Below are 55784 nucleotides of genomic sequence, written 5' to 3'. Positions count from 1 at the left end.
CTTGCGCCGGAGCGATTTTGGTTTCCGGCAAGGAGAAAACCGCAATCGGACCCATGTGGTCCGGTGAGGATTGTCGACGCGGTCCGGAGGCCAAAAGCGCCCGGCCCTTCGGGTGGGCCGTCTGTCGGCCACCGGCAGAGTCGCAATCCTCGACCAGTGCCAAGGCATCGCTCTGCGGTATGCTCCTCGCCGGACGACCGCAGACGGACCACGCAAGAGGTCAATACCAGCGCAGGTTGGTATTAAGCCTGTCGGCCGAAAGTGTGCCGCGGTTTCGGGATCACCACACGCATGAAGCACGGAGCAAAAGCACAAGGCATGAAACCGACCTTGGACAACGTCGTCTAATACCAACCTGCGCTGATATTGACCTCTTGCGCCGGAGCGATTTTGGTTTCCGGCAAGGAGACAACCGCAACCGGACCATTTGGTCCGGTGAGGATTATCGACGCCGTCCGGAGGCCAAAAGCGCCCGGCCCTTCGGGTGGTCCGTCTGTCGGCCACCGGCAGCGTCGCAATCCTCGACCGATGCTACTGCATAATTCCTTAAACCGGATCCGATTTAAGGATAAAATTATGCAGCAAGTTTAAAGCGTTACAGCGTCCTTTGCGCGTCATATTTGACGCGCGGCGCTGTAAGGCATCGCTCTGCGGTATGCTCCTCGCCGGATGACCGCATACGGTCCCACGCAAGAGGTCAATATCAGCGCAGGTTGGTATAACCCATGCGGCGGCGAGCAGATGACAGGACGATCTGGTGGGCCTTGGCGCTCGCGCTGGCACTGCACGCCCTCGCCTTCACGGCATTCTCGCGCCTGCCGCCCAAGCTGATGCCCCTGCCCGGCGCCGAAGACAGCATCGATGTCGAGATCCTGGCGCCAATGCCGGAAAGGCCGAAGCAAGCCCCACCCACCGCCGAAGCAAGCCTGCCGGCGACCGAACCGCAGCACGAGGGCACGACGCGCTCAGAGACGCCCGGCGGGCACGGCGTCGCCAACACGCCCGTGCCGCAGCCACCGGGCATTGTGCACGCCGAAAAACTCTATTCCGCCAGCATCCTCGCTTCGCCCCGCAGCCGGCAGGCGCGAAAGGGTCTGGCACAGCTCGCACCCGAAGAGCGCGTCGTGCAACTGTGCAATCTGGAGGCGATGGAGCAGGTCCACCGCTGGAAGGCCTACTTCGATCCGGATTTCCTCGTCGCCTACGCCCTATCGGGTGTGAAGCTGTCGGGCGAGACGCTGAAGGCCAATGGGGCTGCATTTCGCAGCAAGCGGCAATGGTGGCGCATCGCCTATTCCTGCTCGGTCGCGCCGGATCGCAAAGCGGTCGTCGGCTTCGATTTCAGGGTTGGCGACGCGATCCCGCGCGAGCAATGGCAGGACCTCGGGCTTCCCATCGCCGACGCCGCCGCGGACTGACGGTCGCGAACCTGCAACGCTCCAGCACGTGTGGCGCCCGGCGCCAAACCGTTATGGCGCCGTGCGCCAAACTGGAGCACACGAAGATGCTGCAATGCATCAAATATGCCGTGTAATTCCTTGAATCGATTCAAGCATTTACACCACTGGTACCGAACCCGGGAACCGGATCAGCCGTCGCGTCGCTCGTCAGGTCCCGCCGCTTCCGTGGTGCAAATGCCAGCTTCACAGCCGCATCGCGATCACTTTTAGCGCCCGCCTGATCACTTGGGTACGCAGCAAGCAAACGCGCTTCATTGACACATACCGACCGTATGGTATGTTAAACCATGCCCAGACCAACCAAACAATCGCCCGAACGCGGCAGCGCACGGACCCGGCTGCTCGATGCGGCGCGCGACATCATCCGCGCCAAGGGCTTCGCCGCCACCAGCGTCGACGACCTCTGCCGCGCTGCCGACGTCACCAAGGGCGCGTTCTTCCACCATTTCGGCAGCAAGGATGCGCTTGGCGTAGCGGCGGCCTATTACTGGGCAGAAACGACGACCGCCTTTTTTGCAGCCGCGCCCTATCACGCGCCGGCCGACCCGCTCGATCGCATCCTCGCCTATGTCGCCTTCCGCAAGGCGATCATCATGGGCGAAATCGCCGAGTTCACCTGTCTGGTCGGCACCCTGGCGCAGGAGGTCTATGCCAGCGCGCCCGACATTCGCGATGCCTGCGGCCGCAGCATTTTTGGCCATACCGCCACGCTGGAGGCCGATATCGAGGCCGCGCGCCGCGACCGCGGCATCATCAGTGACTGGACGGCCGAGAGCCTTGCCCGGCACACGCAGGCCGTCATCCAGGGCGGCTTCGTGCTCGCCAAGGCCGGCAACGATCCCGAGCTTGCCCGCGAAAGCCTCGACCATCTCGACCGCTATATCCGACACCTGTTCCACGTCACTGAGGAGGATGCGAAATGAGCGATACGACCCATATCGGATGCGCCTGCGGACAGACACGGCTCAAGGTGCAGGGAGCGCCGATCCTCGTGTCCGAGTGCCTGTGCGACAGCTGCCGGGCGGCTGCCGCCCGTCTCGCGGCCCTCCCCGGCGCCCGCAACATCCTGACGTCCTACGAAGCGACCCCCAGCGCGGAGTACCGCAAGGACCGGATCACGATCGTCTCGGGCGAGGAAAACCTCAGCGAATTCCGGCTGTCGGCCGACGCCGGCTCCCGCCGGGTCATCGCCACCTGCTGCAACACGCCGGTGTTCCTGGAGATGAAGGGTGCGCACTGGCTCAGCCTCTACCTGCACCTCTGGCCCAAAGAGACGCGGCCGAAGGCCGAGCTGCGCACCATGGTCGGCGACCTGCCCGATGCGTCCCGGCTGCCAAAAGACATTCCGAACCTGAAGACCCACACCATGTCCTTCTACGCCAAGCTTCTCTGGGCCTGGATCGCCATGGGCTTCCGCAATCCGAAGATCGCGATCGCACGCAAGATCGAGGCGTAACGGCGGATGGCGGGATGGCAGGGGGCCGTGCCACCCGCCCCACCCTGCCGGCATGCCTGCCGGACCTGAAATGGCGCGCCGGCGGCAGTGAACAGCTGCTTCAGCTCGCAAAAATCAATCGCGCCATGCGAGTACCGTCATGAAGACAGGCGTGCCGATCAGCACACCGCCGATGGAAAACAACGGTCCGTAAATCAGCACGCTCAGCGGGATCATGGAGAAACACGTCCCCAAACCGTCCTTCAGGCAGTTATGTGTCCCGCCCTCGAAAACACCGTAAACGGGAAGAAACAGTCCCAAGACGATCAGGCTGGAGATAAACGCCAGGATGGCGGACAGGATGAGGCGTCCGAGTGTCTTCATGCTTTACCGGTATGAGGTTTCTGGTGATCCGAGCCAACACCCACCCATTCGGCGCCATCGCGGTCGCATGCGCAGTGAAATGGCTACGCGGGAGAGTTGCATTTACCTTGCCGAAACCGCTCTCGCGATAATCTGGACTGCAATCCTGTCACAACGCCCGTCAACATCGACAAATGCCCAGAACAACAAAGCGGCTACTAGACAAGCTCAGAGAGATGGAAGCGCTGCGCGGCGTCCAACGCCTACCGTCTCGGGGGCTGTTGTCAACGTTCGCCAGGGGATTGGCCGAGTTCCTGCGGGACTATCGCCGCTTCAACTCGTTTTATCTCGGGTCGTTTTCAATCGTCGTCTATTGTGGAATCGCCAGCTACGTGGGTGCCATCGTCGGAGCGCTGTGCCAGTGGACCCCGATCTATCCCGCCGCAGCCGCCTGCCTGGGCACGACCATTCTTCGGTATTGGGTCCGAAGCGCCGAAAAGAAGCGCAACAGCCATTATCGACCGTGACGCCGCATGCTGCGCGATGTCAGGTCTTCGATCCCGACAACAGGCTGGTGATGCGGATGAGAACACCACGAAGGCAGCTTCCCGGGCCTTGATCCCGTGACGGCGGATGCTCAGGCGCGCCCGCGCGGGGACCATTGCACCGATCGCTTCGCCATGCCATGTGCGAGCGATGGACAAGACCACGACTTTCCCGAGCGCACTCGCTGGCTTTGAAATCGAAGGGCTGACCGAGGCGGATGCACCGCGGCTGATGCCGCTTTATCAGAGCTGCCAGGACTATGTGGTGCTGGAGCGCGGCCACCTGCCTGACGCCACCGTGGTGCTCGAAGAAATTCAGAGCTTTCCCCCGGGCCGAACCGAGGCCGACAAGTTCGTCTTCGGCCTGAAGTCGGCCACAGGAGACATCGTCGGCATGCTCGCCTGCGACCGCGATTACCCGAAGGAGAAATCCTGGTGGATCGCGCTTCTGCTGATCGACCCGGCCGTTCGCGGGCAAGGCGTGGCGAAAACCCTGTGCGGCGATTTTTTCGGCTGGCTGAAGACGCAAGGAGCCGACTGCGTGGAACTCGCTGTCTTCGCCGAGAACGAGGCCGGACTTCGTTTCTGGGAAGGGCAAGGCTTCACCTCGGTTCGAACCGCAGGGCCGGTCCGCATCGGGACGAAGCAGCACAGCATGCAGGTTCTGGGTCGCTCAATCTGAGCGATCCGCCGCACAATTTCTGAGATCGGAATCGATACCCCTAAAGCCCTGTAGCGTCGTTCAGCACAGCCTCAGCGCTCCCGCCGCTGGCGTACGCCTCGTCGACCTTCCACGCCGGATGCCGCCGATCCCCAGCCTCCCCCGACGCTTGACCAACTGGTTGCCGCCTTGCCACCTTTCAATCGCGGACGAGGCTGTCGATCGCGCTGGAGAGCCTCACAAGGTCTGCGGCATAAAATCCGGCAGAGTTGAGACAGTTCGTCTCCAGGAGCTTCAGTCCCTCTGCGGTGCGGCAAACATCGATTACATAGGCTGGCGAATAGCCAGGATTGATATCCACCATGCGCTGCGCAAACTCCAGCGCATCCCCGTCGATCGTCGGGCGGTAGAAGACGCGCGATCCCTCTTTGTAGAGCGAATAGGTGACAATCCGCCCGCCGACGACCCAGACACGCCATTCGTACGTGATGCGAACCGGCCGGGTCAGCATCAGCAGCGTGTCATGGCGAAGCGATCCCTGCGGGATCTCCTCTTCATCAAGCGCAAGCACCCTTCCCGCCATACGGATGATCTCACCGGTAGATTTGACGTTGCCCGGCTCCTCCTTGCTGTCGTCGACCGGGCGCAGGAACCATTCCCTTCCATCGTCAGTCAGACGCTCAGGGATGTCCCGGAGGGTCAGGAACAGCGCATCGGCTCCGTTGAGGAGGTGAGGATGCCACACCGGCTCGTGAACGAAGGGGCGCAGCTTGAACATGCCCGGCCGGTAGCGGTTTGCCTCGGCGTTCTTCCACAGTGAGTAGGAGCCGAACATGACCACCGAATCTGGATCTGCCACGATCGGTTTGGGGATAAGTTCGCCGACGAACGGCACGACCTTGTGCCATGTACAGGAGATTTTGAGCTGGTCGAGCGCCTCGGCCAGCTTCTTGGTATCTTCGAACTCCTGGAGGAGCCACTGCATTCTATTCCCCGCCTTTTACATGCGTTCATCCCTCGATGGTCCGCAGGATCACCGCTTTCCGTCAAACAGCCAGGTGAGGATCGGCAGGATGAAGGGCGGATAATTGTGCGCCCCGGGGTCCGGCCCCCAGATGGCGATCGCCTCGTCGATCTCCGGCTCGGGATCGCCGGCGATATGGGCCGCAACGCTTGCAACCAGCGCTTCGGCCGTTTCCGCCACGCGGTAGAGCCGGAACACCGTCACCGCCCGCCCCATGTGCAGCACGTGGTAGCCGGGTTCCGCGACGCCCGCGTCGAGGTCGATGCCGGTCTCCTCCAGCGCCTCGCGGCGGATATTGCCCGCGATGTCGCAGCGCCCGTCGATCACGTCGTCCGGCTCGAGCGAGCCGGAGGGGCTGTAGACCCGGGCCGGATTGGCCGTGTGCGAGCCCATGCGCACCAGGATCAGAGCCCCGTCGGAAGACACGATCACCGGCATGGCGAAGAGGTGGAAGGCGGCATTCGTGCGGGTCTTGCGCCACCACAGAAAGGTCGAATAGGGCACCACATGCCCCTCACCCACCACGCGGCCGTCTTCGATCCGGAGCGCCCGCTGCAACACCATCTGCCCGTCGAAGAGATGCGGATTGGCGGCAATCTCCGCCTGCCAGTTCGCCTGCGCCTGATCCACCTGATCCAGATGGAAGGGATGCGGGCCGTCCTTGACCCGGATATCGACGCCGGAGATCGGCAGGATTGCGCCTTCCTCGGGCCAATGGGCAAGGTTGCTTTCGAGAGCGTCCATGGTCACACGTCCAGCGTCATGGCCACGGGGCAATGGTCCGATGCCTTCGGCCGGTCCCAGCCGGTGCGCGGATAGCGCTCCACCTCCTGCCCCGGCGGAAAGATCGTGCGGAAGGGCTGGCCGCCGCGGATGATTTCCGGAATCCGGCCCTCATTGCGCCGGGCGAGCGCCGGCGACAGCCAGATATAGTCGAGCTGGCAGAGGTGTCGCTCCTGCGGCCCGCGGCTGTGAAACAGCGTCCAGCGGTCGAGCACCGGCCGGCGCAGCATCGGGTTTTCGACAAAACCGTCTGATATCAGCACGTCGAGCGCGCTTTCCTCCTCCTCGCGCGGCACGAACTCGTAGCCGTTGCGCCGGTCGCCGAGGATGTCGACCTTCTCCTGATAGTCGTTCATGTCACCGCAGATCGCGAACATCTTGTCGGCGGTGTGCCCGTGGCCGAACCGGCTTTCGATGATATGGCGCACGGCCTTGGCCTCCGCCGTGCGCACCGGCATCGTCGCCTGGCGCCCGTCGAGCCCCTCGCGCGCCGGCCCCATGGATTTGAAATGCACGACATAGAGCGCCAGCGGCCGCCCGCCGATCCGCAAATCCAGCTCCAGGCAGTCGCGCTTGAAGATCCGGTCGTTCGGCCGGTTGGTGGCAGCCAGCGCATCGTTGAAGATATCGAGATCCGCATAGGTCAGCCCCGCATGGCTCTTCACCTCGAGGCACTCGATCGGCTGGCCATCGCGCGTTTCCTCGCGCATCAGCACCGCCACGTCGATCCCGCGCGAATCATTGCCCTCGATCAGGTATTTCTGGCGATAGCCATTGCCGACCATGCGGAAGAGATAGTTGTATTCGAAGGCCTGCAGCGACGCCATGTTGTCGGCCTCCTGCAGGCAGAGGATATCCGCATCGCAATCGGCAATCGCCAACGCCGACATCTGCCGCGTATCGTCCGTATGCGCGATCGTGCGCGCCTCCTCCAGCCGCTGATACTCGGCCTCCGTCTTCACATCGAAGAGCCTCAGCACCCGGTCCTGCTTGAGCTGATTGCGAAAGCCGGAAAAGTCGAAGCGGCTCATGAGATTTTCGATATTGAAGGTGGCAAGTCGAAGGGACATCAAGCAATTCCATGACTGAATTGCCGCGGAGATTAGGCATTGAAGCGCAAATGTCGAGGGTGATTTGGCGGGGGGTGCGCGAGGACATCACTTTGCAAGAAGCCAGGGTCAATGACTTGCGTGCAGCTAGTAGTCGGGTATGTGGGACTCACGTGGCCGCGCTTCCTCATCAGCACCCACCGGAATGCGGCCTTCCTACCAATGCACTCCGGCCACTTGCCTGACGCTGCTACTAACGACAGCTTTGCGCCAGAAGCAGACGTCGGCTCCCGCTAGATGGGTGACCGATTTGGGGCCGACAGTGGAACGGCCGCTTCCTAGATGGTAGCGCTGAAAGCCGACCTTTGTATTCAGCGTAGTGGGCCGACTGCAGGGACGACGAACGGAGCGACGACCCTTACTTCACCGTGATGGCAATACCGCTGAGATCGGCGTTAACTTGCAGGCCTACCTGCTTGCCTGAGAGCTCGAGTTGGGCGCCCTTGTCATTGGTCATGACGATCACCTGGGCCCCTTTGCCGAGCGCGCCGCCACCGCCTGCCGCACCGTAGACCCCCGTCACATCTCGGGCGCGGCGAATGTGGCGAACGGTACCATGGAAATAGGTCTTAGAAGCCCCGAACGCGAGGCCGCCCGAGATGCCGCCGACAGAGATGGGATAGCGGCGACCATGGAAGGTCAGCGTGCCCTCGCCTCCAGAACCACCCACAAAGAAGGCAGCCTTGTAGACTGAGAAGCTGATCGTACCGCTGTCGGCATGCGCGGAGCCGGCAAAGCTGATTCCTGCTGCAGCGATAACCGCAGCCGCGACTGAACGAAATCTGGACGAAATCTTCATGATGCGAGTCTCCTCAAAATCGAGGCTTACCCAGCCAGGAGGGCACGTCAGCGTCATGCCAAAGTCTCAGCTGAAACAGTCTCGCCCGTCATTAGTTCCAAGCACGCGGCCAGAATCCGGCTGCGAGAAGGCCGCCACGAAACGAGGCGGATGGCAAACATAGTCTCGGTGGCAGGGCCGGTGGCAGCCAACGCTCGGCTGACTCAGGATTGCCTGCACGAAATCTAGAGCCACGAAAGCGAGGGGATGCGCAAAGCTGTAAACATTTAACAACCCACAACCTTTGACCGCGTTGCTGAGATGTGCTCGGAGGCTCGTCGCGACGCCACGTACAGCGCGGTCACAGGAGATGTCTGCTTCCGGGCAACGTCAAAATCGACTTCTACGGCCGACATGGGGGCGCAAACCACTCTTTCATTGATCCGACCGTTAATGTCCGCTTCGGGCCCGAAAGCCGACCGCCGGAATTGGATCGCCATTATACTTTCCCGGCAACCACGCCAGCGCCTAGCCTGTTGGTAAAAACTTGCAAGCGACACGAAGGATGATGGCAACGGATGGTCAGGCAAAACGCCCCACCCTACAAAATCCCCGTAATCTCCAGCTCCTGCCCACCCACAGATGCCACATCCCCGACGCCCTTGCCCATGAGGACCCCTGCCACCGGCGAAACGGAGGAGATCGACTGCCTTCGGGTCCGCCTCGTCCTCTCCGGCGATGCGGTAGGTCTGCACCCGGCCGTCGTCGCGGCTGAAGGTGACCGTGCGGCCGAAGGCGACGATGTCGGTCGAGGTCGGGGCGGCGACGAGCTGGGCCGTGTGCGCCCGTTCGGCAAGATAGCGCAGATCGCGCAAGGGCCCTGCCGCCTGCCGGAGCGGATGTCGACACCTTGGTTTGGATCTGCCGGTTGCAGAGCAAGTGCTGGCTGCCAAGCCGGCAAGAGAAATACTTGCCGTTCGTCAGCCAAAGTCTCGATATCGCTCACCAAACATCGGTTCCCTCTTCCATCCCCTCATGTATGTTTGTCGCGATCAGAATCGCTCGGGGGAACGTCTGGATGCAATACTGGCGGGGGACGAAATCGAGTTGCGGATACGCTGCTCGTTTGGGGTACGCTGCGGTGCTTCTGGCTGCCGTCGCCACGTCACCGGCACACGCCGACGAAGGCGGGCTGAGTTTCTGGCTTCCTGGCCTGCAAGGCAGCTTCGCGGCCGTGCCGACGCAACCGGGCTGGTCCTTTGCCTCCCTTTATCTTCATCTTTCGGCAGATGGCGGAGCAAACGCACGGTTTCCGCGCGGCGGCCAGATTGATGTCGGTGTCGACGGCCGCGGCAACCTCTTCGCGTTCGGCCCGACATATACCTTCGAAGAGCCGCTGTTGGGTGGACAGGCCGCCTTCAGCCTGCTTGCGATCGCAGGCCGCAGCTCCGCCTCAGTGGACGCGACGTTGACCGGTCCCGGCGGAGGAACTGTTTCGGGAAGCCGTAGCGAGGCCATCACCGGATTTGGCGATCTTTTCCCGCAGTTCTCACTCAAGTGGAACGACGGCGTCAACAACTACATGACCTATGTCACGGGCGATATCCCCGTCGGGTCCTACGACCCCGACCGGCTTGCGAACCTGGGTCTCGGTCATGCGGCCGTTGATGGCGGCGTCGGCTACACCTATCTCGATCCCGGCACTGGCCGCGAGTTTTCGATCGTCGGCGGCCTGACCTACAATTTCGAGAATCCGGATACCGACTACAAGAACGGCATCGACGGACACATCGACTGGGCCGCCTCGCAGTTTCTCAACGAACATGTGCATGTGGGTGTGGTTGGCTATGCCTTCCAACAGCTCACAGGAGACAGTGGCGCAGGCGCGACACTGGGCGACTTCAAGACGCGCGTCTTTGGCATCGGTCCGCAAGTCGGCTACAAGTTCCAGGCCAGCGACGCGGCCGACGGATACGTCAATCTCAAAGGCTATTACGAGTTCGGCGCCAAGAACCGCGCCGAAGGTTGGAACGTGTGGTTGACGCTGGCGTTCTCGCCTGCGGCCAAACGCACGGAGTGATGAGCGTTCCTGCGCACTGAACGCCCTCGATCGATCGGAGGCGACAGGAAGCGGTCTGCTCGTCCGGCAGCGATGACGACGTTGCCAGGACCGTAACTCCCGAGTCAGGCTTTCACGCGAGACGACGCTGTCGCGCCGATGGGCCGGCGCGTCGGCGTGTTACGAAATCCCCGTAATCTCCAGCTCCTGCCCGCCCACTTCGGCCACATCGCCGACGGCCTTGCCCATCAGGATCCGTGCCACCGGCGAAACGTAGGAAATCGAGCCAGCCTTCGGGTCCGCCTCGTCCTCTCCGACGATGCGATAGGTCTGCACCCGGCCGTCGTCACGGCTGAAGGTGACGGTGCTGCCGAAGGCGACGATGTCGGTCGAGGCCGGGGCGGCGACGAGCTGGGCCGTGTGCAGGCGTTCGGCGAAGTAACGCAGATCGCGCAAGGGGCCCGCCGCCTGGCGTCGGCGCTCGTTCACGTCTTCGATCGTGCTGGTCGCATCATAGGCCTCTCGCGCCTCTCGCAGTTGCAATTCCAGCGCCTTCAGGCCCGCTTCGGTGACAAGGTTGGGATGGGGCGAAACCGGGCGGTCGGGCAGCAGGGTTTCCGCCGCGGTTTCGGCACTTTCTTCCTTGGTGAAGGCAACGCTCACGATCGAACTCCGTTTAGACGCGGTCGGCTCTTACACTGCATCCGGGCGAAAGCCCACCGTCTGGCAGGCGCGCTCGGAATGACAACAGCAAACGTCGATATTGCCCCATCGCCGCGCGACGGTCACCCGGCATTCTACGACATCACCCGTTCGCCGGGGACAAGAACGGCGTCAGAAGCGTCGCGTGCCGGCGATTGATCTCATCCCGGTCTCCGCCTTGACCATGGCGATCCAGCTCCGCTGAACTCTGCTGGTGTCCGAAGAAGGCCACGACGCGCTCACCCCGCAACCGGCGGCAACATCAGCGACGCTGTCCAATTCGCGCAAACCCGGCAGCACGCGAGAGATGCTGCCGGCGCGGATAGAGTAGCGCCGCCAGCCTGGCTCCTCTCGCGCCAGACAACTCCCGTATGATCGTCCGTGGATAGTTCGAGCTCCTGACATTCTCCTGACAGAACGCTGTCAGGAGCCCCGTTGTAGTGTCATCGCCGACGTGAGGGGCGACCGCGCCCCAAGCGACACACGACCAACCAACCCGGAAAGAGTAGAGATGACAGACAATACCGAGCTAACCGCCCTGTTCGATCGCTGGGAGAAGGTGTGGCACGAGGGACAATACGATCTGGTGGCGGACTGCGTGTGCGAACACTATATCCGGCACGACGAAGGAGGCTCCCGCACGGTGGCGCGCGATGCCTATGCGGCCGAGATCGCCAAGGTCCGGCTTGAGAGGCCCGATATCCACGTCGCCGTCTATGATCACGCATTTCAGGGCAAGAGCGCCTGGTTTCGTTTTGCCTTCAAATGGACCGATGTCGCAACAGGCGAGCCCCGCAGTCGTGCAGGCATTCAATCCTACAGGGTCGAAGGCGGCAAACTCGCCGAAACGTGGCTTTCGATGCAGCCGCTCGGCTCGACATGGCCCGATGCAGTCGCGCAAGCGCGCTGGACGAGCCGCGTGATGGTCGCGTAAACCCCTTGCATGCGCCGCGCTGACCGTCTTTTCGAGATCATCCAGATACTACGCCGGAAAAAGGCGACGAGAGCGGCTGACCTTGCAGCCCTTCTGGAGGTGTCCGAACGGACGGTCTACCGCGATATCGCCGACATGGTTTCGCGTGGCGTCCCGATCGAGGGAGAAGCCGGCGTCGGGTACATCCTGCGACCCGGCTTCGATCTGCCGCCGCTGATGTTCAATGAAAACGAGATCGAGGCGCTGCTTCTGGGAACACGCATCGTTCAATCCTGGGCCGATCCGGAATTGGCGGAAGCCGCAGCCAGCGCCCTGCACAAGATCGGAGAAGTGGTACCCGACGCCCTCGGCCGGCAACTCGACCTGGTCAATCTCTGGACGCCTGTCGAACCTGCGCGCCAACCGATCAGCATCGATCAGGCTGCGTTGCGGCGCGCCATTCGGGAAAAGCGCAAGGTGCACTTCGCCTATCACGATCTCGAAGGCAGGATGAGCGAACGGCGGGTTCGCCCGCTCATCATGGCGTTTTATGGTCAGGTCTGGCTGCTTGCGGCATGGTGCGAGACGCGCGACGGCTTTCGCGTCTTCCGGATTGATCGGATGTCGGACTTCCGCGCACTGGACGAGCCCTTCACCGCAGAGCCGGGGCGAACCGCCGAAGATTTCTTGAAGCAGGATGGGAAGCCAAGTCGCAGATTATGAGAGCCTCTTCGGCGCATCAGCCGCGCCCGACGAAACTGCCGCTCGTCGACCTCGCGGCCCCCTCCTGAAACAGCCCCAAGTTTACCCTCCCCGCGCCCGATCAGGCGGCAAGCAACGGCCGCATCAGTCCCTCCAGCCAGTCGGCGAAGACCTGGAAGCGGCGGGAGAGGTGCTGGCGGTGCGGGGAAAGCAGCGCCAGCGGCATCGGCGCTGCGCAGTGGGAGGGCATGACCTCGACGAGGTCTCCCGCCTCCAGATGCGCCTTCACGTCATAGGCCGGGATCTGGATGAGGCCGAGCCCCGCCAGGCAGCAGGCGATGCTGCCCTCGGCGCTGTTGACCGTGACGCGGCCGGCCATCGCGACTGTCCGTGTCTCGCCACCCTCGATCCACTCCCACTCCTCCACCCGGCCGGTTGACGGCGATGCATAGTTGACGGCGAGATGCCGGGTGAGACCTTCAGGTCTTTGCGGCGTGCCGTATCGGGCGAGATAGCCGGGGCTTGCGACATTGACGAGCTTGAGGTTGCCGAGCGGCCGCGCGATCAGGGCAGAATCGCTGCGCGGCCCGACCCGCAGCGCGCAATCGACGCTCTCCTCGATCAGGTCCACCGCCCGGTCGGTCATGCCCAGATCGACGTCGATGCCGGGATAGCGCTCAAGGAAGGTGGCGAGTTCAGGGGCGACGATCAGCCGCCCGATCCGGCTCGGCAGGTCGACGCGCAGCCGGCCGGTCGGCCCATCCTCTCCCTGGCGAAACAGGTTTTCCGTCTCCTCGACATCGGCGATCAGCCGCATGCAGCGCACATAGAAGGCAGCACCATCCTGGGTCGGCGAGACCTTGCGGGTGGTGCGGTGCAAAAGCCGCGTCCCGACCCGGGTCTCCAGCGCCTGCACCGCCGCCGAGACCGACGAGCGCGGCATATCCAGCGTGTCGGCGGCGCGGGTGAAGCTGGCGCAATCGACGACGCGGGTGAAAATGCGAAAGAGCTCGATCCGGTCCATGATCAGCCACTCATTGTTCGGAATTCCTGACAGGTTATGTCACGGACGGCGGCTTTATAACAGGGAGACCGACGATATGCTTCGGGTGGAAAGACGGCCGCAGCGGGCGGCCCTTCAAGCACCGAAAGGGTTCTGGCCATGACCGATCACAGCATCAGGGGTAAATCCGTTCTCATCGCCGGCGGCGCGAAAAACCTCGGCGGTTTGCTGGCGCGCGATTTCGCCTCACAGGGCGCGCGCGCCGTCGCCATCCATTACAACAGCGCCGCAACCAGAACAGCCGCGGAAGAGACCGTGGCCGCGATCAAGTCGGCCGGCGCCAGCGCCTTCGCCTTTCAGGCCGACCTGACCGGCGCCGGCGCGATGGAGAAGCTCTTTGCCGATACCAAGGCCGCGCTCGGCGGCATCGATATCGCCGTCAACACCGTCGGCAAGGTGCTGAAGAAGCCGCTCGTCGACATCACCGAGGCCGAGTATGACGAGATGACCGCGGTCAATTCCAAGTCCGCCTTCTTCTTCCTGAAGGAAGCCGGCAAAAATGTGAGCGACAACGGCAAGGTCTGCACGCTGGTCACATCGCTGCTCGGCGCCTTCACGCCGTTTTACGCCGCCTATGCCGGCACCAAGGCGCCGGTCGAGCACTTCACCCGCGCCGCCGCAAAAGAATTCGGCGATCGCGGCATCTCGGTGACGGCGATCGGCCCGGGACCGATGGACACGCCCTTCTTCTATCCCGCCGAAGGCGCCGATGCGGTCGCCTATCACAAGACCGCCTCGGCACTGTCGAAATTCTCCACCACCGGCCTTACCGACATCGAGGACATCGTGCCCTTCATCCGCTTCCTCGTGTCCGACGGCTGGTGGATGACCGGCCAGACCATCCTCGTCAACGGCGGCTACACCACGAAATGACCGGCAGGGGGCGGTGCCGCTGCCGCCCGTCGACAGGACAGGAATTTCGCAATAGCCTCATAGAAGAGCCGCCCTGCTCCGCCGCCGCTGCCGGCGGCGCAGGCCGGCCGGTCGGCCTGCTGCGGTATCCATCGCCTCAGCGCTTCACGGATGGATTTCATGGCGTTTTTCCTGCCCTCGTCGCCTCGCCTGCCTGCTGCACTCCTTGCCCTTCTCCTCATGCTCCTTCAGCCGCTCTACGCCCATGCGCAGACGCCGCCTGCGCCCATCACCGTCATTCTCACCCATGGCCAGACAAGCGACGAGATCGAAAGCACATTGCGGGCCGCTGCCGCTTCCGGTCGGCCGGTCATCGTCGAATGGCGCGATGCGCCAGACGCCACACCAAAGGCGCCGACAGACGCCACCACCGCCGAGGCCGCTACCGCAACGCAGCCCCCGCTGCCCGCAGCCGACGATGCGCTCGACGGACTGACGGATCGCTTCGTCAATGGCCTGCAGATGGGCCTGAACGGCACCTCGGCGATCGCTGCGGTCATGGGCGATGTCGCGGCCAGCGTACGCGCCGAGGGGTGGTCGGTCCTGTCCGCCACCGCCGTGGCGCTGACGGCCATTCTCGCCGGGCTCGCCGCCGCCGGCCTGCTCAGCTTTGTCTTCCGCCGTCTCGTCGGCGGCCATTTCGCCATCGTCGACGTGCTGCACCGCGTCCGCGCTTCGCTGGTGCGGCTGGGTCTCGACATCATCCATCTCGTCATCTTCGCAGGCGTCGCGCATGCGACGCTTAGGCTCCTCCTCACCCCCGGCACCGCCTCGCACGAGCTGGCCCGTGCGCTGGTAACCGTCGCCGTCACCACGGCCGCCTATGCGGTCTGCGGCCGCTTTCTCTTCGCCCCGTCGCGGCCGCAGACGCGGTTGCTGCCCATCGCCCGGCCACGTTTCCATTTCGCCATGCTGGTTGCCTATGGCGCCATCGGCGCCGTCGTCGGCGCCAGCGTACGCTTCGCCAGCGAACGCGCCCTGGAGCCCGCAGCCATCGAGGGCTGGTTCCTGATCGGCGTCACCGCGCTGACACTCGTGAAGCTCTACTGGTTCATTGCCGGCCGCACCGATATCCGCAATCTCTTCGCCGGCGATGCGCCGGGTCCGGTCCGCCGCGCCATCGCCTTCGTCGTCCCGGAATTCTATGCGTTGAGCGCGCTGGTGCTCTGGCTGATGGGCTGCATCGTCGCCGGCACTCCCAACAGCCCTCAGGGGGCTTTGCCGGGGGCCCGACGCGGGCCACCCTCCCCGGCCTCCCCACCCCCGCCTCCGGCACCCCCTCGCGGGCGGGCCCCGCCGCCGACCGCCGGCGCCCGCCCGCCTCCTCGCCGCTGCACCTGGCCATCACCGGCAGCGTACAGACCGCCCTTGCCGGCGCCGTGTGGTTGATCGGGCTGCACATCATCGTCGTGCTCTGGCGGCCGATCATGACCCAGGGCGATACCACGGCTGCCGTCGGCTGGATCGTCATTCTCGAGCGCATCAGCCTCGCCGTCGTCGCCAGCTGGGTGATCTGCAGCTTCCTCTGGCGCAGTTTTGAGGCCTTCGCGCCCACCGCCCGCGTCTCCATGCCCGGCGAGACCGAGGACGAGGCGCAGATCCATCAGGCAAGCCGGCTCTCGACCATTCTGCCGCTCATTCGCAATCTCGTCTTCGGCGGCATCTTCGCCGTCACCAGCCTCATCGTGCTCTCGGCGCTCGGCATCAATATCGCGCCACTGCTTGCCGGCTTCGGCGTGCTTGGCCTGGCGCTGTCATTCGGCTCGCAGACGCTGGTAAAGGATGTGGTATCCGGCATCTTCTTCATCGCCGACGACGCATTTCGCGTCGGCGAATATGTCGACACCGGCAAGCTCAAGGGCACCGTCGAGCGCATTTCGCTCCGCTCGCTGCGCCTGCGCCACCAGAACGGCCAGATCCACACCATTCCCTATGGCCAGCTGCAGGCCGTCACCAACTACAGCCGCGACTGGAGCACAGTGAAATTCGAGCTGAAATTCGAGCGCGACGACGATCCGGAAAAGATCCGCAAGACCATCAAGAAGGTCGGCCTTGCCATGCTGGAAGACGAGGAACTCGGGCCGGAATTCCTGGTACCCTTGAAGATGCAGGGCATCCAGGATGTCACCGAAAACTCGCTGGTGGTGCGGCTGAAATTCACCGCCCGCCCGGGCAATCCGAGCATCCTGCAGCGCGAAGCAATGAAACGGCTGCTGCCGGCGCTGCGCGAGGCCGGCCTCAGCCTCGCCTCCAACGCCGTCACCGTGCGCTCCGGCCCCGGTGGACTGAGCGACGCCGAAGCGGCAGCGGCCAATGCGAGGCTCGCGACGAAGCCGATCGAACCGGAAGCGGCCGCCGAGACATAGGCACCCGGCGGCCAGACGACGCCCGCCGGCACCCACCCAGAAAAAGAGCGCTAGATCATTTCACTGTTTCGATGAAACAGTGAAATGATCTAGCTCGTTGAAGTAACGCAATTCCGGACGGAAAACCGTTTCACACTTTTCCTGGCATTGCTCTAGCCTGAAAGCCCACCCTGCCGCCGCGCCGCCTGCGGCGCATCGCGGCGATCACCATCAAACAGCGGTCCGCCCTGGCGCTCAAGTTCGCCCCGCGCGAGCGCCACCAGCGCATCTGGCTGCCCCTCGCCGGCCAACCGGAAGGCGTCGTCGAAACGCTGCGCCAGCGCGGGGTCAATGCGCTGCAGAAGCCGCGGCAGCCATTTGCCCTTGCCGGACCAATGGCCGCGCCCGAGAAGCGCCAGGTCGCAAAGCGGCTGGTGAAGTGCGGCAGCAATCGCCCGCATCTCCGCATTCGGACGCACGTCCCTCAGGTCGTCGAGCAGATCGGTGATCTGGTAGCGCAGCACGTCGCGCCGCCCGGCGCCGAGATCGCCCGGCCCGCGCGTAAGCATTGCTTTTGCCTCGACCTGCAGCGCCACGCCACGATCGACATCCCGGCCGACAACCGTCCCGCCCGCCACCATGTCGAGAAGCACAGGATAGCCGCTGGCAATATCCTGATCGACAAACCAGTTCAGCGTCTCGAAATCATGGACGAAGGCCTCCACCGGAAATCCACCGGCCGCAAAGCTCTCGCGCCAGGCATTGCTCAAGCTTTCGTGCAGCACCACCAGATCGATATCGGAAGATGGCGTGCCCTCGCCGCGCAGGATGGAGCCGGCGGCAATGGCAAACAGCGCGTCGGGGTAGCGCTCGCTCACGATCGTTTCCGCCGTGCCAACCGCCCGCACGCGCTGCTCGGCCTTTGCCTCGTCTTCGGCGAAACCCACGTGCCCGCCTCTTTCCGCGTCCGTTATGCCCGTCTCATCCATAAAGCAAAAAATCCCCCCGCGGCTGTCATCGCACGGGAGGATTTTGAACGAAAGGCAGAACGCGCCGGCGCGACCTTGACCTGGCAGCGCGCGATGCGGAACCGTTACTGCAGCGTGCGCGTCGGCGCCTGGCCGGGCTGGCCGGCGGTCGCCGCAGAGCCCGCCGGGTCGGCGGCGTTGCGCTGGCCGTCGAGGCCGGTTGCCACCACCGAGACGCGGAAGGTGCCGTCGAGCGTGCGGTCGAAGATCGAGCCGACGACGATGTCAGCCTCGTCGTAGACTTCTTCGCGAATGCGGGTGGCTGCTTCGTCGACTTCGAACAGCGTCATGTCCATGCCGCCCGAAATCGAGATCAGCACGCCCTTGGCGCCGCGCATCGACACTTCGTCGAGCAGCGGGTTGGCGATTGCCGCTTCCGCAGCCATCAGCGCGCGGCCTTCGCCGGTCGCCTCGCCGGTGCCCATCATCGCCCGGCCCATGCCCTTCATCACCGACTTCACGTCGGCAAAGTCGAGGTTGATCAGGCCCTCCTTGACGATCAGGTCGGTGATGCAGCCGACGCCGGAATAGAGCACGCGGTCGGCGATCACGAAAGCATCGGCAAAGGTGGTCTTGGCATCGGCGATGCGGAAGAGGTTCTGGTTGGGGATGACGATGACGGTATCGGCGGCCTCGCGCAGGCGCTCGACGCCCTCTTCGGCCGTCTGCATGCGGCGCTTGCCTTCAAAGCTGAACGGCTTGGTGACGACGCCGACCGTCAGGATGCCGGCCTTGCGGGCAGCTGCCGCAATCACCGGGGCCGCACCGGTGCCGGTGCCGCCGCCCATGCCGGCGGTGACGAAACACATATGCGTGCCGCCGAGGTGGTCCATGATCTCGTCGATCGATTCTTCCGCGGCCGCCCGCCCGACTTCCGGCAGCGAGCCGGCGCCGAGACCCTCGGTCACATGGGCGCCGAGTTGGATCAGCCGCGATGCCTTCGACATCGCCAGCGCCTGCGCGTCCGTGTTGGCAACGATGAAATCGACACCCTGAAGCCCTTCGGTGATCATGTTGTTGATGGCGTTACCGCCACCGCCGCCGACACCGATGACGGTGATCTTCGGGCGCATTTCGGTGATCGTGGGCTTCTTCAAATCGTTCATGGCTTTGTCTCCTAGGGCGAACGCCGCCAAAAACAACGGATCGGCGCGAATCGGGCAGCTGTTATTTTAGGAATTGAAAAAAGCCACGGAGAAGGCAAGAGAAAAGGCTAAGGCCACTTTCCACACATCATTTGTCGCTTGCCGTTCAGACGGGAATTCAGTGTGTCAATCGCGTGAACCCAAGGAAAGAAATAGGAAGCCGGATCAATGGCTTGCATAAGCCGCCCCGAACTCCGGCCATGAGCCCCAGATCAGGCCGGCAGCCGCCGTCTTCTTGCTTGGTTGGGCAGTGGCGATGCCACGTAGCGCTCGTCGCTCGCCTTTAACGGGCGCACTGAGGCGTTCGGAAACATCACGTCCAATACATTGGCGGTCCCGCAAACGGCCAGGCTTGCCCCTCACCCCGACCCTCTCCCCGCCGGCGGGGAGAGGGAGAACCGAGGGTGCGGCCCCCTCCAGTTCCCTGCACGTCCTGGCCCATTCCTACTGCCGAATGTGTCTCGGAGCGTGCCGCAAAGTCCCTTCTCCCCGCAAGCGGGGAGAAGGTCGCGGCAGCGGGATGAGGGGCGGATTGCATGGGTTGCCGCAAGCGATCGCGGTGCCTACGGTGGCGGCTCCGCCTCCTAACGCCAATCTCCTACCTAAGCCTCAAAACTCGACCGCGCCCGCACCCGCTCCAGCCAGCGCTGGACATGGGCGAGATCATCAGGCACTTCCATGCCGAAGACGTCGCCGAGCCAGGCGCAGACGCCGGCGGTGATATCGGCGATCGAGAATTCCTCGCCGGCAAGGAACGGCCGTCCGTCAGCAAGCTCCCGGTCGAGCCAGGCCCATTTCTTCGGCACCGCCTGCCGCTCGGTCTCTGCAAAGGCCGGAAATTGCGTCAGCCTCTCCCTAAAGAAGGCATCGGAATGCAGCGCGACATTGCCGATCGTGCCGAAGATCACCAGTTCGGCGCGCCGGTTCCACATCTCCACCTTGGCGCGGCTGACGGCGTCGCTGCCGAAAAGCTGCGGCTCGCGCTGCGTCTCCTCGAGATAGCGGCAGATAGCGACGCTCTCGGTGATGATGGTGCCATCATCCAGCTCCAGCACCGGGATCTGGCCAAGCGAGTTGAGCGCCAGGAACGCCGGCGCCCTGTGCTCCGCCTTGGCGAAATCGACGTCGACCATCGGTATTTCGATGCCCTTCTCCGCCATGAATATGCGCACCCGGTACGAATTCGGTCCCATGCCCTGATAGAGTTTCATCGCTTCCTCCTGTCGCTGAGGCCAGCCGCCTCGTCTCCCCAACCGCATCTAAGCGGAACACCAGTTGTTTATAGCAACTGGTTTTATTTAACTCAATGGTTCATTTCGCCGTGCTCGAATTTTCGCGAACCACCCCTCAATGCGCGTTTCGCAGAGACGTGGTTGAAAGCCGTCACCAGCCGCGCTTGGCTGCTTCAAACAGGAGCCCGCCATGTCCGCACGCTCGATCCTCTGCAGCCTCGCCCTCCTCCTTGCCGCCGGCCAGGCAACAGCGGCCCTTGCGCCGAACTATCAGCGTTGGAGTAATCTGTGGTCGCTTTCCCGGTATCACCACGGGCGCAAATTCAGTCTTGAAATCTACGCCCGCGACCATGGTTTGCTTGAGATGTTGCCGAACTGGTGCAGAGATCGCGACCTTAGGCTGGTAGCGTTTCGCTAGTAGCCGCGTCCTCCGATGCAGGCTTCTTTGCCTCGCGCAGCTTCAAAACAATGTCGCAAAGAGGGATGAACACGCGGCCAACAGCCGTGGGATACACCCAAGCAAAAACGAAACTCAGCAGCGCAGGGTTGCTACCATGAAGCGCTCCGGAAAGATCATTGCCAATATTTTCCACATCGAAAGGATTCTTGATGCTCGCGGCGGCATGGAACAAAAACGCGGCGCCGATCAAAGTCCAGATGTTCCACGAGGTGTCGAATACGGACTTGATGATTGTTCGCTGATCTTTCGATTTGATGCCGTAAAGCCAGGCAAAAATTAACCCCGGAACCAACGTCAGAACGTAAGGGGTGGTGGTGCCAAAAATGCCGTAGAACCATTCCGCCAACAGCCACGCGAATAGCGACACGATGACTAGGCACACGGCCGTAATCACCCATGTAGGCTGGAGGTTTTCGATATTAGAATTCAGGATTTTTTTTACATCTGCCATTTGCCCACTCCATTCAGGTACAACGCTGAATAGGGGGTAGATAGTCGACATTTCCTCAATGCGATCGGTGGCCTTTTAACGGAAAATCCAATTTTGGTTCAGCGAAGACCCGGGCGGAATTTTGTACCCCCGATATTATTCTTGTACCCCCCGAAAATCTGAGACCTTTTCGCAGGATGGAGTTCGCTTCGGTCTGCCATCCATCGCCCTTCGCTTTCAACGCATCCAGGACATCGCGATAGAGCCGTATCTTCACCGCCGTCTTCCCAGTTGAAGTGCGGCCGCGGCGCTTTTGTTTCGGATCATGGGGGATGGCAGACGAAGGAGTTACTGCGGGCTCAACGTGAGCTTATGGAACGCTTCCTGGGAAGTTGGTGGTTTGCCTTCGATGCGATCAATTGGCTTCATTTGGCGAGTTCGGCGAGTGTCCAATCAAAGCGGGCGAAAACGTCTTCGGCCGCCTTCACCGAGATGTCATAGGTTTCATCGCCACTGACTGCCGCAGGCCGTTGCCCCTGCTTCACGACAACCGTTTGCGGCCGCAGATCAGCAACTGGTGGCGACAAGCTCTCGGGGTTCTCCGAAGCGGCACCCCTTCCCTGGCTCAGCACGGTGCCGGACAAGCCAGCCTTCTTCGTAACAACAAAGCGCCCCGTCGCGGCATCTCTGCCGATACTGACTTTGCCCGTTGTATTCCTGACACTCTTAGCCATGCATTGGATATAGCACCGCGCAACGGCGTTTCCAAGGCGAGCGCCCTTAAAGCCGCCAGCCCCGGTTGATGACGAAGTGCGCCGTTTCGCCCGGCGTCACCGCCCTCTCAACATAGGCTTTCAGCGTCTGACCATCGGGCAGCGAAAGCGTGAGCGCGAAGCGTTCGCCCTCGAAAGTGCAGGAGGCCACGCGAAGCGCAATTCCCTCACCGTCGAGACTCACATGCTCCGGCCGTACCAGCACTTCGTGCACCGGCGCTTCGCCTGCGCCCGCCTTGACCGCTCCATCAAGCGCGGCCCGAAGCATCGGCCACTCCAGCGCCCTCGGCGCCCCCTCCGGCAGCGCCAGGCGCAGGATCGAGCCGCGGCCGATCAGCCCGCCGACAACCGTGCCTTCCGGCCGGGCGTAGATTTCGGCCGGCGGCGCCAGCTGCACCAGCCGGCCCTCCGACATGACAGCGACATCGGTCGCCAGCGCCATCGCTTCCGACTGGTCGTGCGTCACATAGACCATCGTTGCGCCCGAGCGCTCATGGAAGATGCGGAACGTCTCCTCCATCGACTTGCGCAGATGCTGGTCGAGATTGGCGAGCGGCTCGTCGAGCAGCACCACGTCGGGCGACGTCACCAGGCAGCGCGCCAGCGCCACCCGCTGCCGCTGCCCGCCGGAAAGGGCTGCCGGCCGGCGCTCGGCGTAATCGGTGAGCTTGACCAGCGCCAACGCCTCGCCCACCCGCCTGCGCCAAGTCTCGCCGGAAATGCCGCGCACCTTGAGGGGATAGCCGACATTTTCCGCCACCGTCATATGCGGCCAGAGCGCGTAGGACTGGAACACCATCGCCATGTTGCGCTTTTCCGGCGGCAGCGCCCGCGAGGCATCCGATAGCCGGCGCTCGCCATAGTTGATCGAGCCGTCAGTCGGCTGCTCGAAGCCGGCGATCATGCGCAGCACCGTGGTCTTGCCGCAGCCGGATGGGCCGAGCAGCGCCAGAAAGCCGCCTTCACGCACCGTCAGCGACACGTCGGAGACGGCCGGACGGCCGCCACCGAAATCCTTGGTCAGGTGATTGAGGATCAATTGCGCCACGGCAGCACGCCTTCCGGAAGATAGTTTACAAGGGTTTCCAGCGCCCCCATCAGCGCCATCACCAGGATGACGACCAGCACCGACAGCGCCGAGGCCAGATCGGAAGAGCCGCTGTCGTCGAGATTGAAGATCGCCACCCCCAGCGTCTGCGTGCCCGCCGACCACAAGAGCGCCGAGACCGTCAGCTCGTTGGCGGCAATCAGAAAGACGAGGATGATCGAGGCGCCCGCCGCCGGCGCCACCAGCGGCAGGATGACGTCGCGCATGCGCCTGAAGAAGCCGGCGCCCGAGAGCCTTGCTGCCTCCTCCAGCGACGGGTCCATCTGCAGGAAGGCGCTCATCACCGGCTTCAGGCTGACGGCAAGGAACGAGGAGAAATAGGCGATCAGGATGATCCAGATGGTGCCGTAGAGCGAGACGTTGAGGATCGGCAGCGGTGCTGCGAAGGTGAGGATAAAGGCGACCGCCAGCACGATGCCGGGCAGCGCATAGGGGATCTCGATCAGGATGCCGAGCGTGCTTGAAAGCACACCCTTGCGCCGGTTCATGAGATAGGCGGCCGGCACGGCAACGACGAGCAGCCCGAGTGCCGCCGAACTGGCGAGGAACAGCGAATTGGTAAAGGCGCTCAGCGTCATCGTCTGGCGAAAGAGGATTTCTTCATAAGCGCGAAGCGACACCGTCTGCCAGTTAAGCGGCACGCCATAGGCCGGCACCAGCGAACTGGCGATCAGTGCGGCGAGCGGCGCCACCAGCACCAGGAAGAGGATTGCCGCCAAGCCCAACTCGACAAACACACGAAACCGCCCGAGCGAAAAGGCGGCATTGGCCCCGGAAAGGCCGATGATGCGGTAGTCCCTGCCCGCCAGCGCCCGCTGCTGCAGGATCAACCCGGCCGCAGCGATCGCAGCAATCAGGCTGGAGATGAGCGCGATCTCGCCGAAGGTGCCCGAGCCGAAGCTTGCGAGCCGCGTATAGATCAGCGTCGGCAGCACCGAAATCCCCGCGGGAATGCCGAGGATCGCCGGAATGCCGAAATTGCCGACGCCGGAGACGAAGGCGATCGCCGCCCCGGCAATCAGCCCGGGTGCGGCCAGTGGTGCTACGATATCGAGGAAGACGCGAAACGGCGAAGCGCCGGAAAGCCGTGCTGCCTCCACCCCGTCGCGCGGCGAGGCTGCCAGCCCCGCCTTCAGCGCCAGGAAGACCAGCGGCGCGTGCTGCACGCCGAGAAGCAGTGAAATGCCAAAGAGCGAATAGAGCGGCTGCGGGCTGCCGAGCGGCGGCGCAATGCCCAGCGTCTTCAGAAGGGGGCTTGCCGGCCCGGTCATTTCCACCCAGGCAAGTGCGGTCACCTGCGGCGGGATCATCATCGGCAGCATGAAGGCGAAGCTTAAGGTCAGCTTGCCCCTGATATCGGTGAGCGCCACGGCAAAGGCAAAGAGCGCGCCGATCACCAGCGAAATCAGCATGCCGCCGGTCGCCGTCACCAGCGTATTACGGATCGCGGCATAGGTCGCGGGCTCGGTCAGCACGCCGATGGAATTGCCACTGACCAGGCCCGCAAAGCCGGCTTTGGCGAGGCTGATAAGTGGCAGCGCGCAGAGCAGGAAAAGGCAGGCGAGCACGAAGGGCACGAGCCAGCGCGGCTCGCCGGCGGGCGAAGCGCCCGGCCGCATTCGGCCCGACCTTCGATGGTTTGCCCCCAATCGGCTTTGACGCCCTGCCCCCGCAATGGCAAAGCGCAGCCAGCGGTGCCGGCTGCGCATGGTTTCACCCTGTTCGGACATTCAGGCGATCAGTTCGTGCCGAAGATGCCGGAGAAGGTCTTGAGGTCGGCGTCGGAATTCTTCACGGCCGCCACTGCGTCGATCGGCAGAACCTTGATCGTCTCGCGCGCCGGGTAACCTTCAGGCAGCGCCACGCCGTTGCGTGCCGGGATGTAGCCCATCTTCACAGCGGTCTTCTGTCCCTCTTCGGAGATCAGGAAGTCGACGAACTTCTTGGCGGCCTCGGCATTCTTGGCGGTCTTCAGGATGCCGACCGGCTCGGTGACGGCGGACACGCCTTCCGCCGGGAAGACGAACTCGACCGGTGCGCCCTTGGCCTTTTCGCGGATCGCCATGAAGTCGACGATCATGCCATAGGCCTTCTCGCCGGTGGCAACAGCCTTCAGCACGCCGCCATTGCCGCCGGCAGCCGTCGCGCCGTTTTCGGCGAGCGCCTTGTAATAATCCCAGCCGAGGCCGTCGATGCCGGTAAGCGTCTGTGCGTGGATCAGGGCCGCACCCGAGGTCAGCGGGCTCGGCATCGTCACCAGGCCCTTGGCGTCAGCTTTGGTCAAATCCTGCCAGCCAGCCGGCTTGGTCGAAGCCGAGGTGTTGTAGATGATGCCGGTGGTGATCATCTTGGTGGAATAATAGGCGCCGTCCGCATCATAGAGGGAGGCGTCGTAGTGCGCCGCTTCCGGCGACTTGTAGGCAAGCAGTTGGCCTGCTTCCTTCAGGCGCTGCATCGTCACCGTGTCGGCGATCAGAAGCACGTCGGCAACCGGGTTGCCGGCCTCGATCTCGGCCATCAGCTTGGCCATGATCTTGGTCGTGCCCTCGCGCACCCATTCGACTTCCACGCCGGGATTGGCCGCCTTGAAGGCATCGACCGTCGCCTGCGCATCCTCGTTCGGCTGGCTCGTATAGAGCACCAGGCTCTCGGCAAAGGCGGCGGTGGAAAGCAGCGAGGCGACAAGCGCACCGGCAACGACGGAAACAAACGATTTCATCGGCATATCCTCGGTTCAAGATGGCGCCGAGCCTTAGAGCCGATGTTTTACAGGGGTGTGACAGGCCAGAACGGCAAGCCCCCTGTCGCGCTCCCTCACCGGGAGACCGCACGCTCCCTTGACAAGACGCGCAGACCGAGAAAGCTTGCACGGCATGCGAGTGGAGGAACTGCCATGGACACTTTTCTGAAAATTGCCGGCGCGGTGGTCATCGTCGTATCGCTGGCGATCGCGCTGCGCGTCACCGTGCCGTCTTTCGGCTCGGTCGGCATTATCCTTGCCCTGCAGTCTGCATCGCCCGCCATCGGCGTAGGCGTCGCGCTTGCGGCCTTCGGCTCGATGCTCGGGCAGCTCAAGAAAATTCGCCTCGCCGCCGAGCGCCAGGCCGATCTGTTTCAATCCATATTGGAACGCCGCAGCCAACCTGCCGCCGAATAGGCTCCGCCGACCGCGTGGATCGCGGGTAGCCAGGGCGTGGTCAGATGGGGACCTCCCACGATTCCTTGATCTTCTGCATCGGGATTTCCGATTTGATGTTGCGAACGCCTTTGATGCGGCCCAGATGCTCCATCTGGAATTGCCGGTAGCCTTCAAGGTCCGGCGCCATCACTTTCAGCAGGAAATCGCAATCGCCCGCCATAAGGTGACAGCCAACCACCTGCGGCAGTTTCCTGACGGCCTCGACGAAGGGGCCGACCGTCTCCTCGTCCTGGCCGGTCAGCCATACCCGGGCATAGACCGTGAAGCCCATGTCGAGTTTCGCCGCGTCGACGATGGCGACGTATTTATGAATGAAGCCGGCATCCTCCAGCATCTTGACGCGTCGCAGGCACGGCGACGGCGACAATCCGACACGCGCCGCCAGATCCGTATTCTGGATCTTTCCCTCCTGCTGCAGGATGCGCAGAATCGCGCGATCGATCATATCGAGCTTCATTGGCATAACGCACCGCCATGCTTCTATTTGTTGGCATTGGATGCCAGATTATCGGCAATCGGTACCGAATACGCAACCAAAACCTTCCTCGCCTGGATTATCTTGCCGGCCTTGAGATCGACGCCCGCCGAAACGCGTAGGCGCCGGAAATTTCCGTTCGATGGACGAGGTTCTAGAGGTGACTGATTTTAGTTCGGCCGACACAAGGCCATGGCTGGCCCGAGGCTCCGAGGGCTGGCGGGGGCTGAGAGATTCGGTTCCCGTCATGCTCGGTTTCGTGCCTTTCGCGCTGGTGTTGGGCGCCCAGGCGGCAGAGAAGGGCTTCAGCGTCATTGAGGTGCCTCTGATGACCGGGCTCAATTTCGGCGGTGGATCGGAATTCGCGGCGGTGGAATTATGGACGTCGCCGCCACACATTCTCCTGATCGTGGCGATCACCTTTCTCGTCAACAGCCGGCACCTGCTGATGGGCGCGACATTGGCTCCGCTCCTCCGGCACCTGCCGCGCCGGAAGGCGCTGATGGCGCTGTTCTTCATGTGCGACGAAAGCTGGGCGATGGCGCTCGCCGACGCCAAAAAGGCCGGAGGGAAGCTGAGCCTCGGTTACTTCTTCGGTGTGGCGTTCGGCCTTTACGTCAGTTGGGTCGTCTTCACCACCATCGGCGCGTTCGCCGGCCCGCTGCTCGGCGACATCACCCGTTATGGCTTCGATATGGCCTTCCCCGCGGTTTTCCTCGTCATGCTCGCCGGCATGTGGAAAGGACCCAATGCTGCTCTGCCCTGGCTTGTCAGCCTCGTGGCGGCCGGCGCCGTGCATATCGTCATTCCCGGCGCCTGGTATGTTCCGGCCGGTGCGCTCTCAGGCGTGCTTTCCGCCTTCTTGCTGGCACGAAACCAATGATCGATCCGCTCTATCTTACCGCCATCATCCTCATGGCAACCGTCACCTATCTGACGCGTATCGGCGGCTATCTGTTCCTGCGCAACCGCACGCTCAGCCCACGGCTGCGCACGGTGATGGAAAGTGCCCCGGGCTGCGTTCTCATCACGGTGATCGCGCCGGATTTCGTCAGCGGGCGGCCTGCGGATCTGCTGGCGCTGTTCATCACGCTCATGGCGGCGACCAGGCTCCCCATCCTGCCCACGGTCCTCGTCGCGATCGCCTCCGCCGGCGTACTGAGACATGTGTTGGGCGGCTGACAGGTTTTGGACGCCCCGCTTCTAGGGTCAGAAGCTGGACTGGCCTGATGTGCGACAGGCCGCCCACCCGATACCGACCTGCGCGAGCCAGCGCCCGGCTCGCCCCGTAAAAAAAATTTGGCCCCGATGTCACAGGGGAGATTTCTGTCTCGTCATGATGTCGGAACCAACGAAAGGAAACGGAACCATGACTGCCAAGATCGACCTTTTCGCCGCTGCCCCGCAACTGATGAAGAGCTGGACCAGCGTCTCGATGACCATCGCCGCCAGCCTGGAGCCTGATCTCATCGAACTCGTCAAGATCCGTGCCTCGCAGATCAACGCCTGCGCCAACTGCATCAACATGCACACGCAGGAAGCGCGCGCCAAGGGCGAGACCGAGCAGCGCATCTACCTGCTGTCGGCCTGGCAGGAAGCCCCCTGCTATTCCGAACGCGAGCGCGCCGCGCTAGGCTGGACCGAGGCGCTGACTCGCCTGTCGGAGGGCCATACCCACGAAAGCGCCCGTCAGGCTCTGCAGGACCATTTCACCGAGGAGGAACAGGTGAAGCTGACGCTCATGATCAACGTCATCAATGGCTGGAACCGCTTGGCCGTCGGCTTCGGCCTCTGGGTCGAGCCGGCAGCGGCAAAGGCTGTCGCCTGATGGCGGGCAGCGCAAAGGAGGACGCAGCGGCGGGTTTCGACCCGCTGCGTCCAAAACTCATGCGCGTTGCCTATCGCATGCTCGGCTCCGTCGCCGACGCCGAGGACATGGTGCAGGAGGCCTTCATCCGCTGGATGGGGGCCGACCGCTCGGAGGTGCGCGAGCCTGAAGCCTTCCTGCGCCGCACCGTCACCCGGCTCTGCCTCGATCAATTGAAATCGGCGCGCCGCCAGCGCGAGACCTATGTCGGCCCCTGGCTTCCCGACCCGGTCGTCGAGGAGGAGCCGGAGGACGACGTCACCCTGCCCCTGATGCTCGCTCTGGAGCGCCTGTCGCCGCTCGAGCGCGCTGCCTTTTTGCTGCACGACGTCTTCGGCCTTAGCTTCGAGGAAGTCGCCGCGACGATCGAGCGCGACCCGGCCGCCTGCCGGCAACTGGCCGCCCGCGCCCGCACCCATGTCCGCGAGGCGCGGCCGCGCTTCCACGTCGAACAGGCGCGCGGCGTCGAACTGGCCGAAGCCTTCTTCACGGCCTCGCGCAGCGGCGACCTGAAGGCGCTCGGCGCCATGCTGGCCTCCGATGTCAGCATCCACGCCGACGGCGGCGGCAAGCGCTCCGCCGCGATGCGACCGATCCTCGGCTTCGATGCCGTCATCAAGGTGCACGAACAGTTGGCCGCTCTCTTCAAGAAACACGGCTCGACGCTGGTGCGCGCCGGCTTCATCAACGGCCTGCCCGGCTTCGTCACCCGCGAGGCCGACGGCGAGCTGCAATCGACCGCGCTCGAGATCGAGGACGGCAAGGTCGTGGCGATCTATATCGTGCGCAACCCCGACAAGCTGGGGCATCTGCATTAGATCCGTCCGCAATTGCGTCGTTTCAAAGAGTTGGATCATTTCAAAGTTTCAATGAAACAATGAAAGGATCCAAGCTCGGGAACCGCTGTCAGATGGGATGCGGCTCGACCGGGTCTCGCCCGAGGTAGACGTCGCAGCATCCCTGTGTTCGTTGCTGCGGGGGTGCCGCGCGCCAAGGTTCAGCGACCGGCCGGGTTAGTCTGCCTCCCCGCGGGCAGCTGCCCTTTGCGGCGTACTTTCGCCGAGGTCCCAGTAGACGCCGGCCATCACCGCGAGGCCCTCTCGAACAATAGACAGGGGAAGATGCTCGTTCGGCGCATGTTGGGAGCATCCGGGATAGGAGTGTGGAATCCAGATTGTGGGAAGTCCCAGTATTTCCGAGAAGATGTCGTTCGGCAGTGAACCGCCGAGGTTCGGCAATATTGCTGGCTTCTTTCCAGTGGTGCGGGCGATCGAGTCGACGGTCCAGGTCACCCAGGGATGGTCGGGGTCGAGGCGGGTGGCGTAGAAGGTCTCCTCGCTCGACTTGGCCATCTGGACCGCCGCGAAGCCGCAGCGATCGAGATGCCGGCGCAGCGCCGGAAGGACATCGTCCACGTCGACCCCGACGACGAAGCGCAGTTGGCACCGAGCCCACGCGCGCGGCGGAATGGCGTTGACGGGCGTTTTCGGGTTTCCAGCTTCGTAGGCAAGCACCGTGAATGACGGCCACGCGAACACCTTTTCCGCAGGCGACAAACCCGGCTCGCCCCATTCAGGGTCGATCCTGGCGTCTTCGTCATCTTCCATCTCGCAATCGGCGAGCGCCCGCTTCACATTGTCTGGGAGCGCCTCGGGCAGCCATTCCTGCACCAGGATTTTTCCGTTCGACGAGACGAGGCTCGATATGGCGTGGGCAAGCTGGATTGCCGGATCGGAAAGCAGGCCGCCCCAGTTGCCCGAGTGATGCCCTCCCTTGCGCGCGTCGATCCAGATATCGAAGCTGATCGTGCCGCGCGAGCCAAGGAAGACCGTCGGCTGCGCGGCCGAGAGCCTGGGACCGTCGGACGCAATCAGGACGTCCGAGCGGAACAGCTCCTTGTGCGCCTCGGCCAGCTCGCGCAGGCCGGGAGAGACCTTCTCCTCGCCCATCTCGATGAGATATTTGGCGTTGAAACCGAGTTTGCCACGTGTCTCCAGGACCGCCCGAAGCGCCCCGAGATTGATCGAATGCTGGCCCTTGTTGTCGGCCGTGCCACGGCCGAACCATTTTCCCTCGCGCTCGACGAGCTGCCAGGGCGAGAGCCCCTCGTCCCAGTCCTTGTCGAGACCGCGCACCACGTCGCCATGTCCATATCCCAAGACGGTCGGCAGCCCAGCATCCTCGATGCGTTCGACATAGAGGAATGGCCATCCATTCTGAGAAAACTTGCGGCAGGAAAATCCGAGCGCCTCGAAGGCGGGGCTGATTTCCCCATCGATGTACTCGGCTAGCACCGACGCCCGATCAGGGTTTTGGCTCTCCGTCGGCAGGCCGACCCGGCGTGCGAGATCGCTGCGGAAGGCACCTGAATCGAAGTAGGCCTCTGCCCTGGCTATGGCTTGGTCGCGAGTCATGGTTTCAAGCCCCCTCAAAATTCTCGGAACTCTATGCGGCAGAGCGCTTGCCCGCCTTCACGACCGACCAGCCCGCATTCATGCCGACGCAGCATTTCAAAGTGCTACCGCGACCTTTGCGTCTGATAAGACGCGCGTCGCCGTAGTCAGGTCTGGCATTGCTGCTCGTCGGTGACGAGCGGGCCTGTCGCGAGCACACGGGTCGCGAGCAGCATACACGAAGCACGCGTTCCGTGGGATCACTCTTCAGGGCTACCGCGAGCTTCAATCGACCGCCCTCGAAACGAGGGCGGCAAGGTTGTCGCGATCCATGCGGTGCGCAACCACGACAAGCTGCAGATTGCCACCAAAGCCCCGACAGCGTTTAGGCTGCCCGCTCGCGCTCGGCACGAGCACCCTCGGGAATCCGCGCAATCACCTTGATCTCGAAGTCGAAGCCGGCGAGCCAGTTGACGCCGATGGCCGTCCAGTTCGGATAAGGTGCTTCGCTGAAGATCCGGTTCTTGACCGCCATGATGGTCCCGAACTGGTTCTCGGGATCGGTGTGGAACGTCGTGACATCCACGATGTCGTCGAAGGTGCAGCCGGCCGCCTTCAGCGTTGCCCGGAGGTTGTCGAAGGCGCGCTCGACCTGGCGGGCAAATTCCGGTTCGGGCGACCCGTCCTCGCGGCTGCCGACCTGGCCGGAGACGAACAGCAGATCTTGAGAGCGGATCGCGGCGGAATAGCCGTGCGCCTCGTAAAGCGCATGCCTGTTGGCGGGAAAGATTGCGTCGCGTGAAGTCATTTGTCTGGCCTCTCTGAATTGTAAGGCGTCGAAGCGGATGAGCGCTGTTTGGCAGAGCTTCACAAAATCCGCTTCATTTGATATACGCCACGTATACGAAATATCGAAAGACGCGGCGTATGTCAATTTCATATACGCCACGTATACGAAAATGAGGACAGAATGGCCAAACGTCGCCAGGAGACGATGGAGGAAAACCGCGTCAAGCTGATATCGGCCGCGCGAAAGGCCTTCGCCGAAAAGGGTTATGCCGCGGCCTCGATGGACGAGTTGACCGCCGATGTCGGCCTGACCCGGGGCGCGCTCTACCACAATTTCGGTGACAAGCGCGGGCTGCTGGCCGCGGTCGTCACCCAGATCGACGGCGAAATGGCGGCGCGCGCCAAGGAGATCGGCGCCAAGGCCGAAAGTGCATGGCAGGGAATGCTCGCGGAGGGAGCGGCCTACATCGAGATGGCGCTCGATCCCGAGGTCCAGCGGATCGTGCTGCTCGATGGACCGGCGGTGCTCGGCGATCCCTCGAAATGGCCCAGCCAGAATAGCTGCCTGCTGGCCACAAAGCGATCCGTGGAGCAGCTACTGGAGAAAGGCGTATTGAAACCGGTCGATGCGGAAGCGGCGGCGAGGCTCCTGAGTGGCGCAGCGCTCAATGCCGCGCTTTGGGTCGCCGCCAGCGACAATCCAAAGGATGTCCTGCCGAAGGCGATCGACGCCTTCCGCTCCATGGCCACCGGCCTGCTGGCGGACCACTGAGCCAAGCGGCCGCCTCGGCACCGGTCGCGCGTGCAAGGCGGCCTTGGATCGGAAAACGGCAGCAGTGCGGGTGCGGGCCTGCGGCCATGGGCTAGCCGCGTCTCTCCCCCATCAGTTCCCACAGATCGACCTTTTCGGAGCGCCCCTTCACCGGCACAAGCCCGATCGCGCGGAAGTCGAAGACATCGCTTACGGCGTCGTGCACGGCTCCGCCCGCCAGGATCGATGTGTTGAATTCCTTGTTCAATCCTTCAAGCCTGGAGGCGACGTTGATCGTGTCGCCCATGGCCGTGTATTGCTGGCGGGAAACCGCCCCGAAGCTGCCGACGACGGCCGGGCCGGTGTGCAATCCGAAGCGGGTGAACAATTTGGGTCGCCCGGTCTGGTGGTTGGCCTCGTTCAGGCGATCGACGGCCGCCTTCATCGCCAGCGCGCAATGACAGCCGTTTTCGGCGTGGCGGGGATCTGGAACGGGCGCGTTCCACATGACGAACAGGGAATCGCCGAGATATTGCACGACCGTGCCGGCGTGCTCTTCGGCAATCGTGTTCAACAGTTCGAAGTAGGCGGAGAGGATGTCGACCACGTCCTCCGGCGAATGCTGTTCCGATATGGTCGTAAAGTCGCGGATATCGGTGAAGAGCACGGTCACCTCCTGCCGCGTGGCGTTGACGACCGCCTCCCCCTTCGGATTGACGATCCGCCGGACCACCTCGCGCGGAACGTAGAGGGCAAACTGGCTGATCGCATGCCGGCTTGCGGCAAGTGCGCCTGCGAGCGTGTTGATCTCGCTGATCCAGGAATGGGGCGCGCCCTTGCCGATGAAGTTCAGGTCGCCGATCCGGCGCGCCTCGTCCGCCAGCCGGTAGAGCGTGCGGCTGATCACGCGGGACAGCATGACCGATCCGGCCGCACCTGCCACCAGCAAGCCGGCGGCAATCATCAGGTTGCGGGCGAGCAGCCGATTGGCTTGCGCCACCAGGTCCTGCAGCGGCACGACGATTGCGACCGAACTGCCCTTGAACAGACCGGCGACGCTCACCGGGGCGATCTGAACCAGATAGCGCTCGCCCGCGAAATCGGTTTCAGCGAGACCGCCGCCCGCATAGGCGGGATCCTTCCGCAGCCGCGCCACGACGTCCAGGCTGGCGTCCAGACCGTGCATGTCGGCAGTGCGACTGCCCGACCATGTTCCCAGTATCCTGCTCATGACGGCCGGATCGGAATGGGCCACGAGAGCGTTGTCGCTACCGATGATATAGGATCGGGCCCTCGGCGAGATCTCCCGCGCATCGAGCAGGCGGCTGACGGTCTGAAGATGAATGTTGACGCCAACCACGATCTGCGGATTGGCCTTCATGGCGGAAGCGAGCGTCAGCGTCGGGACCCTCAGCGTTCCGGCGACATAGGGACCGACGGAAACCGGCTCCTGGCTTCGAACGGCGGCCTGATACCAGGGCCGTTGCCGCGGATCGAAGGCCGTCTGCTCGAACGCGCGCTCCCCGATCGGCCGTGCTTCGCCGTCGAGGAACCGAAGTGTCGATACGATGCTCGCGTCTCGTCCATGCGCGAGCATCCTGACGGCGAAGACCGTACCCGCCGGTGCCGCCAGGCTCTGGCGAACATAGTCCCTTTCAGCGTTGATCACCTGCAGGTACGAGCCATCCGGGTAGCCGGCATAGACGCTCGTCGCGTTGGGGACGCTTCGCAGGGCTTCCAGAAAGAACTGCTGTTTCGCCTCCAGATCCCGTGGCGGCGCGGCACCGAGCTGCGGTACGGCGGAGGCGAGTGCGACCGCTTCTCTGCCGCCTTCGAGCGCATTCCGGTACCCCTCGATCAGGCGCAGGCTCATCTCGTGCATGTGCTTTTCGCCTGCGAGAATGGCCGCTTGCCTCCCCTGGCTGAACGCCATCCAGATGATCGGCGTCGCCGTGCAGAGGAGCAAGGCGACGACCAGGACACTGAGATGCACTCTGAGGGGCTTGGACCAGCGCACGAAACTTCTCCGAAACGCGACTGTAGTCGGCGAACGTACCACCTGCTCCTGTTCGCAGGAATGCGCATTCTTTCAAAGAAATAGACCATTTCATTGAATCGATGAGACAATGAAATGGTCCGGTGTTTGGCAGGTCGCTCGCGGCCTGGAGCGCCGCGCGTTCAGATCTAGAGCATCCCGCTTTCAAGTGGAGTCACTGAAAGCGGACGAGATGCTCTAGAATCAAAGTACTAGAGCGTCCTTAGTGCGTTCGTCTGAACGCACGGCGCTCTAGTTCAGTGGAATGGCGTTGTCGTCCTTGCTCGCCTGGTAGACGTCGGAAAGCTCGTCATATTTCGCCCGGATGGCCCCGGCGCGGGACTTCAGCTCTTCGCGCTGCGGCTCTGGAAGACGGTCGATCAGCGCGTGGATCGACTGGCCCTTCCAGAAAGCGTTCGTCCGGTTGTAGCCGCCGGGCTCGAGCGTGAAGACCTCCTTCAGGATCTTGAGGTCGTGGGGGATGGAGAAGCTGTCGCGGGAATCCTCGTGGCTGAAGAAATAATAGAAATTGTCGAAGCCCGCCCAGGTGATCGCCGAAAGACACATCGAGCAGGGTTCGTGCGTCGACAGGAAGATGAGATCGCGCGAATCCGGGCGGTCGGTACCCTCGATTTCATAGAAGCGCTTCAGCGTGTGCACTTCGCCGTGCCACAGCGGGTTTTCCGTCTCGTTGTTGGTTTCGACGAGAACGGTCGAAAGATCGGACTTCCGCATGAGGGCGGCCCCGAAGATCTTGTTTCCCGCCGCCACCCCTGCTTCCGTTGCCGGAATGATGCCGCGCTCCATGGTTCTAAGCAGCGCATCGAGAAGTTCGTAGTTGTTCGTCTGCTGTGTCATTGCCGTTATCCTTTTGTTGAATTTCAGAGCAACGCCAGGAAAAGCAGGAAACGGTTTCCTGCCCGGAATGGCGGGTTTCAAAGCAATCCCAGGAAAAGTGCGAAGCGGTTTTCCGTCCGGGATTGCGGGTTTCAGAGCAATCCCAGGAAAAGTGCGAAGCGGTTTTCCGTCCGGGATTGCGGGTTCCAGAGCAATCCCAGGAAAGGTGCGAAGCGACTTCCGCCCGGAATTGCGTGGTTTCAAAGCAATTCCAGGAAAAGTGTGAAGCGGTTTTCCGTCCGGAATTGCGTAACGTCAATGAGTTAGCCGATTCAATGCGCCTCCGCCGCGATCAGCGGCACCTCGGTGCCCTTGACGTCATAGAGCTTGCCGTTGAGGAAGTAGTCGCCGTCATGCAGCCGCGCGATGTCCTGGTAGCGGATCGTCCGCTCCGTTGCGGCGACGAACACCGATTGCTGGTCCGAATTTCCTGCGGTGAAGTGGTTGAAGAGCAGGTTGAGCAAGATCGCCATCAGGGCGGCCGAGCTGATGCCCGAATGGAAGATCGTCGCGAACCAGGCCGGGAAATGCTCGTAGAAACCGGGGGCTGCGATCGGGATCATGCCGAAGCCGATCGAGGTCGCGACGATCACGAGGTTCATGTTGTTGTTGTATTCGACCTTCGACAGCGTGCGGATGCCGCTGGCCGCAACCGTGCCGAAGAGCACTAGGCCGGCGCCGCCGAGAACCGAGGTCGGAACCGAGGCAACGATGCGCCCCATGACCGGCAGCAGGCCGAGCGCCACGAGGAACACACCCCCCGTTGCCACCACATGGCGGCTCTTGACGCCGGTGACCGCCACGAGGCCGACATTCTGGGCAAAGGCGCTCTGGGTGAACGAGCCGACGACGGGCGCCAAAATGCTCGACAGCATGTCGGCGCGCAGACCGTCGCCGAGCCGGCGCGAATCCACCTTGGTCTCGACGATTTCGCCGACGGCGAGAATGTCGGCCGAGGTTTCGACCAGCGTCACCATGATGACGATCAGCATCGAGATGATCGCCGCAAGCTCGAAGGTGGGATAGCCGAAGTGGAAAATCTTCGGCAGGGCGAAGACAGGCCCGTTCGCCACCTGCGAGAAATCGGTCATGCCGGCGACATAGGCGATGCCCGTGCCGATCACGATCGAAAGCAGGATCGAAAGCCGCGATATCGATGCACTGCCAAGCTTGCTCAGAAGCAGCACGATGATGAGCGTAACCGCCGCGAGCTGGATATTGGCGGTGCTTCCGAAGTCTGGCGACGCCTTGTTCCCGCCCATGGCCCAGAAGGCAGCCACCGGCATGAGCGTGAGCCCGATGGTGGTGATCACGATGCCGGTAACGAGCGGCGGGAAAAACCGGGTGATGCGCGAAAACACCGGCGTGATCAAAAGGCCGATCAATGAGGCCGCGATGACCGCGCCCAGGATCGCCGGAATGCCGCCATTGCCGGAAATCGCGATCATCGTCGCGACACCCGAGAACGAAACGCCCTGCACCAGCGGCAGGCGGCTGCCGAAGAAAGGCACGCCGATCGTCTGCAGGATGGTTGCGAGGCCACCGGCAAAGAGCGAAGCGGTGACGAGCAGGCCGACATCGCCGGAGCTCAAGCCCGCCGCCTGGCCCAGGATCAACGGAACGGCAACGATGCCGCCATACATGGTCAGCACGTGCTGGAGGCCATAGGCGAGATTGGCGCCAAGGCTCAGCCGTTCGTCTTCGGGATTCTGGGGTAGTGCATTTTCCTCTGAATGGGTTGCCAAGGTAAACTCCTCCATACCTTTGCCACTGCCCCGTCTCCCGCGGGGTGGAGCAAACGCTACTGAAGGAGGGCAGATCTTGCCTTCCTAAAAAAAGCGAAACACCTTTCGGAAATTGACCGGGAATACTTGGCGCAGATCACCCACGGGACTACAGCGCCGCGCGTCTTATCAGACGCGCAAAGGTCGCTGTAGAGGAATGACGCGTGTTCGTTATCTCGGAGCAAGGCCATCAAGCAGGAAGTCGAGGCCTTTCCTGAAAACGCCGTCCCAATCACTATCCAACAGCAGACGAGAGCGTTCGATTGTCGGGTAGCGTTCGCTGAGACGTGTAAGGCGCTGCTGCCCGGCGGCCCTGTCCTCGTCCGAGAGGTCGAAGCTCGCCCGGGTGGTGGTAGCGCCGATCACATAGTTCCAGAGCGACCATATCGCGACGTTCAGATCTGCGTCCGCTACACCGGCTCTCGACAAGGTCTTGCTCATGAGTTCCAGGCGACTGAGGATGTTCGGGCCGAGCGCCCGGCGCGGCAACAGCGATGCCGACCAGGGATGGCGCAGCATGACGGCGCGCCAGTCTTCGAGCATGTGAACGACCTGCCCGCGCCAGTCTTGAGACGCCACTATTTCAGGCAGCCCGCGATATTCGAGCACCGAGTCGAGCGCCAGATCAAACACCTCCTCTTTATTGCCGACGTGCCAATACAGGCTCATCGCGCCCGATCCGAGGCGATCGGCCAGCCGACGCATCTTCAATCCGTCGATCCCCTCGGCGTCCAGCAGTTCTATAGCGGTCGCCACGATCCGTTCCAGAGAGAGAAGCGGTTCGCTGCGCGGCTCCTGCCCAGATTGGAGTGATGCACTCTTCCGTTGAGGCCGTTTGCTCTGAGTGCCGCTACGCTTGCCTGCCATCCGTCTTCCCTGCTGATCAGAACGTCGATTTAAGCCGACAACACTGGGGATGTCGATGCTCAACAGTTGACATCGTACACTGTACGATGCAATTGAATAGTACGCCGTACGAGTCAATCATATGAGCGATGAGTTAAAGGTCAATCCTGCGGGCCGCGAGGGTACGTTGCTCGCAGTCCCCGGAGCCAAGAGAAAATTATGTCACGCGCAATCAAGCATCTGCTTATCGGAGGGCTAATCATCATGACCATGGCAATTCCCACGGCGACGACAGCGAATGAGAATGATCTCAAGCTGACCATCGTCAATCCGCAAAACCTCTACGACCCGACGCCGAATGGCTACAGCACCGCGGTGATTGTGCCCCGCGAAGCCCGGCTGGCCTATATCTCAGGACAGGGTGGCCAGGACAGCACTGGAGCCTTGTCGCCGGACTTCGCTGTCCAGGTTAAGCAGGCCTATGCAAATCTGCGCACCGCCCTCGATGCGCTCGGCGCAAAACCGGATCAGGTCGCCAAGCTCACGGTCTTCGTGGTCGATCACGATATGTCCAAGCTTGAGGTTTTGACCAGGAACGTCAAGGACATGTTCGGCGAGGCATTGCCGGCACAGACGCTGATCCCTGTCCACAAGCTTGCAATTGACCCCATGCTCTTCGAGGTCGAAGCCGTCGTCATTCTGAAATAGTGGCGGCGACGGGTACATATGGGGAATGTCGTCGGGCCAACATGGGCGGCCCCTTGTCAGCCGGAGGATGCGGCAGTGAAAACCGCCAACTGAGCGTCGAAAGCACGCTTGTAGGCGGGCCGCGCTTCGCCGCGGGCGATGTAGGCGGAAAGGTTCGGATATTCGTTCAGAATGCCCGAACCTTCCAATCTGCGCAGCACCGTCACCATAAGGAGGTCACCGGCGCTGAACTCGCCGTCGAGCCAGTCGGCATCGCCAAGTCGACCGGAAAGTTGGTCCAGCCGCTTACGGATGCGTTCATCGACGCCAGTCAGGCGCTCCTTATACCAGGGCTTGTCGCCTTCCAGATACCTGGCGACTTCGCGATCAACGATCGGCGGCTCCACGGTGTTGAGCGCGGCAAACATCCAAGTGATCGCGCGCGCCCGGGCATTCGCATCGTCCGGCAGCAGGCCCGGATAGTGCTCCGCGATATGGAACACGATGGCCCCTGACTCGAACAGGGCCAGATCGCCGTCTTCATAGGTCGGAATCTGCCCGAAAGGCTGAAGCGCGAGATGCGCGGGCTGCTTCATCGCTTTGAACGAAACAAGACGAACGTCGTAAGGCTGGCCCACTTCTTCGATCGCCCAGCGGACGCGCATGTCACGCCCCAGACCCTTGCCGCGATCGGGAGATCGTTCAAAGGCGGTAATGGTAATCGTCATCGCTGTTCTCCATAGCTTGCCTGTCTTGAAGACGATTGGCTAAACGAGATTCCGACACTCCATTCTCAAGATAATCCTCGCGGTCCGTTTGAACACAGATCGAAGGATGCGTTCCGTACGTTCAGCAAAGTTGTTACTTTGCAGGAGGCGCAACTTGTGGCTCTATTAAAACCTGCCGTGGGTTTGGATACAGGGGAAGTGGATGATCAAGAATTGTCTGTTGGCCATTGGTCTTGTCGCGGCTGGCTTGGCAGCCCGGCCAGATGTTGCTTGCGCACAGGACAGCGCCCTCTCCGATCAGGAAGCTTACGCTATCGCCAAGGATGCGTATGTTTATGCCTATCCGATGATGCTGACCTACGCGACCCTGCAAAAGCTGAGCAACTTTGCAGAACCCAAGGATGGTGACGCATTCGGCCCCCCAAATCAGTTCCATCATGCCAGAGCTTTCCCTGAGCCAGCCGACAAGATCGTTATCCGGGAAAACGTCGACACTCTGTATTCGGCAGCGACGCTCGATCTGATGGCAGAACCCATGGTCCTGTCCGTGCCAGCGACCGATCGCTATTTCATGTTGCCGATGCTGAGCCTATGGACGGACGTTTTCGCCGTTCCGGGAACCCGCACGACAGGTGCGAACACGCCGCGAGACTTCCTCGTTGTCGGACCGCAATGGACTGGCAATGTGCCATCGGGCCTTGAGGTCATCAAAAGCCCGACCCGGTTCGTGTGGATTATCGGTCGCACCAAGACCAACGGTGCAACGGACTATGAAAGCGTCCACAAGGTCCAGGACGGATACAAGCTGATACCTTTGTCGGCATGGGGCCAGAAGGAATATGTGCCGCCGAAGGGCATCGTTGACCCCTCGATCGACATGAAGACGCCTCCGCCGGTTATCGTGGATCGCATGGATGCGGCAGCGTATTACGGCCGGTTTGCAGAACTGCTGAAAGACGATCCCCCGAACCAGGTCGATTACCCCATCCTGCATCGTTTCGAACGTGCCGGAATTCACGTCGGCGGCAGCTTCGACCTGAGCGCTGCCCCTGAAAACATCCAAAAGGCTTTTCAGCGAGGTTACGCCGATGGCAAGGCTCTGGTAGCAGCCGAAGGCAACAAGGCCGCCGGCATTGGCGGCAAAGGCTGGGTCATACGACCAGGAGCGGAGCATACGGCGTAGACTATCTCTACCGAGCGGCTATCGCCCAATGCTGCGTTGGGGAAAACCTTGCGCAGGACGCTGTCTACCCCGCCCTGTCCAGCGACAGTGAAGGCCAGCCGCTGGACGGAAGCAACAAATACACTCTGCATTTCGACAAAGGCAAGCTGCCGCCCGTCGATGGCTTTTGGTCAGTCACGGCCTACGACGGCGAGGGATACTTCATGCCCAACCCGCTCAACCGCTACGCTATTGGCGACCGCGACAAAATGGCGGTCAACGCCGATGGTTCCACCGACCTTTATATTCAGTCGGAGTCGCCCGGCAAGGATAAGGAGACGAACTGGCTGCCTGTGGGCCAGGGGCAGTTTACTCTGTTGATGCGCCTCTACTCGCCACGCGAAGAGTTTTTGGAAGGGAACTGGGCACCACCGCCCGTGACGAAATCCAGGTAGGACAGGGTCGTTGTTGGCGCGATGGTTGGCGCCTGTTCCGCTCGGCGCAGGCGCGGTCGAAGCAGACATTGCCCCATTGCCGCCGACAGCAGGTCACCCGGCAATCACGCCGTCACGCCAGGACATCCGCAGAGGCGGCCGCCGTCACAATCTCCGCCTCGCGGTCCAGCGGATAGACCGGCCGCCTCACACGGCTGTAACTCCGCGCGCCGATGTTGGCGGTGCTCAAACCATCCGCATCGACCTCGATGATCTCTGAGGCGATCGGGCCGAAGGCGGCGCGGAAATGCTGTTGCGACTTGACGACGACGATGTCGTAACGGGCGGGCTCGATGCCGACGGCGCGAAACAGGTTCTGGTCGAGCAGCTGCTGCCGCTCGCTCGAAATCAGGATGTCGATGCCGGAGACATGGAAGCGCACGCTCGGACCGAGCGACGCCGGCAGCCCCTGAAACATCGGCCCTTCGAAGATGATCCGGCCATCGGAGATCGCCTGCACCATGCCCCTCACCCGGATCGGCCCGCCGCCGACCGCAGGATCGATCTTGCAGCCGAGCGTCACCTCGCGCTCGGCGCCGAGGCCCGCCTCGATCAAGTCAGTCACCACTGCCGGGTCGCACATCGCCCCGAAGGTGGCGTTGGTAACGCCCGCCTGCAGCAGGCCCGTGAGCAAGCAGGTGGAATCGCTGTAGGCACCGCAGCCGGGATTGTCGGAGAAATCGGCAATCACCAACGGCCCGGCCTTCCGTTTCGCGGCAAAATGTTCGGCGATGGCGCCCGGCAGCGCGTTGAGCGGCAGTTGCTGGTCCTGATGCTCGCGCCGCTGCCAGATCTCGTCGCAGAGCCGTTCCGCATGAGCGATCGCATCGGCGTCTGAGACCCTCGCCCTGTCGTAGCAGATCACCGCCGAAGGCCCGGTGTTGTGAATGTCGGCGTCGTAGAAGCCGGCATTGATCGAGGTCGCGAGAATGCCGTCCTCGCCCGCGATCGCATCGGCAATCTCAAGCAGTTCGGTCATGGCGCAGGCATGGGTCGTGCGGCCGTCGTTGCAGCCGTTGATCATCGGCGGCTGGCGGATGGCGATGGCGGGCGTGATCTCCTTGCGCATCGCCGCCTCCAGCAGCGCCCCGGCCTTGCGGGCGCATTCGGCCATGTCGACATGCGGATAGGTGCGGAACGACACCGCAATGTCGAGAAGGGCGGCCATCTCCGGCGCGGAGTTGGCGTGCAGGTCGAAGGTGGCAGCAACAGGCAGGTCCGGCCCGACGATGCCCCTCACCGTCTCAAGCAGTTGGATCTGCGCGTCGTCGGCCGTCTCCGTGCACATGGCGCCGTGAAAGACGATGAAGACGCCATCGAGCCTCTGGCCGTCGAGTGCCGCCGTCACGTCTGCGACGAAGCGCAGGCGCGTCGCCTCATCGACGCGGCCGCCGGGCTCGGCCCTTGCGGCCACCGTATAGACCGGCTCCCAGCCATAGCGATCGCAACAGTCGATGAAGCCGCCGATTTCCGAATTGGTGCCGCGGCAATTGTCCTCGATCGCCGCACCTCTGAAATAGTGGCACATCTCAAAGTCTTTAAAGCCGGTCTTCAGCTTCGAGAACGTGTTGGTTTCCTGGTTGAACTCGAGAACGGCGACCTTGAAGCTCATCTCATGCACTTTCATTTTAATTTTCGGTCATGGCAGAAGATCGATCGGCGCGGCGGACGCCGGGCACTGCAAGCGCCGGGGAAGCGCGAACACCCCGGCGCTCGCCTGGCGATCAGGCGTTCGCCTGATGCAAGGAGCTAGATGCGAACCACATGCCAGCGTCTGCGCACATCGGCGCCGACGCGTTGGCGTTTTTTCGCCCTAACGAAAATATTCGCTGGTGCTCTTCGGCCGGGCCATGATGTCGAAGTCGAAATACTGCTTGCGGATCGTCTCATAGGTGCCGTTCGCCATGATCGCCTCCAGCCCGGTATTGAGCTTGGCGAGCAGATCTTCGTTGCCCTTGCGCACCGCCATGGCATTGCCCTGCGCGGTGTCGAGGATGAAGCTGTCGCCGACGAAATCGCAGCAGCCGCTGTCGTCCTTGGCCAACCAGTCGGTCAACGCCATCTGGCCTTCGAGGATGAGGTCGAGGCGGCCGTTGGCCATGTCGAGGAACACTTCGCTCAGCGTCGGGTAGAGCTTCACTTCGCTATCGGGAAAGAACTCCTGCAGCGCCTCGACCGCCACCGAGCCGGACTGGGTGCCGATCACCTTGCCCTTCAGCGCCTCGGGCGAAACCTGGGTCAGGCCGAGGTCCTTGCGGGCGATGAAGCGCATGGCGTTGAAATAATAGGGCTTGGTGAAGTCGACTTCCTTCTTGCGGTCCTCGTTGATCGCCATAGAGGCGATCATCACGTCGAACTTCTTGGCCTGAAGCGCGGGAATGATGCCGGACCACTCGTTGGTGCTCCACACGCATTCCACCTTGATTTCGGCGCAGACCGCCTGGCCGATATCGTAGTCGAAACCTTTGATCTCGCCGCTCGCCGTCACATAGTTGAAGGGCGCATAGTCGCCTTCCGTGCCGATCGCCAGCTTGTCCGCCGCAAGGCTGGTGCCTGATAGCGCGCACGCGAAGAAAAATGCGGCCGCACTCATGAACCTCTTTTTCATATCGTTCCCTTTTTCGTTCTTCTCGGTGCCTCCCGGGAGATCCCCGCAAATCCGCGCATCGGGCAGCGCCCAATGCGGATTTCGCTCGATATTCCCTGAATTTGCAGCCGATCGTTGTTGCGTTTTCGCTTTATTATTCATCGACAATGGGGGATGCGGCACCGCTTCGCAATGTCAAAGAAATAATCCCAGCCATCCAAAAAATTCATATAGGGTCTGGGAGTTGAACCGCCTTCCGGAGAAGCCCATGCGCGATCTGCCGAGCCTGAAATCCCTGCGCGCCTTCGAGGCGGCCGCACGCAATGGCAGCCTGACGGCGGCGGCAAACGAACTCTGCATCGGCCAGGGCGCCATCAGCCACCAGATCAGGATCCTCGAAGACAATCTCGGCCTCAGCGTCTTCGTGAGGAAACAGCATGGCGTCGAGCTGACGCCCGAAGGCGCCCTGCTCTTTGCCTCCTGCAACCGCGCCTTCGACGATCTCGAAGGCGTCGTCCAGCATATCCGCCCGCGCAACACCCAGAAGATCCTGCGGGTAAAGGTCGGGCCGTTCTTCTCGATGAAGCTGATCGCGCCGCGCATCTCTGAGTTTCTGGCCGCCAATCCCGGCCTGCAGATCCACCTCTCCCATCTCGAAACCAACACGCCCGCCAGCGGCACCGCCGACGTCATCATCGATTATTGCCTGCATCCGCCGGCTGGGCGGTTTTCGCAACGGCTGTTGCGCGAACGCCTGGTGCCGGTCTGCGGCCGCGCACTTTGGGAGGGGCAGACCGACAAGCACGACCTGCTCTCAGGCAACAGGCTGCACTATCGCGGCCTGTCGGAATGGCAAAGCTGGATCGCCTCCTCCGGCCTCAGGCTAACGCCCAGCCGCCAGGACCTTATCTTCGACGACCAGCACATCATCCTCGAAGCGGTGAAGGAAGGACAGGGCGTGGCCCTCGTCGACCGCACCATGGTCGAATACGAGCTCAGAACCGGGCAGATCTGCCTGGTGCACGACCACTATTATGAGCCGGCCGAAACCTACCAGTTCGTCTGCCAGGAAGAACTGTTCCGCACCAAGCCGGTGACCAAGAGCTTTCTTAACTGGCTCCTGCAGGAAATCGACGAACGCCAGCGCCGCTACGCCGAGATTGCCTTGATTGGCTCCACTGGCTGAGGTGCGGCACCGGCCTGAAAGAGACACTGCAGGACGATCGGCATTTTGTAGACGACGAAGTCACTTCACCGGAATTGGGCAGAAAATTCCCCTCTATGAAGCGCGGGATATCAGAATGCTCGGACTGCGGACAAACGGCGTTCTCCAGTGAAAAGATACCTCACCTTGATGTTTGGGGAGCGAGTGGTGACACTGTGTGTGAGCAGCGAATCGGAGAGGGCAAGTGCAACCAGACCAGCTTTCGCGTCAGCTCCAAGATGATGGTTATGCCTTTGTTCCTCGGTGGCACAGTGCCCTGTCGACAAGAGAGGTGGCAAGTTTCATCGGCAGGATCATAGAAATTGATGCACTGCTACCTGGAAGCGGCATTCCAACAGTCCAAACCCTAATGCCGCGGAACGAAAGAGACGCACCTCGCACGCAATATAGTGGCGTGTTCGGATTGCAGGAGTTTCCGCTCCATACCGACCTAGCTCACTGGGCGAAACCGCCCCGATATTTCATGCTTCGCTGTATAAGCGGTTCGGCCGAAGTGGCTACCAGATTGCTTCCTGCATTTGTTTTAATGGATGCGATTGGTGAGAATGTGCTGCGTCGAGCTCTGGTCAAGCCGCGGCGGTCAAGAGGGTCAGGAACCGCAAGCCTGCTAACTCTGATTTTTTCTATAGATCATACTCCCGGCTTCAGATGGGATTCGCTCTTCTTGACGCCTATGAACGCTGCCGCTCGGGAAGTCCTGGATATCATGACAAGCCGGACAGAACCGTGGCAGGGACACAAGGAGTTCGTGCTGTGCAACCCTGGCGACACTTTATTGATCGATAATTGGCGTCTGCTACATGGTAGAAGTCCCGCGGATTTAGCAAAGACGCGAATAATTGAAAGAGTATATTTGTCGGAGATGTATCTATGATAGTGAAGGTTACCGACGCCCCCTGGTCTGAAGAAGCACTTTTTACCAAAGCAAAACTATATCTTGATAGAATGGAATCGCTTACTGCCGACGATTGGCAGTTCGGTCTCTGGTCAACACTAACATTGGAACTCGTCGCACGTTCGGCACTTGCACACATCTCACCAGTTTTGCTGGCTGACGCTTCCAATTGGCGAAATCTAACTTTCGCGCTGGGTCAGGATCCCACAGCAAAGAGGTTCACCCCAAGCTCTGTCGCCTCCAGCGAAGTCATCTCACGGCTAACGGAGCTGTCGCCCGTGATAACGGCGGAAATTGCCCGGATTTTGTACGCAGCATCTGAAGCGGCGCAATACTGAACTTCATAGTGGGGAATTGGTTTTCTCAGAACTTGGAACATCACAATGGCTTCCGAATTTCTACCAGGCCCTTCAGGCTCTACTCAGAGTTATGGAAAAAGAGCTTAAAGACCTTGTCTCCGATCCCGACAATGCACAGTCAATGATAGAGGCATTGGAGGATCATGCCGCAAAAGCTGTCGAACAAGATATAAGAGCACATAAAAAAGTCTGGTCGAACAAGTCGGAAACGGACCAAGAGATTGCGACCGAACAGGCTAAAACCTGGGCAACCCGTCACGCGGGACATCGAGTTACTTGCCCCTCTTGTAGTTCATCCGCCCTCCTCCAGGGCAACCCAAGCGGAGTTGTATCTACGGACGTGAACGAAGGGGAAGTCATCCAGCGACAGACCATGCTACCAACATCCTTTGAATGTATTGCATGTGGATTGCGGATTTCTGGACTGTCCAAACTTTCTGCGTGCGGATTGGGCGACGCCTTTACCAGCAGATCGGTATACACACCCGCGGAATACTTTGATCTTTACACCGAGGATGATCTTGAGCAGGCTCGAGCGGATGCGGCTCCAGTTTATGAGGAAGACTTCAATGAATAGCGACTGCCTTCCCCAGACGTTGGAGCCTTGCTGGAGGCCGGCAGCGAATGCCCATACCGCAAGCCGAGAACCAGAGGCACGGCGATCGCATAGACAACGACGACCGATAGCCAGATTGCGCCGGGGCCACTGTTTCCTGACGGCGAAATAGAAGCTCGAGAACGCCAGCGGGCTGACGATCGAGGCGAGGCTGACCGCGGACGCCAGCACGCCCTGGAACTGGCCCTGCTGGCTGTTGTCGACCTGCCCGGTCGCCAGAGACTGCAGAGCCGGCGTGCCGATGCCGCCAAGGGCGAAAACCGGCATGATCGCGAAGATGATCCAGCTCTCTCTGGCGAAGGCCATGACGATCAGCGCGATGCATGCGCTGGCGACGCCGGTCAGAATGGTCGCGCGCTCGCCGGGCAGCTTCACGGCCGGACCGGGAAGAAAGGCCTGGGCAAGGATCTGACAGACCCCAAAGGTGCCGAGCGAAAGGCCGATCCAAAGCCCGTTCCACTGGAAGGTGTCACTCCCCCACAGCGCCCAGGGCGCGTTTGTCCTCCGGCGAAATGTCGGTGATGTAGGCCTAATTCCGCTCTTCGGCCAATAGACCCGAAGATAGAGCGAGAAGAGGATCCCTCCGGTCTACCGCCTCATCAGCCCCTGGTCGTTGCTTCGCGTGCATCAATTCAACTTGACCAGGGCGGGCGGCCAGTATGTGCCGTTCGCAACACCGTCGAGCGGGCCATAGAAGCGGAACGTCAGGCGGAATTTTTGCCCTTTGGGGATCGGAAGCCAGTTTCCTTCAGGAGCGTCGGCGGGCTTGTCGGTTGCGAAATAGAGCGTGAGCGAGCCATCCGAACCGTATTCCGGATGTGTCTGCTCATTGAGCAGGTAGCGTTTCGAAGGATTTGGCAGGACGCGGAAGTGGACGTTGTCGACCGCAATGACCGACCAGAAGTACTTGGCAAAGCGTGACGGCAATGCTTGCCTGGGGAATGTCATCTTGTAGGCGTGGTCTCCGGACAGTTCGCCGCCACTCTCGTCCTTGCCGCCGCGGTAGTAGAGAACCTCCGGCTTGACGTTCGCCCAGATGCCGCCGTTGTTGACCAGCGTCCGTGCCAGATAATCGAGGCCATATTCTCCGACGACGCCCGGACGCGCCCACCCGTTTTGAACGACGCCATGTCCGATCGTCTGGCCCGCTTTGCCGATTTCCGGGAAGGCATGCTCCTTGATGATGCCGTCCACGCGGCTGCGCTCTTCCGCGTTGTCCTTGATGGCGGCCGCGATCTCGCGGACATTCGCCTGTCGTTTCTCAAGTCCGACGCTCAGATCCGGCTCGCCATCGAGGGCCGTGACGGCGGCCTCGAATGCCTCCACGCCCGGCAGTTTGTCGAGCTCGAAGATCGGCGTCTTCGGAATATCCGGCAGCTTCGGCGCACCGGTCGCCCGCAGCTTGAAGTCATGCTGCAGGGCGACTGCCCGATCCGGGTCGCTGCCAAGCGCCACGCGGGCAAGGACTCGGGAATGCGGAACCGGCAGATCGATGCGCATGATGTCGCCCGGCAGCTCCACTTTCGCGCCTCGCAGGCATACGGCGAAATCGCCCGAAGCTCTGTTCGGGAAAACGCGCTCGTTGATATTGGCGAGCGTCTCGCCCCAGCCATTCAAGAATTGGACGGTATAATAGCGGTCTTTGATTTCGGGGACCGTGACGATGGTGCAACTGCTCTCGTCGACTGCAACCCATGCCTCGGAATAGGCCACATCCAGGTTCGGATTGGGCCAGTCGACCGCACCGGGCTTCCTGTGGATCAGTTCGTTCCACTTGAAGCCTTCCTGGAAATCGAGCTGCTGTTGCCGTGTGATCAGCAGGCGGCCAAGAAGATAGATATAGGCTTCGCTGATTTCTTCATCCGTCGCTTGCTGAGCGCGCGCCGGAGCGCCACCAACGACCAGACCGGACATGAGCAACAGACTGACGGTGTACAGCAATCGGTTCACGGTCGCACCTCCCTTGCTATGGCCGGGACAATGCGCTTCGTCGCGTTACGAGGAAAGTACGTTACAGTTACGATCCTACCAGATGGCTTCGGGTGGCCCATGGACGACCCTTCTGACATTTGGGTCCCGATACCGTGCTCCGGCCCAAAGTGAAGACCGGTTCAGTCCCGCTGCCGGCGCCCAGGCTTATGCCATTCCCATGCGCTCATCCGGCCTGCGCCGTGCCATGGGCATGGATCACCGCCTCGGCCTCCTTGCCGTAGAGCTCCTCGAAATGGTCGAAGCTCTTGGAGAAATAGCCGATCCCTTGCGTTGCCGAGCGCAGCGCCCGCGCCAGCTCGTCGAGCGCTGCCCCAGGCACCAGCGCGCGAAAAACGTCCCAGCCCTTGGCGGCCTCGTCGCGGTCGAAACCCAGCACCTGACCCTTGTAGGTGGAAACGATCGGCACCAGGCTGCCGGAATAGATCGACGGGATATGGATCTCGACGCGGACCACCGGCTGCATCAGCACCGCGGACGCCTGCGACAGCGCCTGGCGCACGCCCATCTTGGCGGCAGCGCGGAAGGCGAATTCTGAGCTGTCGACCGCATGGTGCTGGCCGTCCGTCAGCGTCACGCCGACATCGATCACCTGAAAGCCGAGCGGACCTTTCTCCATCGCCTCGCGCGCGCCCGCCTCGATCGCCGGGATGAAGTTGCGCGGCACCGCGCCGCCCTTCACCGTTTCCTTGAAGCTGAAGCCGCCGCCGCGCTCGTTGGGGTGCACGCTCAGCTTCACGTCGGCAAACTGCCCCGCCCCGCCCGTCTGCTTGCGGTGGCGATAATGCACATCAGAAGGTTTCAGCACCGTCTCGCGATAGGTCGGGCTCGGCGGCTTGTCGGTGACGCCGACATGGAAGACATCCGCCAGCGTCTTGCACAGATCGCGCAGATGCACCGGCCCCTGGACGCAGATCAGCTGCGCACCCGTGCCCTCCTCCTGCATGACCTTCAGGCTGCGATCGGTCTCGGCCAGCTTGGCAAGCGTGCCGGAAAGCTTGGTCTCGTCGCGCTCGCTGTCAGGCACCAGGATGCGCTCCAGCATCGGCGTCGGCGGCGCCGTCCAGTCCGGCGCCTCTGACGCGGCAGTGGCGGTCAAAAGCGCCGGCACCGGCAAGTGGTCGGATTTGACGGCGGCAAAGATGCTGCCGGGTTCCGGCGCGGCTGTCGCAAACGGTTTTCCGGTCGCCGGGTCCTGCACCGAGCCGAGGCCGCCGCCGCCGAGCGCCGCTCCCTGCTTGATGCCGTTCGAAAGCGCGCGCACCAGCACGGTCTTGCCGACATTCTGGCGGTGATAGGCGTGAAAGCTGACGGCGGCGAGGCTGGCTTCGGGGACGTTGCCCGCCTCGCCCAACCTTTTTCGCAACGCGTCGACCGGTGGCGCCTCGTGCCTCAGCGCCTTCATCAGGCGCAGGATGCCGTTGCTGTGGCTCGCCGCCCCGACGAGCACCGGGATGATCCGGTTTTCCCTGAGCAGCCGCGAGGAGATGGCATAGATCGTGTCGCTTGCCGGCTCGCGGTCCTCGATCAGCTCTTCGAGCAGCCAGTCATCGAACTCCGAGAGATGTTCGAGCAGCTCGGCGCGCGCTTCCTTCTCGCGCTCCAGCGCCGTATCCGGGATCTCGATCAGCGCCGAGGTCTGGCCCTCGCGATAGCGCCAGGCACGCTCGGAGATCAGGTCGCAGCTGCCGACGATCGTGTCGCCCTCGCGGATCGGCACCTGGCGCAGGATCAGCATATGGCTGGAATAATCCTGCAGCGCGGCGATAACATCCCTCAATCGCCCGCGCGGCTCGTCCATCCGGTTGACGAAGATGACACAGGGCGTGCCCGATGCCTCGATCACCTTGAGATAGGGCGCCGCCAGTACCGCCTCCTCCGGCGCCGGCGAGACGCAGAGCACGCAGGCGTCGCTTGCCAGAAGCGCGTGCTGCGCATGGGCAAGCGCCTCGTTACCGCCGGGCGTGTCGAGCGCGCACCAGGTTTCCTTGCCGATCTCGAATTCGGTGGTGTTCAATCCATAAGGTGACGTGGCCTTTCTGGAGCTTTCCCCCAGCGCAGCCAGTTTTTCCACCAGCGTGGATTTTCCGGTCTGCGAGGGCCCAACTACCGTGAAGCAGCGCATCGGCGATCCTCCCCTGTCGCGGAGCGCCGTGCGTTTCGACGCCCTGCCTCCTATTAATTCTAGGGCATCTTTTGGGCTTTCAATGGCCTTGCGCAAAAACGGGCCACCTGCCGCGCTTCAAAATGGGTCGGACGGCGTCCGCACCGGCTCACAAACTGATTGCAAAACAGCATCAGTTTTGCAATAACCCACGGGTGAAACCCGACCTATGGTCGTTGCGCGGAGCTGCCAGACGCCACGCGCGCCGGAAACGTCAACATCGGAGATTGTCCGCATGTCACTCACGCTTTATCTGCATCCGCTCGCTTCGTTCTGCCACAAGGTGCTGATCGCGCTTTATGAGAACGGCACGCCCTTTGACGTAAGCCTGGTCGATCTTCTGGACCCCGCGGAGGCGGCCCGCTTCGCGGAACTCTGGCCGGTCGGCAAGATGCCGGTGCTGCGCGATAGCGCCCGCGATGTCACCCTGCCGGAAACCTCCATCATCATCGAGTATCTCGATCGCCACTATCCCGGCGCTCGCCCGCTCATTCCGGCGAATGCGGAGGAGGCGCTGCAGGCCAGGCTCTGGGATCGCTTCTTCGATCTCTACATCCATGCGCCGATGCAGAAGATCGTCACCGACACACTGCGTGCCCCGGGCGAGAACGACCATCGTGGGGTGGCCGACGCCCGCGCCACGCTTGGCGTCGCCTACGGCATGGCCGAGCGGCATTTCGCCACCAACGCCTTCGCCGGTGGCGCCGCCTTCAGCCTTGCCGATTGCGCCGCCGCCCCCGCGCTTTTCTATGCCGGAATTGTCGAGCCTTTTGCCGACGGATATCCGCATCTTTCGGCCTATTTCGAACGGCTGCTCGAGCGCCCGTCCATGAGCCGCGTGCTGGCCGAGGCGCGGCCCTATTTCCACATGTTTCCCTATAAGGATCTCATGCCCGCGCGGTTTCTTGCCGGAGCCTGAGAGGAATTCTGGAAGCGGCGAAATCGGCCTCGACGCAAAAACCTCGAAACCCACGGTTACCAATTCCTATAGAACAAACGGGCAGCCCTGCCGGGGCCGCCCATCTTCTTGACCGTTGTCAACTAGTTGCCGGGCTTGTTTTTGATAGCCGCATCGATCTGCCTCTTCACAGCATCGAGGTTGAAGGAGGCCGGGTCCTGCATCGGCGGGTAGTCAACCGCGGTGAGGGCAAGTTTGGCGACCTCCTGCTGAACAGTGACGAACCGCCAGAACTCGCGAGCGAAGAAGTCGTTCATATAACCCCCGCCGAGGTCATTGAGGCTTTGCTGGCCAATCGATGGTGTCCGCTCGAATGGGTCCTGGCGGATATTCACCATGGTGGGCATGTCAGTTGTTACCTTCCCACCGGGCCAGCCCTGCGGCTGTTGGAAGAACTGGAACTTGAAGTTGTCGATGCGAACCGCCCCGAGAGAAGGGCCGCCGAAGTAGAAAAATTCATGCCGTGCGGATGGGGATTTGCCCACCAGCAGGTCCAACTGATTGTAGCCATCAAGGTGATTCTTGTAGGTCCTGTCACCCAGCTTCACGCCCTTGAGCAACTGCTCAGTGATCTCGGTGTTGCCGGCTGCCGCCACGAGCGTGGGGAACCAATCCAGGGCCGAAAATATGCCGTTCTCGACCGTACCCGGCTTGATCTTGCCGGGCCAGCGGATGATGGCCGGTGCGCGGAAGCCGCCCTCCATTACGGTACCCTTGGTACCCTTGAACGGGGTCATACCCCCGTCGGGCCAGGTAAACACCTCCGCCCCATTGTCGGTCGTGAAAATGACGATGGTGTTGTCGGTCTCACCCGCATCTTCCACGCATTTCATGAGAGCGCCAACGCTGTCATCAAGCTGCGCCACTCCAGCTTCTTCAAGTCCGTAATTGCTGTCGCTGTTCATGAGGGCTTGGTATTTGGGCGACAGAAAGGTCCAGACGTGCATGCGCGTCGTGTTGTGCCAGACGAAGAACGGCTTGCCGCCGGTCTTGGCTTTATCCATGAAATCGCACGAAGCCTTGACCAGCACTTCGTCGAACGTGCCCATGTCGTACTTGGCCTTGGGCATGATGTCATGCATGTTCGGCACGTTGGTCATGTCGGGATACGGCGCCAGGGGGCCCTCGTCCACGATCCTCTGCTTGCCGACCTTGCCCCAACGCGGCTGCTCGGTCGTGTCGTCCGTGTCCGTTGCAAAGCTGTGGACCAAATTGCGCGGCCCGACTTTGTCCCGGTACGACTGGTCATTCGGAAATGAATACCAGTAGGGGTCTGACATCGCGTCAAGGTGATAGAGGTAGCCAAAAAACTCATCGAAGCCATGCAGTGTCGGCAGATATTTGTTCAAATCGCCGAGATGGTTCTTACCGAACTGGCCAGTGGCGTATCCCTCAGTCTTGAGTACTGCGGCGATGGTTGCCGCCTTGTCAGGCATGCCGACGTCCGCGCCTGCCTGGCCGACAGTCGTAAGGCCCGTGCGCAAGGGGATTTCGCCGGTGATGAAACTCGCCCGGCCCGCCGTGCAACTCGCCTCGGCATAATAGTCGGTAAACATCATGCCCTCGGCTGCGAGCCTGTCGAGGTTGGGCGTCTTCCCGGACATTATGCCCCGGTGATACGCACCGATATTGAACCAACCAACGTCATCACCCATGATGACGACAATGTTGGGTTTTGGCTGCTGTTCCTGCGCGACCGCCGGTGCACCTATTGCCGTTGCGATGGCGGAAGCCAGCATACCAAAGCAAAGGTTTCTCATGGTACTCATGGTTAACATCCTCCGTTTGCGTTTGCCCATGGCTCCGCACGGTTGAGATTGCCCTCTTAGAGCAGAAGGATCTCCTCATCCCTCGGTCGAGACGACCTGATGTTGTGACGCTGCGCGGCACGGTACCAAATGAAGATCGGTATGTTGGGTTTGTGAATGCGGCTCTGGTTGTTCGCCAAGATGGTGACGATAGGCATAACCGCCATCGAGCGTCGATGGCTAGCAGTGCGAAGCTGGCTTGGGCCTGCCTCAGTGTCGGCAGGCATCCGGCTGGGACTATCGCACATTTTCGCCTTCGCCACCAGATTGAAGGCCCGCGTCGCCACACTTCGATGAAACGGCGGCCCTATATGACTGCCATTTGCGCGAAGCAGCCGCAGCAATGCTGGGTTTGAAACTGGTTGCAAAATTTGGTTCCCCCTGCAGAGGGGCCCGGCGATGGCGAGCACCAAGCGAGGGCAGATAAGAGACTTCTAATGTTTAGATTCAATATGATATGAGGAGATGTTGGAGGCGATTTTGGAACCGCAATTTGGAAGATTGCACCCAGTTTTGAAACGATACGCCTTCAGCATCCTTGAACTCACTTCACGTTGGTTCTTCGCCACTACACACCTTGCACATTGGCAGGGTCATTTCTTGGGGCAAAGCTTTCAACCGATGAAGCTGACGGCGCCTGGGAGTCGCCCTATGAGTCGATGGACCCCGCCGTAGCGATGGCCTTGGGAGCGATCTCGCGTGGTTCGGGAACGACCCCGACGCTCATGGGATTCGGCAGTGACTCCGACAAGCTGGTCGTTAGTGATGTTGCGCGAATGCTCTCGATCATCGACGAACCCTTTTTTTAGAGTTCGCCACTGCGGGTTCGATACGGTCGAGATGTTTCGATTTGCTACCCCGCTTCAGCATCGGCAGGCCGATCGGTGTTTCATCAATTTTGTAACAGTAACGTACTTGCGCGGTCGCTAAAAAACGAGAAGCTTCGCCGCGTGCATCATGCACAGAATGCAAGAACAGCGTTCGGGATTGCCCCCCGCGGCTTGGCAATAGTCGCGCACATTCCCCTATCAAATTCGCAGTCACATCCACACAACAGATGAGGACACTGATCATGATAGACCAAGCTGATCGACCATATTTTTTTGGCAGACCTAGGCTAGTGCCCATCCACAAACGGTAAGCCGCTGAAATTATTGGATGAATCGCGATATTGCCGCGGGTAAAGCCCGGCGGTTTCAGGTATACTTTAGATCAAGCTACTGATTCTAAAGACAAACCCGTCACCGCCGGAGCCGACAATGCGCCAAGAAAGCACCGTCCAATCCAGGATATTCGATCTTTTTGCCGGGCACGAGATCGGCCGTGAATTGAAAGCCATGTCTCAGTGGCTGGATGAGCATGGCGAGGTGCTGAGCCGAGTGACAGAGGATCTGCGCCGACAAGGGGTCAAGGAAACCGGCCGCGAGGGGCTGCCGGCCGAGGCTGTGTTGCGCTGCGCGCTGCTCAAGCAGCATCGCCAGTTGAGTTATCAGGAACTGGCCTTCCATCTCGAAGACTCCGCCTCGTTCCGCGCCTTTGCCCGGCTGCCCTGGGGCTGGAGCCCGAAGAAGTCGGTCTTGCACAAGACGATCAGCGCGATCCGGGCGCAAACCTTTGAAGAGATCAACCGGGTGCTGCTGGCGAGCGCCCGGCAGGAGAAGCTCGAAAGTGGCAAGGTCGTGCGCGTGGACAGCACCGTCACCGCCGCACCGATCCATGAGCCGAGCGACAGTAGCCTATTATGGGACGCTGTCCGGGTGATGGTACGGCTGTTGCAGCAGGCCGATGCACTGGGGAGCGCCATCCCATGGCACGATCACTGCCGCGCGGCGAAGAAGCGATCCCGGGCGATCGAATATACCCGCGGTCGCCCGAAACGGGTGAAGCACTACCGCGAACTGCTCAAGATCACGCGCACCACCTTGAGTTATCTGCAGCAGGCGAGTGAACAGTTGCCCCTGACGGCGGGCCCGGCCGGCGAACTGTGGCAGACCCAGCTCCGCCACTATAAGCCGCTGATCGAGCGGATCATCGCCCAGACCGAAC

56 protein-coding genes and 2 pseudogenes are annotated in these 55784 nt (G+C 62.0%); 26 read left to right on the top strand and 32 right to left on the bottom strand.

The genetic code is table 11. From position 1 onward, the window contains the following. Positions 1–764 precede the first annotated feature (764 nt). The 3 genes from AC244_RS38365 to AC244_RS29055 all read left to right on the top strand — a co-directional run bounded on the left by AC244_RS38365 (position 765) and on the right by AC244_RS29055 (position 2916). On the top strand, positions 765–1418 hold the full coding sequence (locus AC244_RS38365; RefSeq protein ID WP_234717059.1) for a DUF930 domain-containing protein: 654 nt from the start codon (positions 765–767) through the stop codon (positions 1416–1418). 329 nt (positions 1419–1747) lie between these two features. Further along, positions 1748–2383: a TetR/AcrR family transcriptional regulator gene (locus AC244_RS29060; protein WP_053252300.1), complete on the top strand. Its 636-nt coding sequence runs from the start codon at positions 1748–1750 to the stop codon at positions 2381–2383. Next, entirely contained in the window at positions 2380–2916 is a 537-nt protein-coding gene (locus AC244_RS29055; RefSeq protein WP_053252299.1) for a GFA family protein, read from the top strand. Before AC244_RS29060 ends, AC244_RS29055 begins: the two co-directional genes overlap by 4 nt. A gap of 114 nt (positions 2917–3030) precedes the next feature. On the opposite strand, the gene AC244_RS29050 is transcribed toward AC244_RS29055, so the two are convergent. Then, positions 3031–3279 (bottom strand): hypothetical protein, encoded by a 249-nt coding sequence (locus tag AC244_RS29050; protein WP_053252298.1) that lies wholly within the window; start codon positions 3277–3279, stop codon positions 3031–3033. A gap of 173 nt (positions 3280–3452) precedes the next feature. Here AC244_RS29050 and AC244_RS29045 point away from each other — a divergent pair, with 173 nt between their 5' ends. Both AC244_RS29045 and AC244_RS29040 read left to right on the top strand, forming a co-directional pair. After that, entirely contained in the window at positions 3453–3785 is a 333-nt protein-coding gene (locus AC244_RS29045; protein WP_152976158.1) for a hypothetical protein, read from the top strand. Between the two features lie 169 nt (positions 3786–3954). After that, positions 3955–4485, top strand: a complete 531-nt coding sequence (locus AC244_RS29040; protein ID WP_053252296.1) for a GNAT family N-acetyltransferase — start codon at positions 3955–3957, stop codon at positions 4483–4485. Positions 4486–4663: 178 nt separating this feature from the next. Here the strand turns inward: AC244_RS29040 and AC244_RS29035 are convergent, their stop codons facing one another. From AC244_RS29035 to AC244_RS29010, 5 genes and pseudogenes are all read right to left on the bottom strand, one after another. Then, positions 4664–5449: an ATP-grasp domain-containing protein gene (locus AC244_RS29035; protein ID WP_053252295.1), complete on the bottom strand. Its 786-nt coding sequence runs from the start codon at positions 5447–5449 to the stop codon at positions 4664–4666. Between the two features lie 48 nt (positions 5450–5497). Then, complete coding sequence (locus AC244_RS29030) at positions 5498–6232, bottom strand: NUDIX hydrolase (RefSeq protein WP_053252294.1); 735 nt, start codon at positions 6230–6232, stop codon at positions 5498–5500. A gap of 2 nt (positions 6233–6234) precedes the next feature. Next, positions 6235–7341: an endonuclease/exonuclease/phosphatase family protein gene (locus AC244_RS29025; RefSeq protein ID WP_053252293.1), complete on the bottom strand. Its 1107-nt coding sequence runs from the start codon at positions 7339–7341 to the stop codon at positions 6235–6237. A gap of 397 nt (positions 7342–7738) precedes the next feature. Beyond that, complete coding sequence (locus AC244_RS29020) at positions 7739–8179, bottom strand: hypothetical protein (protein ID WP_053252292.1); 441 nt, start codon at positions 8177–8179, stop codon at positions 7739–7741. 580 nt (positions 8180–8759) lie between these two features. Then, positions 8760–9051: pseudogene (locus AC244_RS29010) on the bottom strand (GreA/GreB family elongation factor); the annotation flags it as partial. Between the two features lie 248 nt (positions 9052–9299). Here AC244_RS29010 and AC244_RS29005 point away from each other — a divergent pair. Next, on the top strand, positions 9300–10238 hold the full coding sequence (locus AC244_RS29005) for a transporter (RefSeq protein WP_234717058.1): 939 nt from the start codon (positions 9300–9302) through the stop codon (positions 10236–10238). A gap of 159 nt (positions 10239–10397) precedes the next feature. Here the strand turns inward: AC244_RS29005 and greA are convergent, their stop codons facing one another. Then, a complete protein-coding gene (gene greA, locus AC244_RS29000) occupies positions 10398–10880 on the bottom strand; it encodes a transcription elongation factor GreA (RefSeq protein WP_053252289.1) in 483 nt (160 codons plus the stop codon). Positions 10881–11430: 550 nt separating this feature from the next. On the opposite strand from greA, the gene AC244_RS28995 reads away from it, so the two are divergent. Together AC244_RS28995 and AC244_RS28990 are read left to right on the top strand one after the other, a co-directional pair. Continuing rightward, positions 11431–11853, top strand: a complete 423-nt coding sequence (locus AC244_RS28995; RefSeq protein WP_053252288.1) for an ester cyclase — start codon at positions 11431–11433, stop codon at positions 11851–11853. 9 nt (positions 11854–11862) lie between these two features. Further along, positions 11863–12555, top strand: a complete 693-nt coding sequence (locus AC244_RS28990) for a helix-turn-helix transcriptional regulator (RefSeq protein WP_053252287.1) — start codon at positions 11863–11865, stop codon at positions 12553–12555. 100 nt (positions 12556–12655) lie between these two features. Here AC244_RS28990 and AC244_RS28985 read toward each other — a convergent pair whose 3' ends face one another. Further along, the gene (locus AC244_RS28985) at positions 12656–13558 is read right to left on the bottom strand and encodes a LysR family transcriptional regulator (protein WP_053252286.1); all 903 of its coding nucleotides are present in this window, start codon (positions 13556–13558) and stop codon (positions 12656–12658) included. Positions 13559–13696: 138 nt separating this feature from the next. Here AC244_RS28985 and AC244_RS28980 point away from each other — a divergent pair, with 138 nt between their 5' ends. Further along, positions 13697–14470 (top strand): SDR family oxidoreductase, encoded by a 774-nt coding sequence (locus AC244_RS28980; protein ID WP_053252285.1) that lies wholly within the window; start codon positions 13697–13699, stop codon positions 14468–14470. Here the strand turns inward: AC244_RS28980 and AC244_RS37280 are convergent. Next, positions 14455–14631, bottom strand: coding sequence for a hypothetical protein (locus AC244_RS37280; RefSeq protein ID WP_161807910.1), 177 nt, complete (start codon positions 14629–14631; stop codon positions 14455–14457). The two genes, AC244_RS28980 and AC244_RS37280, sit on opposite strands and share 16 nt — an antisense overlap. Here AC244_RS37280 and AC244_RS28975 point away from each other — a divergent pair. Together AC244_RS28975 and AC244_RS28970 are read left to right on the top strand one after the other, a co-directional pair. Beyond that, a complete protein-coding gene (locus AC244_RS28975; protein ID WP_053252284.1) occupies positions 14630–15898 on the top strand; it encodes a hypothetical protein in 1269 nt (422 codons plus the stop codon). The genes AC244_RS37280 and AC244_RS28975 overlap by 2 nt on opposite strands. Then, positions 15895–16875, top strand: coding sequence for a mechanosensitive ion channel family protein (locus tag AC244_RS28970; RefSeq protein ID WP_053252283.1), 981 nt, complete (start codon positions 15895–15897; stop codon positions 16873–16875). Before AC244_RS28975 ends, AC244_RS28970 begins: the two co-directional genes overlap by 4 nt. 152 nt (positions 16876–17027) lie before the next feature. Here the strand turns inward: AC244_RS28970 and AC244_RS28965 are convergent, their stop codons facing one another. The 3 genes from AC244_RS28965 to AC244_RS28955 form a co-directional block, all read right to left on the bottom strand. Beyond that, a complete protein-coding gene (locus AC244_RS28965; RefSeq protein WP_234717057.1) occupies positions 17028–17801 on the bottom strand; it encodes a nucleotidyltransferase domain-containing protein in 774 nt (257 codons plus the stop codon). A 146-nt stretch (positions 17802–17947) separates the two neighbouring features. Continuing rightward, the gene (ftsZ, locus tag AC244_RS28960; protein ID WP_053252282.1) at positions 17948–18988 is read right to left on the bottom strand and encodes a cell division protein FtsZ; all 1041 of its coding nucleotides are present in this window, start codon (positions 18986–18988) and stop codon (positions 17948–17950) included. 641 nt (positions 18989–19629) lie between these two features. Next, positions 19630–20238, bottom strand: coding sequence for a glutathione S-transferase family protein (locus AC244_RS28955; RefSeq protein WP_053252281.1), 609 nt, complete (start codon positions 20236–20238; stop codon positions 19630–19632). Positions 20239–20449: 211 nt separating this feature from the next. Between AC244_RS28955 and AC244_RS36845 the strand changes: the two genes are divergently transcribed. After that, the gene (locus tag AC244_RS36845) at positions 20450–20677 is read left to right on the top strand and encodes a hypothetical protein (protein ID WP_152976156.1); all 228 of its coding nucleotides are present in this window, start codon (positions 20450–20452) and stop codon (positions 20675–20677) included. Here AC244_RS36845 and AC244_RS28950 read toward each other — a convergent pair. The 6 genes from AC244_RS28950 to AC244_RS28930 form a co-directional block, all read right to left on the bottom strand. Continuing rightward, a complete protein-coding gene (locus AC244_RS28950) occupies positions 20655–21170 on the bottom strand; it encodes a hypothetical protein (RefSeq protein ID WP_152976155.1) in 516 nt (171 codons plus the stop codon). The two genes, AC244_RS36845 and AC244_RS28950, sit on opposite strands and share 23 nt — an antisense overlap. A gap of 55 nt (positions 21171–21225) precedes the next feature. Then, on the bottom strand, positions 21226–21483 hold the full coding sequence (locus tag AC244_RS38950; RefSeq protein ID WP_082367237.1) for a BrnA antitoxin family protein: 258 nt from the start codon (positions 21481–21483) through the stop codon (positions 21226–21228). A gap of 91 nt (positions 21484–21574) precedes the next feature. After that, the gene (locus AC244_RS28945) at positions 21575–21883 is read right to left on the bottom strand and encodes a hypothetical protein (protein WP_053252279.1); all 309 of its coding nucleotides are present in this window, start codon (positions 21881–21883) and stop codon (positions 21575–21577) included. Between the two features lie 46 nt (positions 21884–21929). Continuing rightward, positions 21930–22970 carry an ABC transporter ATP-binding protein gene (locus AC244_RS28940; protein ID WP_053252278.1) on the bottom strand — a complete coding sequence of 347 codons (1041 nt, stop codon included), beginning with the start codon at positions 22968–22970 and terminating at the stop codon, positions 21930–21932. Beyond that, positions 22958–24649, bottom strand: coding sequence for an ABC transporter permease (locus AC244_RS28935; RefSeq protein ID WP_053252277.1), 1692 nt, complete (start codon positions 24647–24649; stop codon positions 22958–22960). Before AC244_RS28935 ends, AC244_RS28940 begins: the two co-directional genes overlap by 13 nt. A 119-nt stretch (positions 24650–24768) precedes the next feature. Then, the gene (locus AC244_RS28930) at positions 24769–25749 is read right to left on the bottom strand and encodes an ABC transporter substrate-binding protein (RefSeq protein ID WP_053252327.1); all 981 of its coding nucleotides are present in this window, start codon (positions 25747–25749) and stop codon (positions 24769–24771) included. Between the two features lie 174 nt (positions 25750–25923). Between AC244_RS28930 and AC244_RS28925 the strand changes: the two genes are divergently transcribed. Further along, positions 25924–26187, top strand: coding sequence for a hypothetical protein (locus AC244_RS28925; protein ID WP_053252276.1), 264 nt, complete (start codon positions 25924–25926; stop codon positions 26185–26187). Positions 26188–26227: 40 nt separating this feature from the next. Here AC244_RS28925 and AC244_RS28920 read toward each other — a convergent pair whose 3' ends face one another. Next, complete coding sequence (locus AC244_RS28920) at positions 26228–26692, bottom strand: Lrp/AsnC family transcriptional regulator (protein WP_152976153.1); 465 nt, start codon at positions 26690–26692, stop codon at positions 26228–26230. A 259-nt stretch (positions 26693–26951) separates the two neighbouring features. Here AC244_RS28920 and AC244_RS28915 point away from each other — a divergent pair, with 259 nt between their 5' ends. The 4 genes from AC244_RS28915 to AC244_RS28900 all read left to right on the top strand — a co-directional run bounded on the left by AC244_RS28915 (position 26952) and on the right by AC244_RS28900 (position 29389). After that, positions 26952–27587 carry an AzlC family ABC transporter permease gene (locus AC244_RS28915; protein ID WP_414735963.1) on the top strand — a complete coding sequence of 212 codons (636 nt, stop codon included), beginning with the start codon at positions 26952–26954 and terminating at the stop codon, positions 27585–27587. Further along, the gene (locus tag AC244_RS28910; protein WP_053252274.1) at positions 27584–27886 is read left to right on the top strand and encodes an AzlD family protein; all 303 of its coding nucleotides are present in this window, start codon (positions 27584–27586) and stop codon (positions 27884–27886) included. The genes AC244_RS28915 and AC244_RS28910 overlap by 4 nt, the downstream gene beginning before the upstream one ends. A 187-nt stretch (positions 27887–28073) precedes the next feature. Next, positions 28074–28532, top strand: a complete 459-nt coding sequence (locus AC244_RS28905; RefSeq protein WP_053252273.1) for a carboxymuconolactone decarboxylase family protein — start codon at positions 28074–28076, stop codon at positions 28530–28532. Beyond that, a complete protein-coding gene (locus AC244_RS28900; RefSeq protein WP_053252272.1) occupies positions 28532–29389 on the top strand; it encodes a sigma-70 family RNA polymerase sigma factor in 858 nt (285 codons plus the stop codon). The genes AC244_RS28905 and AC244_RS28900 overlap by 1 nt, the downstream gene beginning before the upstream one ends. A gap of 195 nt (positions 29390–29584) precedes the next feature. Here AC244_RS28900 and AC244_RS28895 read toward each other — a convergent pair whose 3' ends face one another. Together AC244_RS28895 and AC244_RS28890 are read right to left on the bottom strand one after the other, a co-directional pair. Next, positions 29585–30985, bottom strand: coding sequence for a M20 family metallopeptidase (locus AC244_RS28895; protein ID WP_053252271.1), 1401 nt, complete (start codon positions 30983–30985; stop codon positions 29585–29587). A 364-nt stretch (positions 30986–31349) separates the two neighbouring features. Continuing rightward, the gene (locus AC244_RS28890; RefSeq protein WP_053252270.1) at positions 31350–31772 is read right to left on the bottom strand and encodes a RidA family protein; all 423 of its coding nucleotides are present in this window, start codon (positions 31770–31772) and stop codon (positions 31350–31352) included. Positions 31773–31934: 162 nt separating this feature from the next. Here AC244_RS28890 and AC244_RS28885 point away from each other — a divergent pair, with 162 nt between their 5' ends. Continuing rightward, a complete protein-coding gene (locus AC244_RS28885) occupies positions 31935–32525 on the top strand; it encodes a TetR/AcrR family transcriptional regulator (RefSeq protein WP_053252269.1) in 591 nt (196 codons plus the stop codon). Between the two features lie 91 nt (positions 32526–32616). Here the strand turns inward: AC244_RS28885 and AC244_RS28880 are convergent, their stop codons facing one another. The 4 genes from AC244_RS28880 to AC244_RS28865 all read right to left on the bottom strand — a co-directional run bounded on the left by AC244_RS28880 (position 32617) and on the right by AC244_RS28865 (position 38087). Then, positions 32617–34521 carry an adenylate/guanylate cyclase domain-containing protein gene (locus tag AC244_RS28880; RefSeq protein WP_053252268.1) on the bottom strand — a complete coding sequence of 635 codons (1905 nt, stop codon included), beginning with the start codon at positions 34519–34521 and terminating at the stop codon, positions 32617–32619. A gap of 270 nt (positions 34522–34791) precedes the next feature. Continuing rightward, complete coding sequence (locus AC244_RS28875) at positions 34792–35397, bottom strand: deaminase (protein ID WP_053252267.1); 606 nt, start codon at positions 35395–35397, stop codon at positions 34792–34794. A gap of 311 nt (positions 35398–35708) precedes the next feature. Further along, positions 35709–37196 carry a nucleobase:cation symporter-2 family protein gene (locus AC244_RS28870; RefSeq protein ID WP_152976152.1) on the bottom strand — a complete coding sequence of 496 codons (1488 nt, stop codon included), beginning with the start codon at positions 37194–37196 and terminating at the stop codon, positions 35709–35711. Between the two features lie 195 nt (positions 37197–37391). Further along, complete coding sequence (locus AC244_RS28865; RefSeq protein WP_053252266.1) at positions 37392–38087, bottom strand: TetR/AcrR family transcriptional regulator; 696 nt, start codon at positions 38085–38087, stop codon at positions 37392–37394. A gap of 198 nt (positions 38088–38285) precedes the next feature. Between AC244_RS28865 and AC244_RS28860 the strand changes: the two genes are divergently transcribed. Further along, on the top strand, positions 38286–38774 hold the full coding sequence (locus tag AC244_RS28860; protein WP_053252265.1) for a RidA family protein: 489 nt from the start codon (positions 38286–38288) through the stop codon (positions 38772–38774). Between the two features lie 56 nt (positions 38775–38830). On the opposite strand, the gene AC244_RS28855 is transcribed toward AC244_RS28860, so the two are convergent. Further along, on the bottom strand, positions 38831–39481 hold the full coding sequence (locus tag AC244_RS28855; protein ID WP_053252264.1) for a glutathione S-transferase family protein: 651 nt from the start codon (positions 39479–39481) through the stop codon (positions 38831–38833). Between the two features lie 220 nt (positions 39482–39701). On the opposite strand from AC244_RS28855, the gene AC244_RS28850 reads away from it, so the two are divergent. After that, positions 39702–40664, top strand: a complete 963-nt coding sequence (locus AC244_RS28850) for a DUF1254 domain-containing protein (RefSeq protein ID WP_234717055.1) — start codon at positions 39702–39704, stop codon at positions 40662–40664. Continuing rightward, entirely contained in the window at positions 40628–41098 is a 471-nt protein-coding gene (locus AC244_RS38360) for a DUF1214 domain-containing protein (protein WP_321166241.1), read from the top strand. The genes AC244_RS28850 and AC244_RS38360 overlap by 37 nt, the downstream gene beginning before the upstream one ends. A 112-nt stretch (positions 41099–41210) precedes the next feature. Here AC244_RS38360 and AC244_RS28845 read toward each other — a convergent pair whose 3' ends face one another. Next, a complete protein-coding gene (locus tag AC244_RS28845; protein WP_234717054.1) occupies positions 41211–42764 on the bottom strand; it encodes a M81 family metallopeptidase in 1554 nt (517 codons plus the stop codon). 186 nt (positions 42765–42950) lie between these two features. Continuing rightward, entirely contained in the window at positions 42951–43745 is a 795-nt protein-coding gene (locus tag AC244_RS28840; RefSeq protein ID WP_234717053.1) for a transporter substrate-binding domain-containing protein, read from the bottom strand. 247 nt (positions 43746–43992) lie between these two features. On the opposite strand from AC244_RS28840, the gene AC244_RS28835 reads away from it, so the two are divergent. The 3 genes from AC244_RS28835 (at position 43993) to AC244_RS37710 (ending at position 46780) form a co-directional block, all read left to right on the top strand. Then, positions 43993–44910: a LysR substrate-binding domain-containing protein gene (locus AC244_RS28835; RefSeq protein WP_053252263.1), complete on the top strand. Its 918-nt coding sequence runs from the start codon at positions 43993–43995 to the stop codon at positions 44908–44910. 909 nt (positions 44911–45819) lie between these two features. Beyond that, positions 45820–46182, top strand: a complete 363-nt coding sequence (locus tag AC244_RS37715) for a hypothetical protein (protein ID WP_202596133.1) — start codon at positions 45820–45822, stop codon at positions 46180–46182. A gap of 91 nt (positions 46183–46273) precedes the next feature. Then, positions 46274–46780 carry a hypothetical protein gene (locus AC244_RS37710; protein WP_202596132.1) on the top strand — a complete coding sequence of 169 codons (507 nt, stop codon included), beginning with the start codon at positions 46274–46276 and terminating at the stop codon, positions 46778–46780. Here AC244_RS37710 and AC244_RS28825 read toward each other — a convergent pair. From AC244_RS28825 to AC244_RS28815, 3 genes and pseudogenes are all read right to left on the bottom strand, one after another. Then, positions 46756–47308 (bottom strand): annotated as a pseudogene (locus tag AC244_RS28825) (MFS transporter); the annotation flags it as partial. The gene AC244_RS37710 and the pseudogene AC244_RS28825 sit on opposite strands and share 25 nt — an antisense overlap. A 138-nt stretch (positions 47309–47446) precedes the next feature. After that, positions 47447–48769 carry a DUF1214 domain-containing protein gene (locus tag AC244_RS28820; protein WP_234717052.1) on the bottom strand — a complete coding sequence of 441 codons (1323 nt, stop codon included), beginning with the start codon at positions 48767–48769 and terminating at the stop codon, positions 47447–47449. Between the two features lie 205 nt (positions 48770–48974). After that, entirely contained in the window at positions 48975–50933 is a 1959-nt protein-coding gene (locus AC244_RS28815) for an elongation factor G (RefSeq protein WP_053252261.1), read from the bottom strand. A gap of 274 nt (positions 50934–51207) precedes the next feature. Here AC244_RS28815 and AC244_RS28810 point away from each other — a divergent pair, with 274 nt between their 5' ends. Beyond that, a complete protein-coding gene (locus AC244_RS28810; RefSeq protein WP_053252321.1) occupies positions 51208–51891 on the top strand; it encodes a glutathione S-transferase family protein in 684 nt (227 codons plus the stop codon). Positions 51892–52013: 122 nt separating this feature from the next. Here AC244_RS28810 and AC244_RS28805 read toward each other — a convergent pair whose 3' ends face one another. Beyond that, positions 52014–53699, bottom strand: coding sequence for an arylsulfatase (locus AC244_RS28805; RefSeq protein ID WP_053252260.1), 1686 nt, complete (start codon positions 53697–53699; stop codon positions 52014–52016). Between the two features lie 1298 nt (positions 53700–54997). Between AC244_RS28805 and AC244_RS28795 the strand changes: the two genes are divergently transcribed. Beyond that, positions 54998–55784 (top strand): transposase (locus AC244_RS28795; protein WP_161807909.1); only part of this gene is annotated, 787 nt, incomplete at its 3' end.

It is taken from the genome of Ensifer adhaerens (assembly GCF_001270265.1).
GTDB lineage: Bacteria > Pseudomonadota > Alphaproteobacteria > Rhizobiales > Rhizobiaceae > Ensifer > Ensifer adhaerens_B.
This window is presented reverse-complemented; position numbering and strand designations above follow the sequence as displayed.

Coding starts and splice junctions, on each gene's coding strand:
- AC244_RS28810 (WP_053252321.1), top strand. CDS start 51,208: ATGTCACTCACGCTTTATCTGCATCCGCTCGCTTCGTTCTGCCACAAG.
- AC244_RS28920 (WP_152976153.1), bottom strand. CDS start 26,692: ATGCCAATGAAGCTCGATATGATCGATCGCGCGATTCTGCGCATCCTG.
- AC244_RS28890 (WP_053252270.1), bottom strand. CDS start 31,772: ATGACTTCACGCGACGCAATCTTTCCCGCCAACAGGCATGCGCTTTAC.
- AC244_RS28885 (WP_053252269.1), top strand. CDS start 31,935: ATGGCCAAACGTCGCCAGGAGACGATGGAGGAAAACCGCGTCAAGCTG.
- AC244_RS29035 (WP_053252295.1), bottom strand. CDS start 5,449: ATGCAGTGGCTCCTCCAGGAGTTCGAAGATACCAAGAAGCTGGCCGAG.
- AC244_RS28925 (WP_053252276.1), top strand. CDS start 25,924: ATGGACACTTTTCTGAAAATTGCCGGCGCGGTGGTCATCGTCGTATCG.
- AC244_RS29030 (WP_053252294.1), bottom strand. CDS start 6,232: ATGGACGCTCTCGAAAGCAACCTTGCCCATTGGCCCGAGGAAGGCGCA.
- AC244_RS29045 (WP_152976158.1), top strand. CDS start 3,453: ATGCCCAGAACAACAAAGCGGCTACTAGACAAGCTCAGAGAGATGGAA.
- AC244_RS28945 (WP_053252279.1), bottom strand. CDS start 21,883: ATGGCTAAGAGTGTCAGGAATACAACGGGCAAAGTCAGTATCGGCAGA.
- AC244_RS36845 (WP_152976156.1), top strand. CDS start 20,450: ATGTCCGCACGCTCGATCCTCTGCAGCCTCGCCCTCCTCCTTGCCGCC.
- AC244_RS28975 (WP_053252284.1), top strand. CDS start 14,630: ATGGCGTTTTTCCTGCCCTCGTCGCCTCGCCTGCCTGCTGCACTCCTT.
- AC244_RS28910 (WP_053252274.1), top strand. CDS start 27,584: ATGATCGATCCGCTCTATCTTACCGCCATCATCCTCATGGCAACCGTC.
- AC244_RS28950 (WP_152976155.1), bottom strand. CDS start 21,170: ATGGCAGATGTAAAAAAAATCCTGAATTCTAATATCGAAAACCTCCAG.
- AC244_RS37710 (WP_202596132.1), top strand. CDS start 46,274: ATGGAAAAAGAGCTTAAAGACCTTGTCTCCGATCCCGACAATGCACAG.
- AC244_RS28805 (WP_053252260.1), bottom strand. CDS start 53,699: ATGAGTACCATGAGAAACCTTTGCTTTGGTATGCTGGCTTCCGCCATC.
- AC244_RS29050 (WP_053252298.1), bottom strand. CDS start 3,279: ATGAAGACACTCGGACGCCTCATCCTGTCCGCCATCCTGGCGTTTATC.
- AC244_RS28815 (WP_053252261.1), bottom strand. CDS start 50,933: ATGCGCTGCTTCACGGTAGTTGGGCCCTCGCAGACCGGAAAATCCACG.
- AC244_RS28855 (WP_053252264.1), bottom strand. CDS start 39,481: ATGACGATTACCATTACCGCCTTTGAACGATCTCCCGATCGCGGCAAG.
- AC244_RS28865 (WP_053252266.1), bottom strand. CDS start 38,087: ATGGCAGGCAAGCGTAGCGGCACTCAGAGCAAACGGCCTCAACGGAAG.
- AC244_RS28955 (WP_053252281.1), bottom strand. CDS start 20,238: ATGAAACTCTATCAGGGCATGGGACCGAATTCGTACCGGGTGCGCATA.
- AC244_RS28845 (WP_234717054.1), bottom strand. CDS start 42,764: ATGAAAGTGCATGAGATGAGCTTCAAGGTCGCCGTTCTCGAGTTCAAC.
- AC244_RS28905 (WP_053252273.1), top strand. CDS start 28,074: ATGACTGCCAAGATCGACCTTTTCGCCGCTGCCCCGCAACTGATGAAG.
- AC244_RS28980 (WP_053252285.1), top strand. CDS start 13,697: ATGACCGATCACAGCATCAGGGGTAAATCCGTTCTCATCGCCGGCGGC.
- AC244_RS29020 (WP_053252292.1), bottom strand. CDS start 8,179: ATGAAGATTTCGTCCAGATTTCGTTCAGTCGCGGCTGCGGTTATCGCT.
- AC244_RS28900 (WP_053252272.1), top strand. CDS start 28,532: ATGGCGGGCAGCGCAAAGGAGGACGCAGCGGCGGGTTTCGACCCGCTG.
- AC244_RS28990 (WP_053252287.1), top strand. CDS start 11,863: ATGCGCCGCGCTGACCGTCTTTTCGAGATCATCCAGATACTACGCCGG.
- AC244_RS28935 (WP_053252277.1), bottom strand. CDS start 24,649: ATGCGGCCGGGCGCTTCGCCCGCCGGCGAGCCGCGCTGGCTCGTGCCC.
- AC244_RS29055 (WP_053252299.1), top strand. CDS start 2,380: ATGAGCGATACGACCCATATCGGATGCGCCTGCGGACAGACACGGCTC.
- AC244_RS29040 (WP_053252296.1), top strand. CDS start 3,955: ATGGACAAGACCACGACTTTCCCGAGCGCACTCGCTGGCTTTGAAATC.
- AC244_RS28985 (WP_053252286.1), bottom strand. CDS start 13,558: ATGGACCGGATCGAGCTCTTTCGCATTTTCACCCGCGTCGTCGATTGC.
- AC244_RS28930 (WP_053252327.1), bottom strand. CDS start 25,749: ATGAAATCGTTTGTTTCCGTCGTTGCCGGTGCGCTTGTCGCCTCGCTG.
- AC244_RS28875 (WP_053252267.1), bottom strand. CDS start 35,397: ATGACACAGCAGACGAACAACTACGAACTTCTCGATGCGCTGCTTAGA.
- AC244_RS28995 (WP_053252288.1), top strand. CDS start 11,431: ATGACAGACAATACCGAGCTAACCGCCCTGTTCGATCGCTGGGAGAAG.
- AC244_RS37715 (WP_202596133.1), top strand. CDS start 45,820: ATGATAGTGAAGGTTACCGACGCCCCCTGGTCTGAAGAAGCACTTTTT.
- AC244_RS29060 (WP_053252300.1), top strand. CDS start 1,748: ATGCCCAGACCAACCAAACAATCGCCCGAACGCGGCAGCGCACGGACC.
- AC244_RS28860 (WP_053252265.1), top strand. CDS start 38,286: ATGTCACGCGCAATCAAGCATCTGCTTATCGGAGGGCTAATCATCATG.
- AC244_RS28870 (WP_152976152.1), bottom strand. CDS start 37,196: ATGGAGGAGTTTACCTTGGCAACCCATTCAGAGGAAAATGCACTACCC.
- AC244_RS28895 (WP_053252271.1), bottom strand. CDS start 30,985: ATGACTCGCGACCAAGCCATAGCCAGGGCAGAGGCCTACTTCGATTCA.
- AC244_RS37280 (WP_161807910.1), bottom strand. CDS start 14,631: ATGAAATCCATCCGTGAAGCGCTGAGGCGATGGATACCGCAGCAGGCC.
- AC244_RS29025 (WP_053252293.1), bottom strand. CDS start 7,341: ATGTCCCTTCGACTTGCCACCTTCAATATCGAAAATCTCATGAGCCGC.
- ftsZ (WP_053252282.1), bottom strand. CDS start 18,988: ATGAACGATTTGAAGAAGCCCACGATCACCGAAATGCGCCCGAAGATC.
- AC244_RS28840 (WP_234717053.1), bottom strand. CDS start 43,745: ATGAAAAAGAGGTTCATGAGTGCGGCCGCATTTTTCTTCGCGTGCGCG.
- AC244_RS28835 (WP_053252263.1), top strand. CDS start 43,993: ATGCGCGATCTGCCGAGCCTGAAATCCCTGCGCGCCTTCGAGGCGGCC.
- AC244_RS28915 (WP_414735963.1), top strand. CDS start 26,952: ATGCTCGGTTTCGTGCCTTTCGCGCTGGTGTTGGGCGCCCAGGCGGCA.